The sequence below is a fragment of the Pseudomonas sp. AG1028 genome (assembly GCF_007993955.1).
GTDB classification, from domain to species: Bacteria; Pseudomonadota; Gammaproteobacteria; order Pseudomonadales; family Pseudomonadaceae; genus Aquipseudomonas; species Aquipseudomonas straminea.
Map to the genome: position 1 here is coordinate 393,264 of NZ_VIVP01000002.1, position 56,663 is coordinate 449,926.

The 56,663-nt window shown below is 63.0% G+C and carries 50 protein-coding genes; 36 read left to right on the top strand and 14 right to left on the bottom strand.

The features are described from left to right. Positions 1-77: 77 nt before the first annotated feature. A complete protein-coding gene (locus FB481_RS04900) occupies positions 78-299 on the bottom strand; it encodes a YgdI/YgdR family lipoprotein (RefSeq protein ID WP_013792021.1) in 222 nt (73 codons plus the stop codon). Between the two features lie 317 nt (positions 300-616). Next, entirely contained in the window at positions 617-1,189 is a 573-nt protein-coding gene (gene mobA / locus FB481_RS04905; protein WP_147175247.1) for a molybdenum cofactor guanylyltransferase MobA, read from the bottom strand. Positions 1,190-1,257: 68 nt separating this feature from the next. On the opposite strand from mobA, the gene moaB reads away from it, so the two are divergent. The 5 genes from moaB to FB481_RS04930 all read left to right on the top strand — a co-directional run bounded on the left by moaB (position 1,258) and on the right by FB481_RS04930 (position 5,917). After that, entirely contained in the window at positions 1,258-1,797 is a 540-nt protein-coding gene (gene moaB / locus FB481_RS04910) for a molybdenum cofactor biosynthesis protein B (RefSeq protein WP_093501832.1), read from the top strand. Next, positions 1,794-3,005 carry a gephyrin-like molybdotransferase Glp gene (gene glp / locus FB481_RS04915; protein ID WP_147175248.1) on the top strand — a complete coding sequence of 404 codons (1,212 nt, stop codon included), beginning with the start codon at positions 1,794-1,796 and terminating at the stop codon, positions 3,003-3,005. The genes moaB and glp overlap by 4 nt, the downstream gene beginning before the upstream one ends. An 88-nt stretch (positions 3,006-3,093) precedes the next feature. After that, positions 3,094-3,990: a lipid kinase YegS gene (gene yegS, locus FB481_RS04920; RefSeq protein WP_147175249.1), complete on the top strand. Its 897-nt coding sequence runs from the start codon at positions 3,094-3,096 to the stop codon at positions 3,988-3,990. A gap of 124 nt (positions 3,991-4,114) precedes the next feature. Further along, positions 4,115-5,044 (top strand): chemotaxis protein CheV, encoded by a 930-nt coding sequence (locus tag FB481_RS04925; protein ID WP_093501826.1) that lies wholly within the window; start codon positions 4,115-4,117, stop codon positions 5,042-5,044. 72 nt (positions 5,045-5,116) lie between these two features. Then, the gene (locus FB481_RS04930; RefSeq protein ID WP_093501824.1) at positions 5,117-5,917 is read left to right on the top strand and encodes an MOSC domain-containing protein; all 801 of its coding nucleotides are present in this window, start codon (positions 5,117-5,119) and stop codon (positions 5,915-5,917) included. Between the two features lie 124 nt (positions 5,918-6,041). Here the strand turns inward: FB481_RS04930 and FB481_RS04935 are convergent, their stop codons facing one another. Next, positions 6,042-7,682, bottom strand: coding sequence for a hypothetical protein (locus FB481_RS04935; RefSeq protein WP_147175250.1), 1,641 nt, complete (start codon positions 7,680-7,682; stop codon positions 6,042-6,044). Between the two features lie 485 nt (positions 7,683-8,167). After that, complete coding sequence (locus FB481_RS04940) at positions 8,168-10,096, bottom strand: transglycosylase SLT domain-containing protein (RefSeq protein ID WP_147175251.1); 1,929 nt, start codon at positions 10,094-10,096, stop codon at positions 8,168-8,170. 371 nt (positions 10,097-10,467) lie between these two features. Between FB481_RS04940 and FB481_RS04945 the strand changes: the two genes are divergently transcribed. Further along, positions 10,468-12,396, top strand: coding sequence for an ATP-binding cassette domain-containing protein (locus FB481_RS04945; protein WP_147175290.1), 1,929 nt, complete (start codon positions 10,468-10,470; stop codon positions 12,394-12,396). Between the two features lie 76 nt (positions 12,397-12,472). Here the strand turns inward: FB481_RS04945 and FB481_RS04950 are convergent, their stop codons facing one another. After that, a complete protein-coding gene (locus FB481_RS04950; protein WP_147175252.1) occupies positions 12,473-12,916 on the bottom strand; it encodes a universal stress protein in 444 nt (147 codons plus the stop codon). A gap of 88 nt (positions 12,917-13,004) precedes the next feature. Here FB481_RS04950 and FB481_RS04955 point away from each other — a divergent pair, with 88 nt between their 5' ends. Beyond that, on the top strand, positions 13,005-13,442 hold the full coding sequence (locus tag FB481_RS04955; RefSeq protein WP_093501814.1) for a hypothetical protein: 438 nt from the start codon (positions 13,005-13,007) through the stop codon (positions 13,440-13,442). A gap of 26 nt (positions 13,443-13,468) precedes the next feature. Here FB481_RS04955 and FB481_RS04960 read toward each other — a convergent pair whose 3' ends face one another. Next, complete coding sequence (locus FB481_RS04960; RefSeq protein WP_093501812.1) at positions 13,469-14,290, bottom strand: hypothetical protein; 822 nt, start codon at positions 14,288-14,290, stop codon at positions 13,469-13,471. Between the two features lie 433 nt (positions 14,291-14,723). On the opposite strand from FB481_RS04960, the gene fadB reads away from it, so the two are divergent. From fadB to FB481_RS04990, 6 genes are all read left to right on the top strand, one after another. Further along, positions 14,724-16,871: a fatty acid oxidation complex subunit alpha FadB gene (gene fadB / locus FB481_RS04965; protein WP_093501810.1), complete on the top strand. Its 2,148-nt coding sequence runs from the start codon at positions 14,724-14,726 to the stop codon at positions 16,869-16,871. 30 nt (positions 16,872-16,901) lie between these two features. Continuing rightward, positions 16,902-18,077: an acetyl-CoA C-acyltransferase FadA gene (fadA, locus tag FB481_RS04970; protein WP_147175253.1), complete on the top strand. Its 1,176-nt coding sequence runs from the start codon at positions 16,902-16,904 to the stop codon at positions 18,075-18,077. A gap of 202 nt (positions 18,078-18,279) precedes the next feature. Continuing rightward, complete coding sequence (locus FB481_RS04975; RefSeq protein WP_093502516.1) at positions 18,280-18,516, top strand: DUF1653 domain-containing protein; 237 nt, start codon at positions 18,280-18,282, stop codon at positions 18,514-18,516. 254 nt (positions 18,517-18,770) lie between these two features. Beyond that, on the top strand, positions 18,771-21,377 hold the full coding sequence (gene topA, locus FB481_RS04980) for a type I DNA topoisomerase (RefSeq protein ID WP_093501806.1): 2,607 nt from the start codon (positions 18,771-18,773) through the stop codon (positions 21,375-21,377). Positions 21,378-21,431: 54 nt separating this feature from the next. Next, positions 21,432-21,953: a DUF6586 family protein gene (locus FB481_RS04985; RefSeq protein WP_093501804.1), complete on the top strand. Its 522-nt coding sequence runs from the start codon at positions 21,432-21,434 to the stop codon at positions 21,951-21,953. A 139-nt stretch (positions 21,954-22,092) separates the two neighbouring features. Continuing rightward, a complete protein-coding gene (locus FB481_RS04990) occupies positions 22,093-22,332 on the top strand; it encodes a hypothetical protein (RefSeq protein WP_027910358.1) in 240 nt (79 codons plus the stop codon). 91 nt (positions 22,333-22,423) lie between these two features. On the opposite strand, the gene sulA is transcribed toward FB481_RS04990, so the two are convergent. Both sulA and lexA read right to left on the bottom strand, forming a co-directional pair. Beyond that, the gene (gene sulA / locus FB481_RS04995; RefSeq protein ID WP_093501802.1) at positions 22,424-22,879 is read right to left on the bottom strand and encodes an SOS-induced cell division inhibitor SulA; all 456 of its coding nucleotides are present in this window, start codon (positions 22,877-22,879) and stop codon (positions 22,424-22,426) included. Between the two features lie 11 nt (positions 22,880-22,890). Beyond that, entirely contained in the window at positions 22,891-23,505 is a 615-nt protein-coding gene (lexA, locus tag FB481_RS05000; RefSeq protein WP_013792002.1) for a transcriptional repressor LexA, read from the bottom strand. 256 nt (positions 23,506-23,761) lie between these two features. Here lexA and FB481_RS05005 point away from each other — a divergent pair, with 256 nt between their 5' ends. Together FB481_RS05005 and nagZ are read left to right on the top strand one after the other, a co-directional pair. Further along, complete coding sequence (locus FB481_RS05005) at positions 23,762-24,466, top strand: TetR/AcrR family transcriptional regulator (protein WP_093501798.1); 705 nt, start codon at positions 23,762-23,764, stop codon at positions 24,464-24,466. Between the two features lie 147 nt (positions 24,467-24,613). After that, complete coding sequence (gene nagZ, locus FB481_RS05010; protein ID WP_167363115.1) at positions 24,614-25,612, top strand: beta-N-acetylhexosaminidase; 999 nt, start codon at positions 24,614-24,616, stop codon at positions 25,610-25,612. 227 nt (positions 25,613-25,839) lie between these two features. On the opposite strand, the gene mfd is transcribed toward nagZ, so the two are convergent. Next, on the bottom strand, positions 25,840-29,283 hold the full coding sequence (gene mfd, locus FB481_RS05015) for a transcription-repair coupling factor (RefSeq protein ID WP_093501794.1): 3,444 nt from the start codon (positions 29,281-29,283) through the stop codon (positions 25,840-25,842). A gap of 152 nt (positions 29,284-29,435) precedes the next feature. Between mfd and FB481_RS05020 the strand changes: the two genes are divergently transcribed. From FB481_RS05020 to sthA, 10 genes are all read left to right on the top strand, one after another. Next, positions 29,436-30,884, top strand: a complete 1,449-nt coding sequence (locus FB481_RS05020) for a glyceraldehyde-3-phosphate dehydrogenase (RefSeq protein WP_093501792.1) — start codon at positions 29,436-29,438, stop codon at positions 30,882-30,884. A 354-nt stretch (positions 30,885-31,238) separates the two neighbouring features. Continuing rightward, complete coding sequence (locus tag FB481_RS05025; RefSeq protein WP_093501790.1) at positions 31,239-32,576, top strand: Na(+)-translocating NADH-quinone reductase subunit A; 1,338 nt, start codon at positions 31,239-31,241, stop codon at positions 32,574-32,576. A gap of 2 nt (positions 32,577-32,578) precedes the next feature. Beyond that, entirely contained in the window at positions 32,579-33,790 is a 1,212-nt protein-coding gene (locus tag FB481_RS05030; protein ID WP_147175254.1) for an NADH:ubiquinone reductase (Na(+)-transporting) subunit B, read from the top strand. Then, the gene (locus FB481_RS05035) at positions 33,783-34,568 is read left to right on the top strand and encodes a Na(+)-translocating NADH-quinone reductase subunit C (protein ID WP_147175255.1); all 786 of its coding nucleotides are present in this window, start codon (positions 33,783-33,785) and stop codon (positions 34,566-34,568) included. The genes FB481_RS05030 and FB481_RS05035 overlap by 8 nt, the downstream gene beginning before the upstream one ends. Before the next feature lie 3 nt (positions 34,569-34,571). After that, complete coding sequence (locus FB481_RS05040; protein ID WP_147175256.1) at positions 34,572-35,240, top strand: NADH:ubiquinone reductase (Na(+)-transporting) subunit D; 669 nt, start codon at positions 34,572-34,574, stop codon at positions 35,238-35,240. A 1-nt stretch (position 35,241) separates the two neighbouring features. Beyond that, positions 35,242-35,850, top strand: coding sequence for an NADH:ubiquinone reductase (Na(+)-transporting) subunit E (nqrE, locus tag FB481_RS05045; RefSeq protein WP_093501784.1), 609 nt, complete (start codon positions 35,242-35,244; stop codon positions 35,848-35,850). Positions 35,851-35,860: 10 nt separating this feature from the next. Continuing rightward, on the top strand, positions 35,861-37,084 hold the full coding sequence (gene nqrF, locus FB481_RS05050; RefSeq protein WP_013791992.1) for an NADH:ubiquinone reductase (Na(+)-transporting) subunit F: 1,224 nt from the start codon (positions 35,861-35,863) through the stop codon (positions 37,082-37,084). Continuing rightward, positions 37,081-38,112 (top strand): FAD:protein FMN transferase, encoded by a 1,032-nt coding sequence (locus FB481_RS05055; RefSeq protein WP_147175257.1) that lies wholly within the window; start codon positions 37,081-37,083, stop codon positions 38,110-38,112. Before nqrF ends, FB481_RS05055 begins: the two co-directional genes overlap by 4 nt. Beyond that, the gene (gene nqrM / locus FB481_RS05060) at positions 38,109-38,336 is read left to right on the top strand and encodes a (Na+)-NQR maturation NqrM (RefSeq protein WP_147175258.1); all 228 of its coding nucleotides are present in this window, start codon (positions 38,109-38,111) and stop codon (positions 38,334-38,336) included. Before FB481_RS05055 ends, nqrM begins: the two co-directional genes overlap by 4 nt. A gap of 128 nt (positions 38,337-38,464) precedes the next feature. After that, positions 38,465-39,859, top strand: a complete 1,395-nt coding sequence (gene sthA / locus FB481_RS05065) for a Si-specific NAD(P)(+) transhydrogenase (protein ID WP_075929404.1) — start codon at positions 38,465-38,467, stop codon at positions 39,857-39,859. A 146-nt stretch (positions 39,860-40,005) separates the two neighbouring features. Here the strand turns inward: sthA and FB481_RS05070 are convergent, their stop codons facing one another. The 4 genes from FB481_RS05070 to FB481_RS05085 form a co-directional block, all read right to left on the bottom strand. Beyond that, positions 40,006-40,524: an AAA family ATPase gene (locus FB481_RS05070; RefSeq protein WP_093501778.1), complete on the bottom strand. Its 519-nt coding sequence runs from the start codon at positions 40,522-40,524 to the stop codon at positions 40,006-40,008. Between the two features lie 101 nt (positions 40,525-40,625). After that, the gene (locus tag FB481_RS05075) at positions 40,626-41,345 is read right to left on the bottom strand and encodes a glycerophosphodiester phosphodiesterase (protein ID WP_093501775.1); all 720 of its coding nucleotides are present in this window, start codon (positions 41,343-41,345) and stop codon (positions 40,626-40,628) included. A gap of 9 nt (positions 41,346-41,354) precedes the next feature. After that, positions 41,355-41,651 carry a phosphodiesterase gene (locus FB481_RS05080; protein ID WP_093501773.1) on the bottom strand — a complete coding sequence of 99 codons (297 nt, stop codon included), beginning with the start codon at positions 41,649-41,651 and terminating at the stop codon, positions 41,355-41,357. Continuing rightward, positions 41,648-42,220 carry a PilZ domain-containing protein gene (locus FB481_RS05085; protein WP_147175259.1) on the bottom strand — a complete coding sequence of 191 codons (573 nt, stop codon included), beginning with the start codon at positions 42,218-42,220 and terminating at the stop codon, positions 41,648-41,650. The genes FB481_RS05080 and FB481_RS05085 overlap by 4 nt, the downstream gene beginning before the upstream one ends. A 95-nt stretch (positions 42,221-42,315) precedes the next feature. Between FB481_RS05085 and FB481_RS05090 the strand changes: the two genes are divergently transcribed. The 11 genes from FB481_RS05090 (at position 42,316) to murB (ending at position 52,486) form a co-directional block, all read left to right on the top strand. Then, positions 42,316-43,566 (top strand): lipoprotein-releasing ABC transporter permease subunit, encoded by a 1,251-nt coding sequence (locus FB481_RS05090; RefSeq protein WP_147175260.1) that lies wholly within the window; start codon positions 42,316-42,318, stop codon positions 43,564-43,566. Next, complete coding sequence (lolD, locus tag FB481_RS05095; protein WP_093501767.1) at positions 43,559-44,260, top strand: lipoprotein-releasing ABC transporter ATP-binding protein LolD; 702 nt, start codon at positions 43,559-43,561, stop codon at positions 44,258-44,260. The genes FB481_RS05090 and lolD overlap by 8 nt, the downstream gene beginning before the upstream one ends. Next, positions 44,260-45,504, top strand: coding sequence for a lipoprotein-releasing ABC transporter permease subunit (locus FB481_RS05100; protein ID WP_147175261.1), 1,245 nt, complete (start codon positions 44,260-44,262; stop codon positions 45,502-45,504). The genes lolD and FB481_RS05100 overlap by 1 nt, the downstream gene beginning before the upstream one ends. A gap of 102 nt (positions 45,505-45,606) precedes the next feature. Continuing rightward, the gene (locus FB481_RS05105; RefSeq protein WP_147175262.1) at positions 45,607-47,853 is read left to right on the top strand and encodes a DNA internalization-related competence protein ComEC/Rec2; all 2,247 of its coding nucleotides are present in this window, start codon (positions 45,607-45,609) and stop codon (positions 47,851-47,853) included. A gap of 72 nt (positions 47,854-47,925) precedes the next feature. Next, positions 47,926-48,582 carry a MotA/TolQ/ExbB proton channel family protein gene (locus tag FB481_RS05110; protein ID WP_013791980.1) on the top strand — a complete coding sequence of 219 codons (657 nt, stop codon included), beginning with the start codon at positions 47,926-47,928 and terminating at the stop codon, positions 48,580-48,582. Beyond that, positions 48,579-49,007: a biopolymer transporter ExbD gene (locus tag FB481_RS05115; RefSeq protein ID WP_013791979.1), complete on the top strand. Its 429-nt coding sequence runs from the start codon at positions 48,579-48,581 to the stop codon at positions 49,005-49,007. The genes FB481_RS05110 and FB481_RS05115 overlap by 4 nt, the downstream gene beginning before the upstream one ends. Next, complete coding sequence (gene lpxK / locus FB481_RS05120; protein ID WP_093501760.1) at positions 49,007-50,014, top strand: tetraacyldisaccharide 4'-kinase; 1,008 nt, start codon at positions 49,007-49,009, stop codon at positions 50,012-50,014. Before FB481_RS05115 ends, lpxK begins: the two co-directional genes overlap by 1 nt. Positions 50,015-50,054: 40 nt before the next feature. After that, positions 50,055-50,240, top strand: a complete 186-nt coding sequence (locus FB481_RS05125) for a Trm112 family protein (protein WP_013791977.1) — start codon at positions 50,055-50,057, stop codon at positions 50,238-50,240. Between the two features lies 1 nt (position 50,241). Further along, positions 50,242-51,006, top strand: a complete 765-nt coding sequence (kdsB, locus tag FB481_RS05130) for a 3-deoxy-manno-octulosonate cytidylyltransferase (protein ID WP_093501758.1) — start codon at positions 50,242-50,244, stop codon at positions 51,004-51,006. Further along, positions 51,006-51,470, top strand: coding sequence for a low molecular weight protein-tyrosine-phosphatase (locus FB481_RS05135; RefSeq protein WP_147175263.1), 465 nt, complete (start codon positions 51,006-51,008; stop codon positions 51,468-51,470). Before kdsB ends, FB481_RS05135 begins: the two co-directional genes overlap by 1 nt. Further along, on the top strand, positions 51,467-52,486 hold the full coding sequence (murB, locus tag FB481_RS05140; RefSeq protein ID WP_147175264.1) for a UDP-N-acetylmuramate dehydrogenase: 1,020 nt from the start codon (positions 51,467-51,469) through the stop codon (positions 52,484-52,486). Before FB481_RS05135 ends, murB begins: the two co-directional genes overlap by 4 nt. Positions 52,487-52,733: 247 nt before the next feature. Here murB and rne read toward each other — a convergent pair whose 3' ends face one another. Beyond that, positions 52,734-55,916, bottom strand: coding sequence for a ribonuclease E (gene rne, locus FB481_RS05145; protein ID WP_147175265.1), 3,183 nt, complete (start codon positions 55,914-55,916; stop codon positions 52,734-52,736). Between the last annotated feature and the right edge of the window lie 747 nt (positions 55,917-56,663).

Here is a 56,663-nt window from a genome sequence, read left to right on the forward strand (position 1 = left end):
TTTGCTGCACAAGGGGTTAGCAAAAATTTTTAATCAGGGCGCCGCGTTCGGCATGCGCCCTTGAGTAGAAAAGACGCTTACAGCTCCTTGACGGTACGAACCTGGTCCTTGTTGACCTTGGTGCGTTTGCCATCCAACTGCTCGAACTCGTAGAAACCGGTGTCCTTGTCGAAGTCGGGACGGTCGACGGTCTGAATTTCACGGCCATCGTTGAGGGTGATCACCGACGGGGTAGAGCAACCTGCCAGGGTAACCAGGCCGAAGGCGAGTAGAAACGCAGCGGTAGTCCGTTGCTTCATGGCTTGTCTCCTAAATCGAAGCTGAGTGATTACCTTGGCTCAGACGAAAGCGCCAAGCTCAAGTTCCGCCCTATTTATGCTCGGATGACGCGCCCGCTGCAAGCCTTAGAGCCTGTTCAAAGTCTCGCGAGCTAGAGCAATGCAAGGCCTAGGCGGCCCCGCAAAACAGGCGAGGACGCGGAGTTTATGAGCTGTAAATGAGCATTACTCGCTCCGCTCGCCCTTCGGGCCGCACTGAAGTGCGTTAGCCGCAAGCGGCTTTCCGAGCCTGTTTTTAACGCCGCAGTGCCGACGTGCAGCACACTCTGAACAGGTTCTTAGTCGAGCAGGTCGGGCGAGTTGAGGTTGCTCAGGCGCGGATCATCCGTCTCGCAGACCAGCGCCGCGGGCTGGTGGGCGCGCAGCCAGCGCTGGGTGCTACGCTCGCCAGCCTGCCAGGCCTCTTCCAATGATGGCAGCAGGCGGCCGGGTATGACCGCGAACAGCGGCTCCCAGTAACCGTCGCGCTGTGCCATGACCGGATGATCCTCGGCCAGGACGAGTAGGCTCTCGATCAGCGTGCGGTCGACCCTGGGGGCATCGCACGGCAGCACCAGCAGCAATGGGTGGCGGGCGACCTGCAGGGCGGCTCGGATGCCGGCCAGCGGGCCCGGATAGTCAGCGCTGTCGTCGCCGACCAGGCGGTCGGCGTAGGCCGCGTAGTTCTCCTGGTTGCGGTTGCAGGAGATGATCAGGTCGTCGGTGAGTGGGCGAACCACCTCGTGCAGCCATGCGATCATCGGCCGCGCCTGCCAGTGGACCAGGCCCTTGTCCAGGCCGCCCATGCGCTGGCCCCGGCCGCCTGCGAGCAGTACCACGGAGAAGGGCTGGGGCATTGCGGTGGCGGGCATGGCGGGGTCTCCGGAGGTGGCGCTGTGGTATAACACCGGCCTTTGTCGACCACAACTGGAAGCCTGCCATGAGCCACAAGGCCGATGCGCCATTCGTGCCCCTGAATATCGCCGTGCTGACGGTCAGCGATACCCGCACGCTGGAAACCGATACCTCCGGGCAACTTTTCGTCGACCGCCTCAAGGCGGCGGGCCATAACCTTGCCGATCGGGTGCTGCTCAAGGACGACCTCTACAAGATCCGCGCCCAGGTCGCCACCTGGATCGCCGAAGACGTCGTGCAGGTGGTGCTGATCACCGGCGGCACCGGCTTCACCGGTCGTGACAGTACACCGGAAGCGGTGGCCTGCCTGCTCGACAAGCAGGTCGATGGTTTCGGCGAGCTGTTCCGGCAGATTTCCACCGCCGACATCGGCACCTCTACCATCCAGTCCCGCGCGCTGGCCGGCCTGGCCAACGGCACCCTGGTGTGCTGCCTGCCGGGCTCGACCAACGCCTGCCGCACCGGCTGGGACGGCATCCTCGCCGAACAGCTCGATGCGCGTCATCGCCCGTGCAATTTCGTGCCACACCTGAAGCTCGCCGCGCCGTGCGAGAGCCGCGGATGAGCGAGGCGCATTCCCCGTTGATGCCGGTGGAACAGGCCCTGGCTCGGCTGCTGGAACTGGCCGAGGCCGCGCCGATCGTCGAGCACGAGCGAGTCGACCTGGCTGAAGCCGATGGTCGCGTGCTGGCCGAACCCATGGTCGCCGGCCTTGACCTGCCGCCCTGGCCGAACAGCGCCATGGACGGCTACGCATTACGCCTGGCCGACTGTCAGGGCGAGCCGCTGGAAGTCAGCCAGCGCATCCTTGCCGGCATGGCGCCCGATGCGCTGCGGCCCGGCACCTGTGCGCGCATCTTCACCGGTGCACCGGTGCCCGATGGCGCCGATACGGTGGAGATGCAGGAGAACGTCAGTGTCGGCGAGGACGGTCGCGTGCACTTCAATCAGCCGATGAAGATCGCGCAGAACATCCGCCCCCAAGGTCAGGAAAATCGTAAGGGCGAAACGCTGCTGGCTGCCGGTACGCGGCTGGGGCCCGTCGAGCTGGGGCTGGCGGCGTCCATCGGCCTGGCGCAGCTGGCGGTTCGCCGCAAACCGCGGGTGGCGGTGCTGTCCACCGGTGATGAGCTGATCGAACCCGGCCATGAACTGGGCGCCGGGCAGATCTACAACAGCAACCGTTATCTGCTGGTCGCCTGGCTTCAGCGTCTAGGTTGCGAAGTCATCGACGCCGGCATCCTGCCCGATAACCTTGAGCGTACGCGTCAGGCGCTCGGTGAGTTGGAAGATGTCGACCTGATCCTGTCCACCGGCGGCGTGTCGGTCGGTGAGGCGGATTTTCTCGGTATAGCCCTGCGCGAAGCCGGCGAATTGGCGTTGTGGAAGCTAGCGATCAAGCCGGGCAAGCCGCTGACCGTCGGCGAGTTCCGCGGGTGTCCGGTGATCGGCCTGCCCGGCAATCCGGCCTCGACGCTGGTGACCTTCGGTCTGCTGGCGCGCCCCTATCTGCTGCGCCGCCTGGGTGTGCAGAAGGTCGAACCCCTGGGCTTCAGCGTGCCGGCGGGTTTCACCTGGCCCAAACCGGGCAAGCGCCGCGAGTTTCTGCGCGCGCGCCTTGAAAACGGTCGCGTGGTGCCCTATTCGAACCAGAGTTCGGGGGTGCTGCGCAGCGCAGCCTGGGCCGAGGGGCTGGCCCAGGTGCTAGAAGGTGCCACGCTGGCTGAAGGCGATCCCGTGCGCTTTATCCCGATGAGCGAACTGCTCGGCTGACGACAGGCGCGTGCGACGGGCGTGATTATTCCCGCCGCACGCTGTCTGCATTAGGCAGCACAGACTTCTTTTCTGTATCGGAGCCCTTATGCAAGAGCGTAAAGCCCTGTTGATCCTTCATGGCAAGCAGGCCCTCAACGAAGAGGTGCGCGTGGCGGTCAACAGCCAGCGTGAGAAGTGCTGGGACCTGGCCGTGCGGCTGACCTGGGAGGCGGGCGATGCTCAGCGCCTGGTCGCCGAAGCGCTGCAGGCAGGCTACCCGACGCTGATCGCCGGCGGCGGGGACGGCACGCTGCGCGATGTCGCCGAAGCGATGGCCAAGGCCGAGACCGATGCCAGCCTGGTATTGCTGCCGTTGGGCACCGCCAACGATTTCGCCCATGCCGCCGGTATTCCGCTGACGCCTGGCGAGGCCCTGGCCCTGCTCGACACGCCGGCGCAGCCGATCGACCTGGGCGAGGTCGATGGCGAGCTGTTTCTCAACATGGCCACCGGCGGCTTTGGCTCCAACATCACGGCCAATACCTCGGAAGACCTCAAACGCTTCCTGGGTGGGGCGGCCTATATGCTAACCGGCCTGACCCGCTTCGCCGAGGTGCGCTCGGCCTTTGGCCGCTTCAAGGGGCCGGATTTCGCCTGGGAAGGCGAGTTCCTCGCCCTCGGCATCGGCAACGGTCGCCAGGCAGGCGGCGGGCATGTGCTGTGCCCCCATGCCCTTGTGAACGACGGCTTGCTGGACGTGTGCATCGTGCCGGCCGCCTCCGATGTGGTCGGAACGCTTGGCACGCTGCTGTCCGGCGGCTTGAAGGGTATTGAGGGTGTGTCGATCAGCGCGCGCGTGCCCTGGCTGGAAATCGACGCCCCCGAGGGCCTGGATCTGAACCTCGATGGTGAGCCCCGTGGCGGGCATCGTCTACGCTTCGCTGCAAGGCCTCAGGCGTTGCGGCTGCATTTGCCGGCAGGCTCGCCGTTGCTGCACGACTGATCAGCGGGTATTGCTGGTGCGCCGCCGCGCGCTGGTGCAAGATGGCGTTGCGCCATGCCGCCTACAGTAATTGCACGACTGGCCGATAGCTTCATACGAACACCACGCCTCACAGGAGCGAATAATGGCCGGTATTCTCGACACCGTTGATCAACGGACGCAGTTGGTAGGCGAGAACCGCCTGGAAATCCTGATGTTCCGTCTGGCGGGCCGGCAGATGTTCGCCATCAACGTTTTCAAGGTGCAGGAAGTGCTGCACATGCCCAAGCTGACCCTGATGCCGCACCGGCATCGGTTCGTCTGTGGGGTGATCCACCTGCGTGGCCAGACGCTGCCGGTCATCGACCTGTCCCAGGCCATCGGCATGCGCCCGATCGTGCCGGATGAGCGCAGCACCATCATCGTTACTGAGTACAACCGCTCGATTCAGGCGTTCCTGGTCGGCGGCGTCGACCGCATTCTCAATCTCAACTGGGAATCCATCCTGCCGCCGCCCGGCGGGGCGGGGCGTCAGCATTACCTGACAGCCATTACCAAGGTCGATGACCAGCTTGTCGAGATTATCGACGTGGAAAAGGTGCTGGCCGAGATCGTGCCCTACGACACGCGCATTTCCGGTGACCGCCTGGCCGATCCTCTGCTGGAAAAAGCTCGTGGCCGGGAGGTGCTGCTGGTCGACGACTCCAGTGTGGCTCTGGCGCAGCTGCGCGACACCCTGACTCAACTGGGCATCAAGCTGCATGTCGCCACCGATGGGCTGAAAGGCTTGAGGATGCTCAAAGCCTGGGCCGATGCGGGCGAGGTGATCACCGACAAGCTGCTGATGATGTTCACCGATGCCGAAATGCCTGAAATGGACGGCTATCGGCTGACCACCGAGATTCGCCAGGATCCGCGCCTGCGCGACCTCTATGTGGTGCTGCACACCTCACTATCCGGCAGCTTCAACGATGCGATGGTCAAGAAGGTCGGTTGCGACAACTTCCTGTCCAAGTTCCAGCCGGACAAACTGGTGGATGTGATTCGTCAGCGCCTCGCCCTGGACGAAAAGTAAGGCTCTGGCTGCTTGAGCCCCAACGGCGGTTTGCGTATAACCGCCGTTTCGCTCAAGTCAGGACGCCGAGCCATGCACCTCTCCGCGCTGTACCGCTTTCCCCTCAAATCCGCCATGGGTGAATCCCTGCCAAGCCTGCAGCTCGATGATCTGGGCGTCGCCGGCGATCGCCGCTGGATGTTCGCGGACGCGGAAACCGGGCGGTTCATGACCCAGCGTACCTTTCCCCAGATGAGCCAGTTGCAGGCGCGCTGGAACCTGTCTGGCGGGCTGACACTGAACGCGCCGGGCATGCCCACGCTGGAAGTAGCGTTGCCGGATCCCGACCAGGCGCTGCGTGGCGTGATCATCTGGCGCGATACCCTGCGCGTACCGGACGCCGGTGACGAAGCCGCCGCCTGGGGCAGTGCGTTCATGGGCAGGGGCTGTCGCCTGGTGCACGTGCCTGCCGAGCGGGCGCGTTTTATCGAAGGCAATGTCAACGGTGACGAGAAGGTGGGCTTTGCCGATGGCTTTCCACTGCTGCTGATCGGCCAGGCGTCGCTGGACGATCTGGTGGCGCGGGTCGGTCGCCCGCTGGAGATGCTGCGCTTTCGCCCCAACCTGGTGGTGCAGGGCGCCGAGCCATACGCCGAGGACACCTGGAAGCGTATCCGCATTGGTGGAGCCGAGTTCACCTTGGCCAAACGCTGCTCGCGCTGCGTGATCACCACCATCGACCCCAAGACCGGCGAGCGCAGCGCCGACCGTGAACCGCTGACCACCTTGCGCAGCTATCGCCAGGGCGAGGACGGCATCCTGTTCGGGCAGAACCTGATCAACCATGGCAACGGTGAGCTGCGCGTCGGCATGCCGGTTGAAATATTGCAGTAGGCGGGAGCTACAAACGTGTACACATGGGGCTGCCATCCTTGGCTTGGCCCGTATTGCCATTTCGACTCTTACTACGAGGAGTAACGAGTCGAAAGGCGCTGGTGCTCGTACGGTCAGCGCATATTTAGACCATCTCTATACCATCTTCCTCATTCGGCTGTTGTCGCTGGCGCTGACGTAGTTCATTGACTTGCCCCATCAGCTGTCGAGTTATCGCGTCCGAGTCGATGCTACCCACCATGGCGGCAGCGGTATCGAATGTTTGTCGGCCTGTTGCAAGTGCCGAGTTGATCCCATTGCGTGTGGATTCGAGCGCTTGGTTTGCGCTGTAACGCGTGGCTTCTATGGCGTGGCTTGTCCCGTTGCGTGTTGCCTCGACGGCGTGCTTTGTCCCGTCACGCGCGGACTCCATCGCCTGGCGAGCGGCCGCTTTGGGGGCCGCGTGGTTGTCTCTGTCGTACCACTCTGAGGCTTTATCGGCCACTTTCTGACCCACGGCGTTCATGGCGCCGTACACGCCAAACGCCGTAGCTGAGCCGACAAGGTTGATCGCATTGTTGACCGCAGCCTTGGCAAGAGGATTGCTGATCGGGGCCGTCGCCGCTTTCTGAATGGCGCTGACCCCGCTAAACGTTGCCGCAAAGCCGCCATTGGCCAGAACGCTACGCGCAGTGCCGAGGCTTCGTGCGCCGTCCAGGGTACTACTCAGGGTGCCCATCGCGGCATTGCCTACGCGGCTGCCACCATGACTGGCCATAGCCTTCCAACTGGTGTCTTTGGCCGCTTTATAGATGTCGTACCAGTCCCTTTCATCGGCGAGATTTTCCTTGGGCTCGGCATCTTTGCGCGCGAAGATTTGCGCAGGATCGCGTAGGCCACTCTTTTCTTCCCGCATACGTGCAAGATGCGCTGCCCCCATTGACGCTAAAACACCGCCGGCACTGGTGATTGTCGTCCCGGCGTTCGCGGCCTTGGTTGTCGCTGCCGCTTGCGCTTCCGGCCGAAGACCGGGCTGATTCGCCTGAGAAGAGAGGTGTATGTCAAGGCCGTTACGCAACACATTACGCACACTGAAGGTTTGCATTTCCGCGGCGCCAGTACCGGACTGTGTCAACCATCCTGGCTCCTTGTCTTTCAACGCCTCCACCATGACATCGTGCAAGTTGTCCTCAGGTGCTTTGAAAAACAGCAAGTCCTTGTTCATTTCATTCTGAGCGGCGGTGGATACCTGATCGATCGCGACCGCTTCTAGAGCAGCAACCAGGCCTTGAGCTGCCGCTTCGGCAACTGGGGAAGTGGTGCCAGCAAGGCTGGTCAACATCTTGGCAGGGGCCTCCACCAGGTTGGGGTAGAGATGCTGAGCAATCGCAACCAAGGCGAACGGCAATCCTGCGACCAATGAAGAGCCTGACGTCGACTTGCTGTCGAGTGAATGGGCGTTATCCAGCGTTCTGCGAACTGAATCGAGATCTTCGCCTTCACTCGCCAGCAGCTCGGCTCGGGAGCTCACCAGAGCGTCGATCTTTCTATTGTGCTCGGCGACTTTCGCATGATCTTGCGCGCTAGCGCCTGGTGGCAACGTGGTGGGTTTGCGATATTTCTGGAACATACCGTCCAGGTGTTCATGTATCTCACGCTGGTTCTGTGCTTGGCGCTGTGCTGCACTTATCTCGGTTGCTCGGCGGCCCTCGGCGCGAGAGTCATTTCCGACCTGGGTATGCGATACAGCTGGTAATGCAGGGGTACCGCGCGAAACTCCATCCATAACAAATCCTCTTTTCTTTATGACATACAAGGCATCAAGCCGCGTAGCAGGGCAGTCAGTGATGTTGCTGTTTCATCGTTGTTATGTGCTTTGGGCTGAAATGGCCTAGCTCCTTGCGCGCAGTTGGAGGGCTGGGGCAGTAATCAGCCGCCTTCTCCAGTGAGAAAGCCATATCGCTGGGTGGTTTGGGCGGCAAACTGGTTCCCTGCGTGAGTCAACTACGTTACCCACAGGCGGCTGATCGAGCCTTGGAGGTTGCGGATCACTGCGCCAGAGCGCTGCGGATGCCGAGCGAGAAGGGAGGATGCTGGAGGCTGTCAGCTACCTAGCTGGAGAGACTGGAGGCAGTCACAGGGCTCAGCCAAGCAGGCTGTTCTGCGTACGATCCGCTGCAGGCTTGCCCTGCAGCGGCTGTTGTCGGGTTTGTGGTTTCAGTCAGTGGAGGCCAGGGTGACAGAACCGGAGCTCAGCATTTTGGCTGATGTTCATTGACCCTCGAAGAAGCGCTCATGCCAGCCAACCAGCGGCTGGGGCGCGTTGAGCTTGTCGCCGTAGATCACCGCGTAGGACAGCACGTTCTGCACGTACTGGCGGGTCTCGTTGAACGGAATGTTCTCCACCCACACATCGTAGGACAAGTGATCGGCGCCGCGCAGCCACTGGCGCACACGGCCCGGGCCTGCGTTATAGGCGGCCGAGGCCAGCACCCGGTTGCCGTTGAACTGGCCGTAGATCTGGCTCAGATAGGCGGCGCCCAGCTGGATGTTGACGCTGGGCAGCAGCGCATTGTTCGGGTTGCTCAGGGGGATGCCGAACTTGCGTGCGGTCTCCTTGGCGGTGGCCGGCATCACCTGCATCAGACCCATGGCGCCGACGTGAGACTTGGCATCAGCCATGAAGCCACTTTCCTGGCGGGTGATGGCGAAAACCCAGCTTGAATGCAGGCCACGTTTCTTGGCCTCGCTGGTCAGCGAATCGCGATGTGCCATGGGGAAGCGGATATCCAGATCGTCCCAGTATTTCGCCTGGCTGATGGTGCGGATTGCCGGGAAGTACCACTGCATGTCATAGGCCAGCCGCGCCTGGGCGACCAGTTCGTCGCGGTCGAAATGGCGGCTGGCGTGGTACCACTCGCGGCGCCCTTCGACTACCTGGCCGCGGTCGTGGAATTCCATGGCACGTCGGATGCCGGGGGCATTGCGTACTTTCTTGATCACGGCAGGACTCAGCTGCAGCGGCGCGTTCTTCAGGAAATAGGGTTCTTTGACCTGATCGGCCGCCATGAAACCGTAGAAGTCGCGCTCCTTGGCCAGCTCGTGGAACAGCGGCTGGGCAGCCTTGCTGTTGGGTTGCGCCAATTGCAGGCTGCGCGCCTGCCAGTAGCGCCAGCGGTTGGTGGTGGCCAGGGACGGTGGCATGCGGCTGATCAGTTTGTAGGCTTCGTCCCAGCGGCCCAGGCGCAGCAGCAGGCGGGCGCGCCATTCGCTGACGGTATCGTCACGCAGGTTGGGATCGTACTTGGCCATCACGTCGAGGGCGCGCGGGTCGAAACGGCGCGCCAGGGTCAGGCCGATCTCGTTGGCGATGGCGACCTTTTCTTGGTCGGAGAAACGCATGCGCTGCGAGTAGCCTTCAAGCAGGCTCAGGGCCTGCTCCGGATCCTGGCGAGCGAGGCGCCGCAGGCCAAGGCTGACCACATCGCCCATGGCGTCGTCAGCCGGGGTGAAGCGGGCGGTCTGGGTCAGCATCTGCGGCTTTTGGGCGACTTCTACGAGCAGTTTGCCGTGGTTGCTCAGAGTCGGCAGGTCCTTGCTCAGGAAGGTCGCCAGGCTGTAGTTGCGCGCTTCGGCGGCCAGCTTGGCGCGCTGCCAGCGGCGCTGTTCGGTCAGCTGGCCTTCGGCGGCCCAGCGGTCGAACAGGCGGTCACAGGCTTCGGGCTGGGATTTGCCGACCAGCCAGAGCTTCTCGGCGGTGGCGTAGCCTTCGGCAGTCTGGCCCTGGGCAAGCTGGCGCTGGCCATTGAGGCAGTCCAGTTCGGTGAAGTTGAGCCCCGGGTCGTAGTACTTGGCGAAGGTCTGCCATTCGCCGCGCTCGGCGAGCCAGCGCAACCAGCGCAATTTCATCCAGCTGGCCTGGGGCAGGTCGCCGTGGGCGGCGAGAAAGGCTTCGATTTCCTGGTTGCTCGCCCACTTCAGGCGCGCGGTCAGCTCGTCATAGGCCAGGTAAGGCGTCAGCGGGTAGTCGCGCAGGGCGCTGGCGTAGCGTTCGTAAGGTCCCTTGTCGCCCTTGGCGAGCGCCGCCTTGGCCTCGTCGTAGTACTGGCGCTGCTGCTGCAGGCTCGCGGCCTGGCTGAGCGGGGAGATGGCGGCGCAAAGGAGCAGGCAGGACAACAGACTGGGCAAACGACAGCGCATGGCACTTCCGGGGTCATTCGTGAGCGGGCGCGACCGGACCGATGCTGGTCGCCTGACAGGCCCAGGGGGCGGTTGCCGGTGTGTGCCACGGCGATGGGGGCATCGTCAGGCGCGGCGGGCGGCAACGGTCGCTAGCTTAGCCTTTTGCCAGCGTGCCGCGAAAGGGCCGCCGGTAGCTGGCGCATGTCTGTTTATGTCACGTCGATGATCGGCACGGAGGCTCAAAGACGGCGTCGGCCTTCTCGGTTAGAATACGCGCCCGTTTTTGGCTGGCGCACGCCAGCCGGATCAGTTTCGTGGTCGGTAGCGGCGAGCCTTTGCAGCGCATCCAGGCTTTCGCCCACCACTTTCGTATTGTCGAGGCAACCCTGATGACCCTGCTCAAGTTCACCGATGTATCCCTGGCCTTTGGCGCCATGCCGCTGCTGGACAAGGTGTCTTGGCAGATCGCCCGCGGTGAGCGGGTGTGCATCATCGGCCGTAACGGCACCGGCAAGTCGAGCATGCTCAAGCTGGTCAACGACCAGCAGAAGCCCGACGATGGCGCCATCTGGCGGGCGCCGGGCCTGAAGATCGGCGAGCTGCCTCAGGAACTGCCGGTCGCCGATGGCCGCACGGTATTCGACGTGGTCGCCCAGGGCCTCGATGGCGTGGGTGATCTGCTCGCCCAGTACCATCATCTGGCGCAGAACTGCGTGACCGAAGAAGACCTCAACAAGCTCATGCACGTGCAGCAAGAGTTGGAAGCGAAGGACGGCTGGCGCCTGCAGCAACTGGTTGACAGCACCCTGAGCCGCCTGCAACTACCGGCCGACAAGACCTTGGCCGAACTGTCTGGTGGCTGGCGCCGCCGCGTGCTATTGGCCCAGGCGCTGGTCAGCGAGCCTGATCTGCTGCTGCTCGACGAGCCGACCAACCACCTGGATATCGGCGCCATCGCCTGGCTCGAAGAGGCTATCAAGGACTTCCAGGGCGCCGTGCTGTTCATCACCCACGACCGTGCCTTCCTGCAGAGCCTGGCCACGCGCATTCTGGAACTGGACCGCGGTGGCCTGATCGACTGGAACGGTGATTACGCCAGTTTCCTGGTGCACAAGGAGGCCGCGCTGGCCGCCGAGGAAACCGCCAACGCGCTGTTCGACAAGAAACTGGCCCAGGAAGAAGTGTGGATCCGTCAGGGCATCAAAGCCCGCCGTACCCGTAATGAAGGCCGCGTGCGCGCCCTCAAGGCATTGCGCGTCGAACGCAGTGAGCGCCGTGAGCGCACCGGCAAGGCCAATATTCAGCTGGATGTGGCGGATAAGTCCGGCAAGCAGGTGATGGTGCTGGAAAACGTCAGCTTCGCCCATCCGGGCGGCCCACTGCTGATCAAGGATTTTTCCATGGTGCTGCAGCGCGGCGACCGCATCGGCCTGCTCGGCGCTAACGGTACCGGCAAGACCACGCTGCTCAAGCTGATGCTCGATGGCCTGCAGCCGACCGCCGGCAAGGTGGAGCAGGGCACCAAGATCGAGGTGGCCTACTTCGACCAGTTGCGTCACCAGCTCGATGTGGAAAAGACCGTCATCGACAATATTTCCGAAGGCCGCGATTTCATCGAGATCGACAGCCAGAACCGTCACGTGCTGAGCTACCTGGGCGACTTCCTGTTCAGCCCGCAGCGTGCCCGTACGCCAGTCAAGGCGCTGTCCGGTGGTGAGCGCGCGCGCCTGCTGCTGGCCAAGCTTTTCAGCAAGCCCGCCAACCTGCTGGTGCTCGACGAGCCGACCAACGATCTGGACGTGGAAACTCTGGAGCTGCTCGAAGAGGTGCTCTCCAACTTCAAGGGCACCGTGCTGATGGTCAGCCACGACCGGGCCTTCCTCGACAACGTGGTGACCAGCACCCTGGTCTTCGAAGGTGAAGGCAAGGTCCGCGAGTACGTTGGCGGTTATCAGGACTGGCTGCGTCAGGGCGGCTCACCGCGCTTGCTCGGTGTGGGTGAGAGCAAGTCGGGCAAGGCCGAACTGGGTTCGGCCATCGTCGAAGCGCCGGTCGCCGAAGCACCGGTCGCCGAGGCTGCCGCGGCTGCACCAGCGGCCAAGAAGAAGCTCAGCTACAAGCACCAGCGTGAGCTGGACGCCATGCCTGAGATGATCGACGCCGCCGAGCAGGCAATTGCCGCGCTGGAGGCCAAGATCGCCGATCCGGCCTTCTACCAGCAGCCGGCCGAGCAGACCGCCGCCGTTCTGGCGCAACTACAGGCTCAACAGGAAGAACTGGATCGCCTGGTCGAGCGTTGGGCTGAGCTGGAAGGCTAACAGGTGAGGGCGCCGCGCCGGGATGATCGAATACGACGACGCCGGGCGGGTACCCGGCGTCGTTCGTCAGGGCTGATCAGGCCGAAGGTTTCTTGAGACTGACGGCCAGTACGTCGCACGGTGCGCCATGCAGCACGTCGTTGGCGGTGGACCCCAGCAGCAGGGCCAGGCCATGGCGGCCGTGGCTGCCGACGATGATCAGGTCGCAGTGCTGTTCGGCGGCCAGGCGGTGAATCTCCTGGCGCGGCTGACCGTAGGCCAAGTGGCGGCTTTCGGCGCTGAGCTGCGGGTATTTGATGGCAAAGGCGTCGAGGCGCTCCTTGGCCTGTTCGAACTGCTGCTGTTGCAGCATCGACAGGTCCATCGGTACGTCACCGCCAAAGGCCATGGCCATCGGTTCGACGATATGCACCACGGATAGCTTGGCCTGAGTGCTGCTGGCCAGCGCCTGGGCGCGCTTCATTACCGGGTCGCACTCCTCGGTCAGATCGACGGCGACCAGAATGTGCTGGTAGGACATGGGGTTGTCTCCTTACAAGGGTGACCAGTGATTTCAAGTATGGCTGGTTTGAGCATTTACCACAGGTTGCGCAGTCGAGATAGAAATTATGACGGGATGGATCGTTCTGGCCCTGCTGGTCTTAGCCCTTAGTCCGCTGGTCTGGCTGGTGCCGTCGCGGCGTCAGCGGGGCCAGATGGACGTACGCCTGCAGGCCCGTCGCCTCGGTTTGGCGATGCAGCTGGCCCGCGAGGAGTGGCCGTACTGGCTGGGCAAGACACCGCCCAATCCGTGCCCGCAGTACCACCATCCGCGGCCCCGCGGGCGCCAGGACAGCTGGTGCTATTGGCAACGCGAGCCGGGTCAGTGGCTGAACAAGTGGCAGGAGCCCTGCGCCGATGCGGCGCTGGCCGAGCAGCTCGCCAGCTTGCCGGCCGATGTTTACAAGGCCGAAGCCACACCGCAGATGATCGCGCTGTGCTGGGGTGAACGTGGCCAGCCCGATTCCCTGACGGCAATCGCCGCATTTCTCAAATCCAACGCCTGAGTCGTACGTCTGCTCGCCGCGCAAAATCACGACTGGCTGCCTGACTGCGCGTAGAGCGCGTCGACATCCGCCAGGCTGCGAATGATGCTGTCCGAGTACTTGTTGACCAGAAATGGCACGCTCTTTTCGTTGTAATTGCGCAGCGAACCTTCGATGTAACGCCACTTGATCGCCACGCCGTCGAGCGCGGTATTGATCGCCGCGCTGTTGGCCTGCTGGTTGCGCAGTGCGTTCAGGCGTGCGGAGAAGTCGCTCACCAGGTCTTCGATAGGCCGCTCGCTGCTGTCACCCGAGAAGCTTGCGCCCACCGAGGCGCTGCGCGCCGCGTAGTTCACCGCGATGCTCTGCATCAGCACGCTGAGCTCGCGGGTGGCGGCCATCTGTGCGCTGATGGCGCTGCCGTCCATACGTTGCAGCGCCTCGTAAAGCGCCTGGGCGGTTTCCAGTACCTGGCGGTTGCGCGTCGCCATGTCCGCCACCGGCTGCAAATCTGTGTAACCCTGTTTCTGCATGACGCTCATCAGGCTCTTCAGCTCGGCGTCGTAAAGCTGCCACTGTTCCTGCAGCTGCGTCTGCAGGCGTGCGGCGCCCACGTCCTGCAGGCTGGACAGTTTGCTGAGCTGTTCGCGGGCCTGTTGGCGCGACGCCTCGATCATCTTCGCGTAACGCTGGTCGCCTTCCATGCTGTTGTACATGTAGAAGTCGGCCAGGCTTTTCTGAGTGGCGAGGTGGAAGTCCTGCAGGTGCTGGAAGTCGTCGGCGGTGCTGGCGAAGAGGTTGGAAGCGTGCAGCGCCAGAGCGCCGAGCAGGAGGGTATGCAGAGAGAAGGCACGCAATTGGGCTGGCATGCGGATACCTCGGTGTCATCGTGTCGTTCTTGTTGTTTTTGGCTTCGGTGGCAGCCGAATGGGCGCGACTCTACCCGCGGTCGAGGGTTTTGGCTAGCGCTTGCACAGAGGCGATCCATGCCTCTCGAATGATGGATTATCGACGCGACTGATCGGCTTTTCGTCTGCCCTCAAACTGACTGTATGGTCTGCGTAGTGCCAGCTGTATGCGGCTACATAACGCCAATTGACAATCGCAGGCTTTTGCCTGAAGGTGTGCTCACCCAAATCAAACGGGCGTATGAATTGAGTGTTTGCCTCTTCGCAAATGCCCAATCCAGTCCGACTATCGCATCGGCGGGTAGCCCTTTTTCGTCTACGTTGTTCGTAGCGTGAATTGGCCGGTTGGCTCCGGTGTGTACTGTTCAGATTCCCTTAGCGTGGAGATCAGTTGATGATTTACGAAGGTAAAGCCATCACGGTTAAGGCTCTTGAAAGCGGCATCGTCGAACTCAAGTTCGACCTCAAGGGTGAGTCCGTCAACAAGTTCAATCGTCTGACCCTGAGCGAGCTGCGCCAGAGCGTCGATGCGATCAAGGCCGATGCCTCGATCAAGGGCGTTATCGTCAGCAGCGGCAAGGACGTGTTCATCGTCGGCGCCGACATCACCGAGTTCGTCGACAACTTCAAGCTGCCCGAAGAGCAGCTGGTTTCCAGCGGCCTGGAAGCCAACAAGATCTTCAGCGATTTCGAAGACCTGAACGTGCCCACCGTAGTCGCCATCAATGGCATCGCCCTGGGTGGCGGTCTGGAAATGTGCCTGGCTGCCGACTACCGGGTCATGGCCGAAGGTGCCAAGATCGGCCTGCCGGAAGTCAAACTGGGCATCTACCCAGGCTTTGGCGGCACCGTACGTCTGCCGCGCCTGATCGGTACCGACAACGCGGTCGAGTGGATCGCCTCCGGCAAGGAAAACCGTGCCGAAGAAGCCCTCAAGGTCGGCGCGGTCGACGCCGTGGTCGCCGCCGACAAGCTGCAGGCCGCTGCCCTGGACCTGATCAAGCGCGCCATCTCTGGCGAGCTCGACCACAAGGCCAAGCGTCAGCCCAAGCTCGAGAAACTCAAGCTCAACGCCATCGAGCAGATGATGGCCTTCGAAACCGCCAAGGGCTTCGTGGCCGGCCAGGCTGGCCCGAACTACCCGGCGCCGGTCGAAGCAATCAAGACCATCCAGAAGGCCGCCAACTTCGGCCGTGACAAGGCGCTTGAAGTCGAAGCCGCCGGTTTCGCCAAGCTGGCCAAGACTTCTGTCGCCAAGAGCCTGATCGGCCTGTTTCTCAACGATCAGGAGCTCAAGAAAAAGGCCAAGGCTCACGACGCCATCGCCAAGGACGTGAAGCTGGCTGCCGTATTGGGCGCCGGCATCATGGGTGGCGGCATCGCCTACCAGTCGGCTTCCAAGGGCACGCCGATCTTGATGAAGGATATCCGCGAGGAAGGCATCAAGATGGGCTTGGGCGAGGCTTCCAAGCTGCTAGCCAAGCGCGTCGAGAAAGGCCGCATGACCACCGCGCAGATGGCCGAATCGCTGAGCGCCATTCGCCCGACCATGTCCTACGGCGACTTTGGCCACGTCGACATTGTCGTCGAAGCCGTGGTCGAGAACCCCAAGGTCAAGCAGGCCGTGCTGGCCGAGGTCGAAGGCGCGGTCAAGGAGGGCACCATCCTGGCGTCCAACACCTCGACCATCTCCATCAGTCTGTTGGCCAAGGCCCTCAAGCACCCGGAAAACTTCGTCGGCATGCACTTCTTCAACCCGGTGCACATGATGCCGCTGGTCGAAGTGATCCGCGGCGAGAAGTCCAGTGACGAGGCGGTGGCCACCACCGTGGCTTACGCCAAGAAGATGGGCAAGAACCCGATCGTGGTCAACGACTGCCCGGGCTTTCTGGTCAACCGCATCCTGTTCCCGTACTTCGGCGGTTTCGCCACGCTGCTGAGCTTCGGCGTCGACTTCGCGCGTATCGACAAGGTCATGGAGAAGTTCGGCTGGCCCATGGGCCCGGCGTACCTGTCCGACGTGGTCGGCATCGACACCGGCCACCACGGCCGTGACGTGATGGCCGAAGGCTTCCCGGATCGCATGGCCGTCGACGGCCGTACCGCGGTCGACGTGATGTACGACGCCAACCGCCTGGGCCAGAAGAACGGCAAGGGCTTTTACGCTTACGAGACCGACAAGCGCGGCAAGCCGAAGAAGGTCAGCGATCCGGAGGCCTACGAGCTGCTCAAATCGATCGTCAAGGAGCAGCGTGAGCTGAGCGACGAGGACATCGTCAACATCATGATGATCCCGCTGTGCCTGGAAACCGTGCGCTGCCTGGAAGACGGCATCGTCGAGACCGCCGCCGAGGCCGACATGGGCCTGGTTTACGGCATCGGCTTCCCGCCCTTCCGCGGTGGTGCGCTGCGTTACATCGACAGCGTCGGGGTTGCCGAATTCGTGGCCCTGGCCGACAAGTACGCCGATCTGGGCGCGCTGTACAAGCCGACCGAGAAACTGCGTGAAATGGCCAAAAACGGCCAGGCCTTCTTCGGTTAATCGCGCAACGATTGGAGCGAGAGTGAATTTATGAGCCTGAATCCAAGAGATGCAGTCATCGTCGACTTCGGCCGGACCCCGATGGGTCGTTCCAAGGGCGGCATGCACCGTAATACCCGTGCTGAAACCATGTCGGCGCAACTGATCAGCAAACTGCTGGAACGCAACAGCAAGGTTGACCCCAAGGAAGTCGAAGACGTGATCTGGGGCTGCGTCAACCAGACCCTCGAGCAGGGCTGGAACATCGCACGCATGGCCTCGTTGATGACCCAGATTCCGCACACCAGTGCCGGGCAGACCGTCAGCCGTCTGTGCGGCTCGTCGATGAGCGCGCTGCACACCGCCGTACAAGCGATCCAGACCGGTAACGGCGATGTATTCGTGGTCGGCGGCGTCGAGCACATGGGCCACGTCGGCATGATGCATGGCGTCGACCCGAACCCACACCTGTCGCTGTACGCCGCCAAGGCGTCCGGCATGATGGGCCTGACCGCCGAGATGCTGGGCAAGATGCACAACATCAGCCGCGAGGCCCAGGACAAGTTTGGCGTGCGCTCCCACCAGTTGGCCCACAAGGCCACGGTGGAAGGCAAGTTCAAGGACGAGATCATCCCGATGCAGGGCTATGACGAGAACGGCTTCCTTAAGGTCTTCGACTACGACGAAACCATTCGCCCGGAAACTACCCTGGAAAGCCTGGCCAACCTCAAGCCGGCGTTCAATCCCAAGGGCGGCACCGTCACTGCGGGTACTTCCTCGCAGATCACCGATGGCGCTTCCTGCATGATCGTCATGAGCGCCCAGCGTGCTCAGGATCTGGGTATTCAGCCGATGGCCGTGGTGCGTGCCATGGCCGTGGCCGGTGTCGATCCGGCGATCATGGGCTACGGCCCGGTGCCGTCTACCCAAAAAGCGCTCAAGCGCGCCGGCCTGACCATCGACGACATCGATTTCGTCGAGCTCAACGAAGCCTTCGCCGCCCAGGCCCTGCCTGTGCTCAAGGACCTCAAACTGCTCGACAAGATGGAAGAGAAGGTCAACCTGCACGGCGGCGCCATCGCGCTGGGGCACCCGTTCGGTTGTTCCGGGGCGCGTATCTCCGGTACCCTGCTGAACGTGATGAAGCAGAACAACGGCACCTTTGGCGTGGCGACCATGTGCGTTGGCCTGGGCCAGGGCATTACCACGGTGTTCGAGCGCATCTGACGATTCGCCAGGGCTGCTGCGCTATATAAGGTAGCGCGGCAGTTCTTCGAGTCCGCTGTACAGGTTGCACAACCGGGGCTTCTGCCCCGGTTTTTGTTTTTTGGTGCTCCGCCAATCGTGGAGGCCAAGCAGGGCGAACCGTCGGGCAATTGTCGAGGTCGTTCCTTTGTATCGGACGAAAAACTTTCCAGGAAATTGAATGATGTCGCTGCAACCCGGTCTCTACCGTCATTACAAAGGTCCCGAGTACCGCGTGCTGGGTGTGGCCAGGCATTCGGAGACGGAAGAGGAAGTCGTGGTCTACCAGGCGCTGTATGGAGAATACGGCTTGTGGGTACGACCGCTGTCGATGTTCACCAGCCAGGTGGAACTGGACGGCGAGCAGGTTCCGCGCTTTGCTTTGGTCGAGGCCGAAGCGAGCCTTTTCAGTCGCCCCTGAGGGCACTGCGAAAAGCGCTCGCCCTTGACCTTGCCTTGACCGCCACTATATATAGCGGGGCCAAAGCTGAGCGCAGGGCCATCGGAGATGTGCAAAAGCACCACTCCGGGCTGCGGCAGCACCACGCTTTTTGCGTTCGCTCCCTCGAGCGGGCGCCTTCATCGTCGACGTGATAAACGTCGGCTCGATACGCCCAACAGTGTTTTCAGGCGTCTGTCGCCTTCACTTACCGAATTTCAGGAATTTTCCAATCCATGGGTAAATCGCTGGTCATCGTGGAATCCCCGGCCAAGGCCAAGACCATCAACAAGTACCTGGGCAGCCAGTACGTGGTGAAGTCGAGCATCGGCCATATCCGCGACCTGCCCACCAGCGGCGGGGCGGCTACCAAGGAACCTGCCAAGCGCGGCAAGGCAGCAGCAGGCGAAGCGCCGGCGCTGTCGCCGAAGGAAAAGGCCAAACGCCAGCTGTTCGCGCGCATGGGCGTCGACCCGGAGCACGGCTGGAAAGCCAAATACGAAATCCTGCCTGGCAAGGAGAAGGTGGTCGAGGAACTGCGCCGCTTGGCCAAGGAAGCCGACACCATCTATCTCGCGACCGACTTGGATAGAGAGGGGGAGGCCATCGCCTGGCACCTGCGCGAATCCATCGGTGGCGATGACAGCCGCTACAAACGCGTGGTGTTCAACGAGATCACCAAGAAGGCCATCCAGGAGGCGTTCTCCGCCCCGGGTGAGCTGGACATCAACCGTGTCAACGCTCAGCAGGCGCGCCGCTTCCTGGATCGCGTGGTGGGCTACATGGTTTCTCCGCTACTGTGGGCGAAGATCGCCCGTGGCCTGTCGGCCGGTCGTGTGCAGTCGGTAGCCGTGAAGCTGGTGGTCGAGCGCGAGAAGGAAATCCGCGCCTTCGTGCCTGAAGAATACTGGGAAGTGCACGCCGACCTGGGTACCGCCAAGGATGCCCAGGTGCGCTTCGAAGTGGTTCGTGAGAACGGCGCCGCCTTCAAACCGCTGAACGAAGCCCAGGCCATGGCCGCGCTGGCGACCCTCAAGGCGTCGAGCTACAGCGTCGCCAAGCGCGAGGACAAACCGACCAGCAGCAAGCCGACTGCGCCGTTCATCACTTCCACCCTGCAGCAGGCCGCCAGCACGCGCCTGGGCTTCGGGGTGAAGAAGACCATGATGATGGCCCAGCGTCTCTACGAGGCCGGCTACATCACCTATATGCGTACCGACTCCACCAACCTGTCGGCCGACGCCATCGAGATGGTGCGCGGCTTCATCGACAAGGAGTACGGCAAGAAATACCTGCCGGAGAAGCCCAACTTCTACTCCAGCAAGGAAGGCGCCCAGGAGGCGCACGAAGCGATTCGTCCTTCTGACGTCAACCTGCGTCCGACCCAGCTGTCGGGCATGGAACGTGATGCCGAGCGTCTGTACGAGCTGATCTGGCGCCAGTTCGTGGCCTGCCAGATGCCTCCGGCCGAGTACCTGTCGACCACCGTGACCGTCAACGCCGCACAGTTCGAGCTGCGTGCCAAGGGCCGCATCCTCAAGTTCGACGGTTACACCCGTGCCCAGCCGCAGCTGAGCAAGCCGGGCGACGACGCCGTACTGCCGGAAATGAAGGAAAGCGAGTCGCTCAAGCTGATCAAGCTCGATCCTAGCCAGCACTTCACCAAGCCGCCGGCGCGCTATTCGGAAGCCAGCCTGGTCAAGGAAATGGAAAAGCGCGGCATCGGCCGCCCGTCGACCTACGCGGCGATCATTTCCACCATCCAGGACCGCGGCTACGTGGCGCTGCACAATCGCCGCTTCTATTCCGAGAAGATGGGCGACATCGTCACCGAACGCCTCAGCGAGAGCTTTTCCGACCTGATGGACTACGGCTTCACCGCCGGCATGGAAGAGAACCTCGATGACGTCGCCCAGGGCGAGCGCGAGTGGAAGCACCTGCTCGACGAGTTCTACGGCGACTTCAAGAAAAAGCTCGAAGTGGCGGCCGACGGCGACAATGGCATGCGTGCCAACACGCCGACCCTGACCGACATTCCGTGCCGCGAATGTGGCCGGCCGATGATGATTCGTACCGCGTCCACCGGCGTGTTCCTCGGCTGCTCGGGCTACGCCCTGCCGCCGAAAGAGCGCTGCAAGGCGACCATCAACCTGGTGCCGGGCGACGAGATCGCTGCCGATGACGAAGGCGAATCCGAATCGCGCGTGCTGCTGGGTAAGCATCGCTGCCCGATCTGCGCCACGGCGATGGACGCCTACCTGCTGGATGAAACCCGCAAGCTGCATATCTGCGGCAATAACCCGGATTGCGCGGGTTACGAAATCGAGCAGGGCCAGTTCCGCATCAAGGGTTACGAAGGCCCGAGTCTGGAGTGCGACAAGTGCGGCAGCCAGATGCAGCTCAAGACCGGTCGCTTCGGCAAGTTCTTCGGCTGCACCAACAGTGAGTGCAAGAACACCCGCAAACTGCTGCGCAACGGCGAGCCTGCGCCACCCAAGATGGACGCGGTGAAGATGCCGGAGCTCAAGTGCGAGAAGGTCGACGATACCTACGTGCTGCGCGACGGCGCCTCGGGGCTGTTCCTGGCTGCCAGCCAGTTCCCTAAGAACCGCGAAACCCGTGCGCCGCTGGTGCTCGAGCTGTTGCCGCATAAGGACGAAATCGATCCGAAGTACCACTTCCTGATCGATGCGCCGGCCAAGGATCCGGAAGGCCGCGCAGCGGTCATCCGCTACAGCCGCAAGACCAAGGAGCAGTACGTGCAGACCGAAGTCGATGGCAAGCCCACCGGCTGGAAGGCGTTCTTCGACGGCGGCAAGTGGAAGGTCGAAGACAAGCGTTGATCCGTACCGGGTGCCCCCTCGCGGCGTGCGCCCGGCGCCATCTGGAGAATGCAAATGGCTGGCGAGCTGTATACCCGCACCAATCAGAAGATCTTCTATGCCGGGCTGTCTCTGGAATCCTGGCGCAAGGCTGAGGAAGGCCGGGCGATGAATGCTCAGGCATTGGTGCAGGCCGAGCGCGAAGCCACGCTGTTTCATCTGTACGGCGCGCTGCTCGGGCTGTGCCATGAGATCGCCGGTTTTTATCGCTTGCCCAACAGCAGCGCCGCGCGTGCCGAGGTGCTGCTGGACCGGCAGAACCTCGATGGCGCGCCGAGCCCCGAGCTGGCTGAGCTGGTCGAGCTGGCGGCAAATCGTGACGCTTGGCTGGGGCAGTTGCTGGCCGCACACGCCGAGCTGTTCAAGCCGCCGCGCCCGCCACGTGAGCTGAAAGGCGAGCCCGGCGCTTCGGCGTTGATCCAGGCGGTGAGCGTCGATGAGCAGGCGCCACAGCTGGCGCGTGAAACCCTGGAAAACTGGCGGCAGGAACTCAAAGCCCTTGCCCAGCGTTTTCGTGAAGGCCTGAGCGAGTGGTGAGCACCGCCTGTCGCTGATTGAAAGTCCGTTGGCATCTGGCAGGTTTTTCGCCAAGCCATCGGGCGGACTGGCTGTTACACTGTACGGCCTTTTGCGGCACGCCTCCTTGAGGTACTGCCCTTCGTGGAGAATCCGAGTCATGCCTACATCCTTCCTTGAGATCGTCGAACTGCCCGATGGGCGTATTGCCCTGCGTCGAGCCGACGATGAGGAAGCGCTGGTGGTGCTGGATTTCTCGGAAGATGCCAAGGCCTTCCTGCAGGGTCAGCACGTGGAGGTCGCCAAGGCGATGCTCAACGTCGGTGTGCAGATGGCAGGTCGAATGGCCGAAGGCGATTTCGAGCACGAAGAAGACGAACAGCCGCGGGTACTTCATTGACAGGCATTGGCCTGAGCGAGCCCAGATAAACAAAAGGCCAGCAGATGTGCTGGCCTTTTGTTTATCTAGTCGATCGTTACGCCGCCAGATTTCAACCCAGGCTGATATTCAGGCTCTGCGCTTTGCCGGTACGTGCCGCTGTTTCCAGTTGCTGGCGGGCGTGCGAGGGCAGGGGATGCAGCCAGCTCACCACGGTGTGGCTGCGGCCAAGCTTCAACGCTTCCTCGGCCAGCTGCAGCGCACTCTGGTTGCGGCGCGGCTGCAGCAGCAGGATACGTTCGCGGTTCAGGCCGGCCTCGCGTAGCCAGTTCTGGGTCAGGCTGGCGGGCGGGGCGATCAAAGTCAGCCAGCGTTCGTCATCCTTTTCGCTCAGTTCCCGCAGCATGGGCGCCAGTAGCGTCAGACAATGGCCGGCTGCACCACGCAGCGACACTTCGCTGAAGGTGGTTTCCTGGCTTGCCGGTTCTTCTACGGCTGCGAGGGTCGAGGCCAGAAAGGCATCGAACAGGGGCAGCTGGTTACGGCTCAACGACTGGGGGAACTGCATGACGCCTCCAATTAGCGGCGGATGACGCCGACACTTAAACCTTCAATGACCAGATCCTGCTCTTCCAGATTCACCTTGATCGGGGCGAACTCCGGGTTTTCCGCCAGCAGCCACACGGTGTTGCCTTCACGCTTGAAGCGCTTGACCGTCACTTCATCGTCGATACGTGCTACCACCACCTGGCCGTTACGCGCCTCGCTGGTGGTGTGCACTGCCAGCAGGTCGCCATCGATGATGCCGATATCCTTCATGCTCATGCCGCGCACGCGCAGAAGGTAATCGGCTTTGGGGCGGAAGAAGTCCGGGTTGATCCGGCAGGCTTCCTCTATATGCTGCTGCGCGAGGATTGGCGCGCCGGCGGCGACGCGGCCAATGACCGGCAGGCCGTCTTCCTCCTCCTGCTGATTGGGCTCGAAGCCCGGAATGCGAATGCCGCGCGAGGCGCCTGGAGTCATTTCAATGGCGCCCTTGCGTGCCAGGGCCTTGAGGTGTTCCTCGGCGGCGTTGGGCGATTTGAAGCCCAAGGCTTGCGCGATTTCCGCGCGGGTCGGGGGATAGCCATTGTCTTCCAGGCACTGCTTGATGAAGGCGAGAATTTCACCTTGGCGGGGCGTCAGCTTGATCATGTGAGGCGCTCTGGCTTTTTATACAGTGACTGGGATTATATACAGTAAGGCGTGCTTGGCAATCGCTTGATGCGTACCACCTGGATTTATCGGCAAGCAGCGGATGATCGGTTGTCGGCATAGCGCAACCGGGAGCCGGGTTGCGTGCGACGCTATCGCCAAATGATGACTGAGCATCCAGAATACGCCTTGCGCGGCTTGACAGTAGCATGCGCTGAAACGTATGTTTCAAACACTTGTTTGTCTGGTGGATGTTATGGCGCAATCGGAAACCGTTGAACGCATTCTCGACGCTGCGGAGCAGTTGTTCGCGGAGAAGGGCTTTGCCGAAACGTCGCTGCGCCTGATTACCAGCAAGGCCCTGGTCAACCTGGCCGCCGTCAATTATCACTTCGGCTCCAAGAAGGCCCTGATCCAGGCGGTGTTCTCGCGTTTTCTCGGGCCATTCTGCACCAGCCTGGAGCGTGAGCTGGACAAGCGCCAGAGCAAGCCGGGCGTCACCTTCAGCCTTGAAGAGCTGCTCGAGCTTCTGGTCGAGCAGGCCCTGGCGGTCAAGCCGCGCAGTGGCAACGATCTGTCGATCTTCATGCGTTTACTGGGCCTGGCATTCAGCCAGAGCCAGGGGCACCTGCGTAAGTACCTCGAAGAGGTCTACGGCAAGGTATTCCGCCGCTACATGTTCCTGGTCCATGAGGCCGCTCCTGGTATTCCGCCGCTGGAGCTGTTCTGGCGCGTGCACTTCATGCTCGGGGCGGCGGCGTTCAGCATGTCCGGCATCAAGGCGTTGCGCGCCATGGCCGAAAGCGACTTTGGCGTGGACACCTCCATCGAGCAGGTGATGCGCCTGATGGTGCCGTTCCTGGCCGCCGGCATGCGCTCGGAGAGTGGCGTGACCGATCCGCGCCTCGCCTCTGCGCAGCTCATTCCTCGCCACAAAAGCCCGCCCATCATCAAGCCTTGAGTCGGGGGCATCGCTTGCCCACGGCTCCTGGCTGCCCCTAAGCTAGCGTCCTTCGAGATAACCGCCCACGGCCCGGAACTCTGGGTTACACCAATGTCCCATGGGCGTGAAGCTTCTATTCAAGGAATACGCGTTGTGACGACTCCCCTGTATGGCTCCCTGATGGTGGACATCGCCGGTACCTGGCTGACCGCCGAAGACCGCCAGTTGCTGCGCCAGCCCGAGGTGGGCGGCCTGATCATCTTTGCCCGCAATATCGAGAACCCGCGCCAGGTCCGTGAGCTGTGCGAGTCCATTCGCGCGGTGCGTCCCGATCTGCTGCTGGCGGTGGACCAGGAAGGCGGTCGCGTTCAGCGCTTGCGACAGGGCTTTGTGAAGCTGCCGGCCATGCGGGCGATTGCCGGTTGCGCCGACGCCGAGCAACTGGCCCGCCAGTGCGGCTGGTTGATGGCCACCGAAGTGTTGGCGGTGGGGCTCGATCTGAGCTTTGCCCCGGTACTGGATCTGGACCACGCGCGCAGCGCGGTGGTTGGCCATCGCGCCTTCGAGGGCGATGCCGAGCGTGCCACGCAACTAGCCGGTGCCTTTATCCGCGGCATGGCAGAGGCGGGCATGGCCGCTACAGGCAAGCATTTCCCTGGCCATGGCTGGGCCGAGGCCGACTCCCACGTGGCGATTCCTACCGATGAGCGCAGCCTGGAGGAAATGCGCCAGAACGATCTGCGCCCGTTCGCCGCGCTGAGTCGCGATCTGGCTGCTGTGATGCCGGCCCACGTCATCTATCCGCAGGTCGATGATCAGCCGGCCGGCTTTTCGCGTCGCTGGCTGCAGGACATCCTGCGCGGTGAGCTGGGTTTCGACGGGGTGATCTTCAGCGACGACCTTTCGATGGCCGGCGCTCACGTGGTCGGCGATGCGGCCAGTCGTATCGAGGCGGCGCTGACTGCCGGCTGCGACATGGGCCTGGTATGCAACGACCGGGCGGCCGCGGAACTGGCCCTGTCGGCCGCGCAGCGACTCAAGGTGGTGGCGCCCAAGGGCCTGGCGCGCATGCGTCGGCGGGCCTTTCCGGGTGTCGACTATCGCCAGGATCCGCGTTGGGCGCAGGCGCTTTCGGCGCTGCGGGCTGCGCAGTTGGTGGAGTGAGGCGAACTTCCGCCTAGTGGCGGGAGCAGCCATTTGCAGCGGTGGGCTGAAGCCCACCCTGCAGATCGTGCCAGCCTCGTAGGGTGGGCTTCAGCCCACAAATATGAGCAGTAAGTTTCAAATAGCAGCACGACCGTCCGCTTCTGCTTCACAGCAGTCGCTTAAGCGATGTCTTAAATCGCCCATGCAACAAACAATCAGGGCCGCTTATGCGGCCCTGATCATTTTCAGCTCTTCACCGTCGCCAGCAGCCGCTCCAGCAGCGCTTCCAGCGTATTGAAGCGTTCCTCGGCGCGCTCCATCGGTACCGAGAAGCGGAACAGTGTGGCGCCCTCAAACTTGTAGCGGTTCGGCGCGCTCTGGATCAGCTTGATCAGCGTCAGCGGATCGACCGGTGTCTCCGCCGCGAATTCGATGCGTCCGCCCTGCGGGCCCGCATCGATCTTCTTGATGCCCAGCCGCTCGGATTGCAGCTTGAGCAGCGTGATGCGCACCAGGTTCTTGGTCGGCTCGGGCAGCAGGCCGAAGCGGTCGATCATCTCCACCTGCAGTTCCTTGAGACCGTCCTCGTCGGTGGCATTGGCGATGCGCTTGTAGAGGATCAGGCGGGCGTGCACGTCCGGCAGGTAGTCCTCGGGGATCAGCGCCGGCACCCGCAGGTTGATTTCCGGCCCGCCGCCCAGGGGCTGGTCGAGATTCGGCTGCTCACCCTTGCGGATCGACTTGACCGCACGTTCGAGCATTTCCATGTACAGGGTGAAGCCGACCGCCTGAATCTGCCCGCTCTGGCCGTCGCCGAGTAACTCGCCGGCGCCGCGGATTTCCAGGTCGTGGGTGGCGAGCACGAAGCCGGCGCCCAGGTCCTGGGCGTTGGCAATGGCCTCCAGGCGCTTCTGCGCATCGTCGGTCATCTGCTTGCGTGGCGGGGTCAGCAGGTAGGCGTAGGCCTGGTGGTGGCTACGGCCAACGCGACCGCGCAACTGGTGCAGCTGGGCCAGGCCGAACTTGTCGGCGCGCTCGATGATGATGGTGTTGGCGCTCGGCACGTCGATGCCGGTCTCGATGATGGTCGAGGCGATCAGCACGTTGAAGCGCTTGTGGTAGAAGTCGCCCATCACCTGTTCCAGCTCGCGCTCGTTCATCTGCCCGTGGCCGATGCCGATGCGTGCTTCGGGCACCAGCTCGGCCAGATCCGCCGCGCATTTCTCGATGGTTTTCACGTCGTTGTGCAGGTAATACACCTGGCCGCCGCGCAGCAGCTCACGCAGCAAGGCTTCCTTGATGGTCGGCTTGTTCTGCTCCATGACGAAGGTGCGCACCGACAGGCGCCGCGCCGGCGGCGTGGCGATGATCGACAGGTCGCGCATGCCCGACACGGCCATGTTCAGGGTGCGCGGGATCGGCGTGGCGGTCAGGGTGAGAATGTCCACCTCGCTGCGCAGGGCCTTGAGGGCTTCCTTCTGGCGCACGCCGAAACGGTGTTCCTCGTCGATGATCACCAGGCCGAGGTTCTTGATCTTGACGTCGTCTTGCAAGAGCTTGTGGGTGCCGATGATGATGTCGATCTTGCCTTCGGCCAGCTGCTCGATGGCGGCGCTGACTTCCTTGGCGCTCTTGAAGCGGCTCATCACCTCGACGGTCACCGGCCAGTCGGCGAAGCGGTCGCGAAAGCTGTTGTAGTGCTGCTGGGCGAGCAGGGTGGTGGGCACCAGAATCGCCACCTGGCGGCCGCCGTGCACGGCGATGAACGCCGCGCGCATGGCCACTTCGGTCTTGCCGAAGCCGACGTCGCCGCACACCAGGCGATCCATCGGCTTGGCGGCGAGCATGTCTTCGCGCACCGCCTCGATGGCGCTCTGCTGGTCCGGCGTCTCCTCGAACGGGAAGCCGGCGCTGAAGGTTTCGTAATCGGCCTTTGGATCGCGGAACGCGTAGCCTTCACGGGCGGCGCGGCGTGCGTAGATGTCGAGCAGCTCGGCGGCGACGTCGCGTACCTGCTCGGCAGCCTTGCGCTTGGCCTTCTGCCAGGTTTCCGATCCCAGCCGGTGCAATGGCGCCAGGGCGTCGTCGCTGCCGGTGTAGCGGGCGATCAGGTGCAGGCTGGCCACCGGCACATAGAGCTTTGCTTCCTCGGCATACATCAGGGCCAGGAACTCGGCGGCCTGGCCGTCGAATTCCATGGTCACCAGGCCCAGGTAACGGCCTACGCCATGGTCGATATGCACCACCGGCGCGCCTTCGCGCAGCTCGGTGAGGTTCTTGATCACGTTGTCGCCGGCATCGCGAGTCTTCTCGCGGCGGCGGCGCTGCATGATGCGCTGGCCGAACAGCGGGCTCTCGGCGATCAGCGCGATGTCTTCGAGCTGCAGACCTTCATCGAGCGGCGCGATGGTGATGCCCAGGCGCTCCTTGCTCGCGCAGAACTGCGGCCAGCCTTCGACTTCCTTGGGCTTGAGCTTGAGGCGGGCAAGCAGTTCGAGCAGCACCTCGCGGCGCCCGGCGGACTCGGCGCAGAACAGCACGCGGCCCGGGTATTCCTCGATGAAACGGCGCAGAGCAGCCAGCGGCTCGCTGGTCTTGGCCTGGATCGCCAGGTCGGGCAGAGCGCTGGCCTCGAAACGGGTGCGGCCGACGCCTGGTTCGATGTCTCCCGGGCTGATCACCACCCGGGGCCAGTCCTTCAGGCGGGCGAAGCAGTCCTCCACTGGCAGGAAGATATCGGCCGGCGGCAGCAGCGGACGCTCAGGGTCGACACGGCGTTCGTCGTAGCGGTTGCGGGCGTCCGTCCAGAACTGCTCGGCGGCCTTCTCGATGCCCGGCAGCGAGAACACCTGGGTGTCCTGGGGCAGGTAGTCGAAGAGGGTGGCGGTTTCCTCGAAGAACAGCGGCAGGTAGTACTCGATGCCCGCCGGGGTGATGCCGGTGGACAGATCCTGGTAGATCGGGCAACGGCGGAAGTCGACATCGAAGCGCTCGCGGAAGCGCCCGCGGAAGTCGGTGACGGCTTTCTTCTCCAACGGAAATTCGCGGGCCGGCAGCAGCTTGATCGATTCGACCTTGTCGATCGAGCGCTGGGTTTCCGGGTCGAAGGTGCGCAGGGTTTCGATCTCGTCATCGAACAGGTCGATACGGAACGGCTGCTTGCTGCCCATGGGATACAGGTCGATCAGCGCGCCGCGCACGGCGAACTCGCCATGTTCGTAGACGGTATCGACATAGCGATAACCCGCCGCCTCCAGGCGTGCGCGCATCTCATCGACATCGATGCGCTGGCCGACGTCCAGCACCAGGCTGCTGCCCAGCAGGAAACGCTTCGGCGGCAGGCGGTGCAGGGCGGTGGTGATCGGCACCACCAGCACGCCATGGCTCAGCGACGGCAGGCGATAGAGTGCCGAGATGCGCTGGGAAATGATGTCCTGGTGCGGCGAGAACAGGTCGTAGGGCAGCGTTTCCCAGTCCGGGAAATGCAGCACGGGCAATTCCGGCGCGAAGAAGCTCAGTTCCTGCTCCAGGCGCTCGGCGCTCTGGCTGTCGGCGGTAAGCAGCAGTGTGAAGCGTTTGGCGGAGCTGGCCGCCTCGGCGATGGCCAGGCTCAGCGCGGCACCGGGCAGGTTGCCCCAGTGTTGTTTACCGGCGGTGGCCGGCAAGGACGGCAGACGCAGTACAGGCACGGGTGGCTCGCGATTGGTAACGATTTGGCCCCCGATTGTAACTATCCGCGAGGATGACTGTCAGTGTTTCGACCGCTGCAGATTGCCGACCCACAGCCGGGTCGTCATAATGTAGCCCCTTTTTTCAGCCCCTACATGTGGAAGGTATTGCCGTGACTCAGAAGCCCGACCAGTGTCTTGGTGAATGGATTGACCGTGAAGCCCTCGCCGAGGCGATGATTCCGCTGATTGGTCAGCTGTACCGCAACAACAACGTGGTGCTGTCGATCCATGGCCGCAGCCTGATCAACCGCTCGGTCATCGAGATTCTCAAGGCGCACCGCTTCGCCCGTCACCGTCAGGCTGACGAGAGCGGCCTGGCCGTGCATGACACCTACGCCGTGCTCAAGGCCATGAGCGAGCTCAAGCTGGGCGCTGCTTCCGTCGATCTGGGCAAGATGGTCGGCAAGTTCAAGGCTGAAGGTAACGGCCGCAGCATCGAGCAGTTCGTCAAGAATGAGCTGGCCGAGGTCGTCAATCAGCAGAACGCTTCGCCGCGCAAGGGCACTGATGTCGTGCTGTACGGTTTCGGCCGTATCGGTCGTCTGCTGGCGCGCATCCTGATCGACCACACCGGTGGTGGCGATGGCCTGCGTCTGCGCGCCATCGTCGTGCGCAAGGGCTCCGAGAACGACCTGGTCAAGCGCGCCAGCCTGCTGCGCCGCGACTCGGTACATGGCAAGTTCAATGGCACCATCACCATTGATGAAGAAAACAGCACCCTGACCGCCAACGGCAACCTGATCCAGGTGATCTACGCCAAGGATCCGTCGGCCATCGACTACACCCAGTACGGCATCAAGGACGCACTGCTGGTCGACAACACCGGCGTATGGCGTGATGCCGAGGGCTTGGGTCAGCACCTCAAGTGCCCGGGCATCGACCGCGTTATCCTCACTGCGCCGGGCAAGGGCGCGCTGAAGAATATCGTGCATGGCATCAACCATGGCGAGATCACCGCCGATGACAAGATCATCTCGGCGGCCTCCTGCACCACCAACGCCATCGTGCCGGTGCTCAAAGCCGTCAATGACCAGTACGGCATCGTCAATGGTCACGTCGAAACCGTTCACTCTTACACCAACGACCAGAACCTGATCGACAACTTCCACAAGGGCAGCCGTCGTGGCCGTAGCGCCGCGCTGAACATGGTCATCACCGAAACCGGTGCGGCTACCGCTGCAGCGAAGGCACTGCCGGTGCTCAAGGGCAAGCTGACCGGCAATGCGATCCGCGTCCCGACGCCGAACGTGTCGATGGCTATTCTCAACCTGAACTTGGAAAAGGCCACCAGCCGCGAAGAAATCAACGAGTACCTGCGCCAGATGGCCATGCACTCGGACCTGCAGAAGCAGATCGATTTCGTCAGCTCCCAGGAAGTGGTTTCCACCGACTTCGTCGGCTCGCGCCACGCCGGTGTGGTAGACGCCGAAGCCACCATCGCCAACGACAACCGCGTCGTGCTGTACGTTTGGTACGACAACGAGTTCGGCTACAGCTGCCAGGTGATCCGTGTGATGGAAGACATGGCCGGGGTCAACCCGCCTGCGTTCCCGCGCTGATCGCAGCGCACCTCGCGACATCAGATGGGAGCCTTCGGGCTCCCATTTTTTTGCCTGCCGTTTTGGTGCAGCCGCTCAATGTCGAAGCCGGAGGGCAGAGTGGTGCGGCGTTATGTCGCTGCTTGGCGAGCCGGCCTGCGTTAAATTCTTGTTGCGTTCTGTAACGGAAATCCGAAAAAAGCCGGCCGCCCGGGTGGCTTCCCGTTGTCGCATAACTCTATAATCCCGGCGATTTCTCTCCCGCGTTCGACATTGATCCACGCCAATAGCGATATTGGGGTGCGTCTTGCTTTGTGACCGAAGGTTTGTCGGGCGTCATTCGAAAATTTATAAGCTCAGTGGTTAGGCAAACCTATGATCAAAATAAAACGTGGGCTCGATTTGCCCATAGCAGGCGCGCCGGCTCAGCAGATCGATACATCGAGACCGGTGCGCAGCGTGGCTGTCATAGGCTTCGATTATCACGGGATGAAGCCCACCATGGCGGTACAGGTGGGCGACCGGGTCAAGCTGGGCCAGGTGTTGTTCTCCGACAAGCGTTCGGAGGGTATCCACTACACCGCGCCAGGCGCTGGTGTGGTCAGCGCGATTCACCGCGGTGAAAAACGCGTGCTGCAGTCGGTGGTCATCGACCTAGATGGCGACGAGCAGGAAACCTTCGCCCAGTATCCGGCCGCCCAGCTGGCTAGCCTCGATGCGGCTCAGGTTCGCGACAATCTGCAGCAGTCTGGTCTATGGACGGCGCTGCGTACCCGCCCGTTCAGCAAGGTGCCAGCCGTCGATGCCGTGCCGAGCTCGATCTTTGTCACCGCCATCGACACCCATCCGCTGGCCGCCGACCCGGCACCAATCATTGCCGAGCATGCTGCCGATTTCGAAAGCGGCCTCAAGGTGCTGGCGCGACTGGGCAAGGTGTTCCTGTGCAAGGCGCCGGGCGTGAGCCTGCCAGGCGAACAGGTGGAAGGCGTGCGTAGCGAGGTATTCGCCGGGCCGCACCCGGCTGGGTTGCCGGGCACCCACATTCATTTTCTGGATCCGGTCAGTGCCAGCAAGAGCGCCTGGACGATCAACTATCAGGACGTGATCGCCGTCGGCAAGCTGTTCACCACGGGCCAGCTGTGGGTCGAGCGCGTGGTCGCGCTGGCCGGGCCGGTGGTCGAGCGTCCACGCCTGCTGCGCACCCGTCTGGGCGCCAACCTCACCGAACTGACCGCAGGCGAATTGGCGCCGGGCGAGAATCGGGTGATCTCCGGCTCGGTACTTGGCGGCCGCACCTCGCGCGGCGCCTGTACCTACCTGGGGCGCTATCACCTGCAGGTGTCGTGCCTGGCCGAAGGCAATGAGCGCGAGATGCTGCATTACCTGCGCGCCGGGGTGAACAAGCACTCGATCCTCAACGTCTTCGTCTCCAAGCTCAATGCTGCCAAGCGCTTCGCGTTCTCCACCAGCACCAATGGCAGCCCGCGCGCCATGGTGCCGGTCGGCAATTATGAAGAAGTGATGCCGCTGGACATCCTGCCCACCCAACTGCTGCGCTCGCTGATCGTCGGTGATACCGAGATGGCCCAGCAGCTCGGCTGCCTGGAGCTGGACGAGGAAGACCTGGCGCTGTGTACCTATGTGTGTGCCGGCAAATACGAATACGGTCCGATCCTGCGCGATTGTCTGACCCTCATCGAGAAGGAGGGCTGAGCGTGAGCGTGCGTGATTTCCTCGACAAGATCGAACACAACTTCGAAAAAGGCGGCAAGTACGAGAAGTGGTATGCCCTCTACGAGGCCGTGGACACTTTCTTCTATCGCCCCGGCAGCGTGACCAAGAGCACCGCTCACGTGCGTGACGGCATCGACCTCAAGCGCATCATGATCACCGTGTGGGCCTGTACCTTCCCGGCGATGTTCTTCGGCATGTGGAACACCGGCTACCAGGCCAACCTGGTGTACGCGCAGAGCCCTGACCTGCTGGCTGCTCAAGAAGGCTGGCGCTTCGCATTGATCGGTGCGCTGGGCGGCTTCGACCCGAGCAGCCTGTGGGACAACTTCATTCAGGGCGCGGCGTACTTCCTGCCCGTGTACCTGACGGCGTTCATCGTCGGTGGTTTCTGGGAAGTGCTGTTCGCCTCCATCCGCCGTCACGAGGTCAACGAAGGCTTCTTCGTCACCTCCGTGCTGTTCGCGCTGATCCTGCCGCCGAGCATTCCGCTCTGGCAGGTCGCGCTGGGCATCAGCTTCGGCGTGGTGATCGGCAAGGAAGTGTTTGGCGGTACCGGCAAGAACTTCCTCAACCCGGCTCTGGTCGGCCGCGCTTTCCTGTTCTTCGCCTACCCGGCGCAGATTTCCGGTGACGGCGTATGGACTGCGGTAGATGGTTACGCGGGGGCCACGGCGCTGGCCACCATCGGCGGCAGCGGTGTTGATGGTCTGATCAGCGACGGCCTGACCTGGACTGATGCCTTCATCGGCCTGATGCCAGGCTCGATCGGCGAGACCGGCACCCTGGCGATTCTGCTCGGCGGCGCGGTATTGCTGATCACCAAGATTGCCTCCTGGCGCATCGTCAGCGGCGTGATGATCGGCATGATTGCTACCGCCACGCTGTTCAACGCAATCGCTTCGGACAACAACCCGCTGTTCGCCATGCCCTGGTACTGGCATCTGGTCACCGGGGGCTTCGCCTTCGGCATGATCTTCATGGCCACCGACCCGGTGTCGGCGTCCATGACCAATACCGGCAAGTGGATCTTCGGCATCCTCATCGGCCTGTTGGTGACCATCATCCGCGTGGTCAACCCGGCGTTCCCGGAAGGCATGATGCTGGCGATCCTGTTCGGCAACCTGTGTGCGCCCCTGATCGACCACTATGTGGTACGGGCCAACGTCAAGCGGAGGCTGGCACGTAATGTCTAAGTTGAGAGAAACACCCGTCCGCACCCTGGTAGTGGCATTGGTTATGTGCCTGGTGTGTTCCATCGCCGTATCGGCGGCGGCGCTGATCCTGCGGCCGGCCCAGCAGGAAAACGCATTGGTCGACCGTCAGCGTGCCGTGCTGGAGATTGCCGAACTGTGGCAGCCCGGCATGTCCAGTGACGAAGTGCGTGAAGTGTTCGCCTCGCGCGTGACGCCGCGTCTGGTCGACCTGCGCACCGGCGAATACAGCGACGCCTTCGACCCCCATACCTTCGATCAGAACAAGTCGGTTGCCGATGGCTCGCTGGCCAGCCAGATCCCGGAGGACAAGGACATCGCGTCGATCCGCCGTCTGGAACACTACGCAGTGGTCTATCAGATCGAGCAGAACGGCGAGCTCGAGCGTCTGGTGCTGCCGGTGCGGGGTTATGGCCTGTGGTCGACCATGTACGGTTTCGTTGCACTGCAGAGCGATCTGGAAACGGTTGCCGGTATCGGCTTCTATCAGCACGGCGAAACGCCGGGCCTGGGTGGCGAGATCGATAATCCCAACTGGCAGGCCAAGTGGGTTGGCAAGAAGGTTTACCAGGATGGAGAGCCGACCCTGCGCGTGATCAAGGGCAGCGTCAACCCGCAGAGCCCGCAGGCTGATTACCAGGTCGACGCCATTGCTGGCGCGACGCTGACCGGTAACGGCGTGACTCACATGATTCACTTCTGGCTCGGCGAGGACGGCTTCGCGCCGTTTCTCAAGAAGCTGTCCGCAGGGGAGGCTTGATCCATGTCCAAACCCACCATGAAAGAGTTGCTGCTCGATCCGATTCTCAACAAGAACCCGATCGGGCTGCAGATTCTCGGTATCTGTTCGGCACTTGCAGTCACCTCCAGCCTCAGCACCGCCCTGGTGTTGTCGGTGGCCTTGACGCTGGTAACCGGTTTTTCCGGTTTCTTCATTGCCCTGGTCCGCAACCAGATTCCAAGCTCGATTCGCATGATCGCCCAGGTGGTGATCATTGCTTCACTGGTCATCGTGGTCGATCAGTTCCTCAAAGCCTACGCCTACAGCCTGAGTCAGCGGTTGTCGGTGTTCGTCGGCCTGATCATCACCAATTGCATCGTCATGGGCCGCGCCGAAGCCTTCGCCATGTCCAACCCGCCGCTGGCCTCGTTCGTCGACGGCATCGGCAATGGTCTTGGTTACAGCGCCATGCTGGTGGCACTGGGCGTGGTGCGTGAACTGTTCGGCGCCGGCTCGCTCTTAGGCGTGGAAATCATGCATACCGTCAACAATGGCGGCTGGTACCAGCCCAATGGCTTGCTGCTGCTGCCGCCGTCGGCGTTCTTCCTGATCGGTCTGTTCATCTGGGCACTGCGTAGCTACAAGAAGGAGCAGGTCGAGAAGGTCGAGTACCGCATGGCGCCGCAGGTGAAGAACGAGGAGGCTTACTGATATGGAACATTACATCAGCCTGTTCGTCCGCGCGGTGTTCATCGAGAATATGGCGCTGGCGTTCTTCCTGGGCATGTGCACCTTCCTGGCGATTTCCAAGAAGGTCGAAACGTCCCTGATGCTCGGCCTGACGGTCATCGTGGTGATGATCATCACCGTGCCGCTCAACAACCTGCTCTACGTCTACCTGCTCAAGGAAGGCGCGCTGAGCTGGGCCGGCATGCCGGATACCGACCTGAGCTTCCTCGGCCTGATCTGCTACATCGGCCTGATCGCCGCGGTGGTACAGATCATGGAGATGGTGCTCGACAAGTACCTGCCCGCGCTCTACAACGCGCTCGGTATCTTCCTGCCGCTGATCACCGTGCACTGTGCCATCTTCGGCGGCACGCTCTTCATGGTCGAGCGCGACTACAACTTCACCGAGAGCGTGGTCTATGGTGCCGGTGCCGGGGTGTCCTGGGCGCTGGCGATCGTACTGCTGGCCGCTATCCGCGAGAAGCTCAAGTACAGCGATCCACCCGCCGGTCTGCGCGGTCTGGGCCTGACCTTTATCACCGTTGGCCTGATGTCGCTGGGCTTCATGTCGTTCTCCGGCGTACAGCTGTAAGGGGTTGCCGATGGCTTTTGAAATTCTGGTAGCAGTCTCCATGTTCACCGGGGTCATCGTGGCACTGGTCGCCGTGATCCTCATGGCGCGTGCGCGTCTGGTTTCTGGCGGCGACGTGAACATCGAGATCAATGGTGAGCGCACCATCACCGTTCCGGCTGGCGGCAAGCTGCTGCAGACCCTGGCCGAGAATGACATCTTCCTGTCGTCGGCCTGTGGCGGCGGTGGTACCTGTGCGCAGTGCAAGTGCATCGTGGAAAGCGGCGGCGGCGAGATGCTGTCCACCGAGGAGTCGCACTTCAACAAGCGCGAGGCCCGCGAGGGCTGGCGTCTGTCCTGCCAGACCCCGGTCAAGCAGGACATGAAGATCGAAGTGCCCGAAGAAGTGTTCGGCGTGAAGAAGTGGGAATGCACGGTCGAGTCCAACCCGAACGTGGCCACCTTCATCAAGGAGTTGACCCTTAAGTTGCCGGAAGGCGAGAACGTCGACTTCCGTGCTGGCGGCTACGTACAGCTGGAGTGCCCGCCGCACACCGTGCACTACAAGGACTTCGACATCCAGGAGGAGTACCGCGGCGACTGGGACAAATTCAACCAGTGGAAGTACGTGTCCAAGGTCGACGAGACGGTGATCCGAGCCTACTCCATGGCCAACTATCCCGAAGAAGTCGGCCTGGTGAAATTCAACATCCGTATTGCCTCGCCACCGCCGGGCAAGGACCATCTGCCGCCGGGCAAGATGTCGTCCTGGGTGTTCAGCCTCAAGCCGGGTGACAAGGTCACCGTGTACGGTCCGTTCGGTGAATTCTTCGCCAAGGACACTGATGCCGAGATGGTCTTCATCGGCGGCGGTGCCGGCATGGCGCCGATGCGTTCGCACATCTTCGACCAGCTTAAGCGCCTGAAATCCAAGCGCAAGATCAGCTTCTGGTACGGTGCGCGCTCGATGCGCGAGGCCTTCTATACCGAAGAGTACGATCAGCTGCAGGCGGAGAACCCCAACTTCGAGTGGCACTTGGCGCTGTCCGACCCGCAGCCGGAAGACAACTGGACGGGGCTCAAGGGCTTCATTCACAACGTGCTCTACGAAAACTACCTCAAGGATCATCCGGCGCCCGAGGATTGCGAGTTCTACATGTGCGGCCCGCCCATGATGAACGCTGCCGTGATCAAGATGCTCACCGACCTGGGTGTCGAACAGGACAACATCCTGCTCGACGATTTCGGCGGATGATTGCAGCCGCTCTGAAACAGCCCGCCCTTGTCGTAGCCCTGGCTACGACATTGGTGGGCTGCGGTTTTTCCGAGACAGTTGAGGAGTTCGGTGGCCCGGCGCAGGGCAGCACCTATTCGGTGAAGTACGTCAGCGGCAAGGGCATGCCGGACAAGGCATCGCTGAAGGCCGATGTGGAGGCGATCTTCGCCGAAGTCGACGAGCAGATGTCCACCTACCGCGACGATTCGCTGATCGAACAGTTCAACCGCGCACCTGCTGGCACCTGCATGCCGATGCCAGCAGGCGTGTTGCAACTGGTCGAGACCGGCAATGCACTGCATCGCGACAGCGGTGGGGCGTTCGACCTGACGGTGGAGCCGCTACTTAATCTGTGGGGCTTCGGCCCCCATGGAAGTGGCGAGCGTCAGGTGCCGGATGCCGAGGCGTTGAAGGACGTTCGTGCACGTGTTGGTCAGGATCATCTGCATATCGACGGCGATCGGCTGTGCAAGGACATCGACCTGCAGGTCGACTTCAACAGCATCGCGGCCGGCTATACGGTTGACCGAATCATCGCCAAGCTGGTCGAACGTGGGGTGAGCAGTTACCTGGTCGAAGCCACCGGTGAGCTCAAGGCGGTAGGGCGCAAGCCCGATGGTCAGCCATGGCGCATCGCTCTCGAGGCGCCGCGCGATGATCAGCGTGCCATCCAGCGCGTACTCGAATTGGACGGCTATGGCATCTCCACCTCCGGTGACTACCGCAACTATTTCGAGGAGCAGGGCGTACGTTACTCCCACACCCTCGACCCACTGACCGCTGCGCCTATTCAGCACAACCTGGCGGCGGTTACCGTGGCGGCACCCACCGCGCTGATGGCCGATGGGCTGTCCACCATGCTGCTGGTGCTTGGCCCGGAAAAGGGCTGGGAATATGCCGAGCGCGAGGGCATCGCGGCGTTCTTCGTGACCCGTGAGGGTGACGGATTCGTCACACGCAGTACCGCCACTTTCGAGCAGCTGTTCGCTGCGGGAGGCAAACAATGACATTCGTGATGGTTTTTCTGATCATGCTCACCGTCGTCGGTCTGATGGCCGTTGGGGTGATGATGGGCCGCAAGCCCATCGCCGGCTCCTGTGGCGGTATCGCCAACTTGGGCATCGAGAAGAAATGCTCGATCTGCGGCGATGACCGCGAGAAATGCCCGGAGGTATCGGGTGAGGGCAGCAGCCAATCCCGCGTGCAAACCTACGACGCCAGCAAGCGCTGATCGCCAAGCGCTGCATAGGACGTTACCCTATGCAACGTTTTGCATGATGTTGCGTACCAGGCCACCCGTTCGGCCTGGTTCTGTCGATAACGCGCAATAAGCGTTACGGCGTGATCAGAGGAGTGAACATGGCGGTCTACAACTACGATGTCGTGGTATTGGGTTCCGGCCCGGCGGGTGAAGGGGCGGCGATGAACGCGGCCAAGGCCGGTCGCAAGGTGGCGGTGGTCGATGACCGCCGTGAAGTGGGCGGCAACTGCACCCACCTGGGCACCATCCCGTCCAAGGCCCTGCGCCACTCGGTGCGGCAGATCATGCAGTTCAACACCAACCCCATGTTCCGCCAGATCGGCGAGCCGCGCTGGTTCTCCTTCCCTGACGTGCTGAAAAGCGCCGAGCGGGTGATCGCCAAGCAGGTCACCTCGCGCACCGGTTACTACGCGCGCAACCGCATCGATGTGTTCTTCGGCACCGGTAGCTTCGCCGACGAGCAGACCATCGAAGTGGTCTGCCCCAATGGCGTAGTGGAAACCCTGTCGGCCAAGCAGGTGATCATCGCCACCGGCTCGCGCCCGTACCGCCCGGCTGACGTCGACTTCAACCATCCACGCGTCTACGACAGCGACACCATCCTCACTCTCAGCCACACCCCGCGTCGTCTGATCATCTACGGCGCCGGCGTGATCGGCAGCGAGTACGCCTCGATCTTCAGCGGCCTGGGCGTGCTGGTCGACCTGATCGACAACCGCGATCAGTTGCTGAGCTTCCTCGACTCGGAAATCTCCGACGCCCTGAGCTATCACCTGCGCACCAACAACGTGCTGATTCGTCACAACGAGGAGTACGAGCGCATCGAGGGCCTGGACAACGGAGTGATCCTGCACCTGAAATCCGGCAAGAAGATCAAGGCCGATGCGCTGCTGTGGTGTAACGGCCGTACCGGCAACACTGACAAGCTGGGCCTGGAAAACATCGGTATCAACGTCAACAGCCGTGGCCAGGTGCAGGTCGACGAGTACTACCGTACCGAAGTCCCGAACATCTATGCCGCCGGTGACGTGATCGGTTGGCCGAGCCTGGCCAGTGCCGCCGCCGACCAGGGCCGTTCGGCCGCTGGCAGCATCGTCGACAACGGCAGCTGGCGGATCGTCGACGACATCCCGACCGGCATCTACACCATTCCCGAGATCAGCTCGATCGGCAAGAACGAGCACGAGCTTACCAAGGCGAAGATTCCGTACGAAGTCGGCAAGGCGTTCTTCAAGAGCATGGCGCGGGCGCAGATCTCCCACGAGCCGGTGGGCATGCTGAAGATCCTCTTCCACCGCGAAACCCTGGAAGTGCTCGGCGTGCACTGCTTCGGCTACCAGGCTTCGGAGATCGTGCACATCGGCCAGGCGATCATGAACCAGAAGGGCGAGGCGAATACCCTCAAGTATTTCGTCAACACCACCTTCAACTACCCGACCATGGCCGAGGCCTACCGGGTGGCGGCGTTCGACGGGCTCAACCGGCTTTTTTGAGCGGCTCCGGCCGGCGGCCTGAGCCGGTCGGGGATCCGTTCGCCGACTCCCGCGACTGGCGCTGGCCAAACCGCGAGAGCGTCTGAGCAGGCCAGAAAACCGATCCCTGGTGGATCGGTTTTTTTATGGGCGGGCCTTTCAGGTTTTCAAGCGCGGTTTTTGATGGCTGCGGTTACGTGCTCAATGAGCAGTGCCAGCGCTACGTCTGTCGACAGCTGCGCGGTATCGACGGTCAGTGGCGCCTGCGTCCAGGATTCGTACTCGTGGGCCGTGACTGACCGCCAGTCCGGTAACACCAGCCCCGGTACGTCGCTGATTCGTGATTCCACGCGTTGGCGATGTCGATCAAGATCGGAACAGATGATCTGCACGTTCAACAATGGGCATCCCGCTTTTGCGGCTGTATCAGCCCAGGCCTGGCGGCTTTCCGCGACGGGATTGACGCAGTCGGCGATCACCCGGCGTCCCATCTTGAGGTTATCCAGCGCCATGGCGTTGGCCACCTGATAACCGCTGCTGCCGACCTCCCGTCTGAGGGTGCCGCTATTGCGTAGCGCCTGTTCGATGCTGTCGATACGCAGGTAAACGGCTTCAAGTTGGGTGGCCAGGGCTTTGGCAAGCGTGGTCTTGCCGGTGCCGGGCAGGCCGCTGAAGACGATCAGCATGTTCTGTCCTTTAAATCCTGAGCGGCACCCAGGCTTATGTGGGAACGGGCCATGCCCGTGATTTCGCGCGCATGGCGCGCTCCCACATGTTGATAACGTGCCTAACCGCGCAACGTACTGACGGCGATACCCGGGAAGTCGGTGATGATGCTGTCCGCGCCGAAGTCTGCGAGGCGGCGCATCAGGGCGGGTTCGTTGACCGTCCATACCGACACATGGAGGCCGGCTTTTTGCGCCTTGAGCAGGCGTTCCGGGGTGCACAGCGTCCAGTTCAGGGCCAGCAGATCGCAGCCGTAGTTGCGTGCCACCTTGATCGGGTCCAGCCAGGCGTATTCGGCTACCAGACCGCGGCCCAGGTGCGGCGTCAGGCGCTGGGCGGCGCTGAGCACTTCGCGGGAGCTGGAGGTGATGGTGATCTTGTCATCCAGGCCGAAGCGGCGGCTGAGCAGGGCGATGGCTTCCACGGTGCGCGCGGCACGTACTTTGGAGGCGCTCTTGACCTCCAACTGCCAGTGCTCGAAATCGCATTGCTCGAACAGTTCGCTCAGCCGGGGAATGGGGCAGGGGTGACGCCAGCCAGGGCCGCCACGGCGGGCGTCGTAGTGCACCAGTTCGGCGGCGTCGTGCTCGACCACCTTGCCGCGCTGGCCGGTGGTGCGCTTGAGCGTCGGGTCGTGGATGACCATCAGCTCGCCGTCACGCGACAAGTGCAGGTCCAATTCACAGCGGCGCACGCCGTGCTCCAGGCACTGCTGAAAACTGACCAGGGTATTTTCCGGGGCTTCGCCCTTGGCGCCGCGATGGCCGTAGATCAGGGTCACGGTTGCTCCTTACTCGGTGGCGGTGGTGCGCGGTTGCAAGTGGCGCACGCTGTCGATCACATGATCGTATTCGAAATAGACGCTGAATTCGCGGTAGTCCCAGCGGGTGATCGGCGGCTTGCCGACTGCGGGGTGTTCTTCATCGGCGAGGCCGAAGCGCTCCAGCACCGAGCGCTTGGACTGGCCCTTTTGCGGCACCTCGGTCAGGTCCGCGCCTTGCTGGCCGATGGGAATCGTCAGGGTGTCAGCCTGGGCTGCCAGGGGCAGCAACAGGACCAGCGAAAGCAGCAGTCTGGAAGGGTTCACGTGAGTTCCTCGCGGGCCTGGCGGCGCTCCTGCGCCTGACGCTGCAGGATATGCCGGGCCAGCAACTGGCGCTGTGCGTCAGTCAGCGCTTCGAACTCGGCGCCGATCTCGAATTGGCCGTCGCGCTCGTTGCAATGTACGACCTTGGCGCGTAGCAACAGGCCCAGCGCCTGGGGCATCAGCACCATCTTCATGGCCACATGGCTGTCGACCGCCACCGGTTGCGGGTTGAGGAAACTGATACCGCCTTCGGATAGCGTGACGCGCTTCGGTGGGCCGATATCGCGCAGCAGGCTCTGGGCCATGGCCTGGCCGAGCAGGTCGATGCGTTTGTTGACCACCTTGAGGTAGCCCGCCAGGGTACGGTCGCGCTCGCTGATGTTGCGCAGCAGGTGTTGGGATTCGAAATCCAGCACATGTAGTTCGCTGAGCAGATTAAACAGCGGCGAGGCGTCGTGAAACTCGTCACTGGCCAGGGCTTCGGCGCCAGCCAACGGGGTGAAATCCAGTGCGATCGTGTCCTCGATACGGTAGTATTCGCGGCGATCGTTTTCGTCTTGAATCGACATGGCGAACCCATGGCAGCAGTGGTGGTCAGAGTGTAAGGCCGCTCGCCAGGCCCCGCCACAAGGACGTTTCTCTTTCCCTCGAACAAGCGCCCCACATGTTCAGACCCCTGTCCGTTTTTCTCGGTACGCGCTACACGCGGGCCAAGCGTCGCAACCACTTCGTTTCGTTCATTTCCCTGACTTCCATGATCGGGCTGGCGCTTGGCGTGCTGGTGATGATTCTGGTGCTGTCGGTGATGAATGGCTTCGACCATGAAATGCGCACCCGGGTGCTGGGCATGGTGCCCCATGCGACCATCGAGAGCGCCACGCCGATCACCGACTGGCAGCGCCTGGCCGAGCGCGCCCTGAAGAACCCGCAAGTGCTCGCGGTCGCGCCTTTCAGCCAGATGCAGGGCCTGCTGACCAACGACGGCAAGGTGCAGAAGGTGCTGATCAACGCCGTGGATCCGGCCGAGGAGCGCAAGGTGTCGATCATCGGCGACTTCTTCCGCGAAGGCCGACTCGAGGATCTGCAGCCTGGCACCTTCGGGATCGTCATCGGCGACAAAGCCGCTGCCAAGCTGGGCGTCGGCATGGGCGACAAGATCACCTTCGTGGCGCCTGAGGTCACCGTCACCCCGGGCGGCGTGTTCCCGCGTTTGAAGCGCTTTACCGTGGTCGGCATCTTCCACGTTGGCGCTGGTGAAATCGATGGTTTCATGGCCATGACCCACGTCCAGGATCTGGCCCGTCTGCAGCGTCATCAGCCGGATCAGGTGCAGGGCATCCGCCTCAAGTTCGCGGACCTGTTCCAGGCGTCGCGTATCGCCTGGCAGCTGGCCCAGAGCTTCGGCCAGGATGATTACCTGGCCCGCGACTGGACCCGCACCCACGGCAATCTCTACCAGGCCATCCGCATGGAAAAAGCCATGATCGGCCTGCTGCTGTTGCTGATCGTCGCCGTCGCCGCGTTCAACATCATTTCCACCCTGGTGATGGTGGTCAACGACAAGAAGGGCGATATCGCCATCCTGCGTACCCTGGGCGCCACGCCGATGCAGATCATGGCCACCTTCATGGTGCAGGGCACGGTAATCGGCGTTATTGGCACCGCCATCGGCGCGTTGCTGGGCATTCTCGCCGCGCTGAACATCAGCGCCATCATCGCCGGCGTCGAGCGCCTGCTGGGCTTCAAGTTTCTCAATGCCGACGTGTACTTCATCGACTACCTGCCGTCGCAGCTGATGCTCGCCGACGTGATGCAAGTCTGTGGAGCGGCATTGTTGCTGAGTTTCCTCGCTACTCTTTATCCGGCCTGGCGCGCGGCGCGCACCCAGCCCGCGGAGGCATTACGTTATGAGTGATCCGGTCGTGCAGGCGCAAGGCGCCGTGCTCAGCTGCCGCAACCTGAGCAAGCGCTACGAAGAAGGCCCGCAATCGGTGGTGGTGCTCGACGATCTGCAACTGGAGCTGTTTCCCGGCGAGCGCGTGGCCATCGTCGGCAGCTCGGGCTCGGGCAAAAGTACGCTGCTCAACATGCTCGGCGGCCTGGATACGCCGAGCAGCGGCAGCGTGTGGCTGGCCGGCGAGGAGCTGTCGGCGCTCAACGAGAAGCAACGCGGTTTGCTGCGCAATCGCGCACTGGGTTTCGTCTACCAGTTCCATCACCTGCTGGCCGAGTTCACCGCGCTGGAAAACGTGTGCATGCCGCTGTTGATCGGCAAAACGCCGATTCCCGAAGCGCGTCAGCGTGCCACCGAGCTGCTCGAGCGCGTCGGCCTTGGTCATCGTCTGAGTCATAAACCTGCCGAACTTTCCGGTGGCGAGCGTCAGCGCGTGGCTATTGCCCGTGCCCTGGTCAATCGCCCTGGCCTGGTGTTGCTCGACGAGCCCACTGGCAACCTGGATTCGCACACCGCCCAGGGTATTCAGGAACTGATGCGCGAGCTGAGCAGCCAATCGCAGACTGCCTTCCTGATCGTGACCCACGACTTGCAGCTGGCGCGGCAGATGGACCGGGTGCTGAGCCTGGAAGACGGCAAGCTGGTGAACGCCTGATGTTTCGCCCGCTGAGTGTCTTCATCGGCCTGCGTTACACCCGCGCCAAGCGGCGTAATCACTTCATTTCATTCATTTCCCTGACCTCGATGATCGGCCTGTCCCTGGGCGTGCTGGCGATGATCGTGGTGCTGTCGGTGATGAATGGCTTTCACCGGGAAATGAGCTCGCGCATCCTCGGCATGGTTCCCCACGCGACCATTGCCGGCTCGCCAGCCCTGACCGACTGGCAGGCAACTGCGAAGGTGGCGCTGGACAATCCTCGGGTCGAGGCGGCGGTGCCGTTCGCCGAGCTGGAAGGCATGCTGTCCTACCGCGGCGTGATGCAGCCGATTCAGCTGCACGGCATCGATCCGGCGCTGGAGTCGAAGGTCTCGATCATCGGCGACCACATGGTGCAGGGCCGCCTGAGCGACCTGCGCGAAGGCGAGTACGGGGTGATCATCGGCGAGATCACCGCGCGGCGCTTTCAGCTGCAGATCGGAGATCGTCTGGCGCTGATCGTGCCTGAGGTCAGCTCGGCGCCCGGCGGTATCACGCCGCGCATGCAGCGCCTCAACGTGGTCGGCATCTTCAAGGTCGGCGCCGATCTGGACAGCTCCCTGGCGGTGATCAACGTCGCCGACGCGGCGCAGATCCAGCGCCTGGATCCGGGCTCGGTGCAGAGCATCCGCCTCAAGCTCAAGGATCTGTATCAGTCACCCCAGGTCGCTGCGGCGATTGCCAAGCAGCTTGGCGAGGGCTACCACACCAGCGACTGGACCCAGACCCAGGGTAGTCTGTTCAGCGCCATGAAGATGGAAAAGACCATGATCGGTCTGCTGCTGCTGCTGATCGTCGCGGTGGCGGCCTTCAACATCATCGCCACGCTGATCATGGTGGTTGCCGACAAAGGTGCCGATATCGCCATCCTACGTACCCTCGGCGCCACACCGCGGCAGATCATGGGCATCTTCATGGTGCAGGGTACGGTGATCGGCGTAATCGGCACCCTGATCGGCGGCGTGCTCGGCGTGCTGGCGGCGCTCAACGTCAGCGAACTGGTCGGTTGGCTGGAGCGGGTCACCGGCCAGCACGTATTCAGCTCGGATGTGTACTTCATCAGTACTTTGCCGTCGGAGCTGCAGGTCGCCGACGTGGTGCTGATCTGCACCGCGGCACTGACCCTGAGCTTCCTCGCCACGCTGTATCCGTCCTGGCGCGCCTCGCGTACCCAGCCTGCCGAGGCATTGCGTTACGAGTGACGGACGCCGCTACACCGTCCGCCTGCTAGGCTCGAAAGGCCGCTATGAAGATAGCGGCCTTTTCGTTTTTTCAGCTTCTGATTGTCAAATAGCGGGACGCCCATGGACGGGACTCGAACAGCAGATTTGCGCCGCGCATTGCTGGCCCTGGCCGCCGGCCTGTTGGTGCTGCGCTGGCTGCCGCAACTGCCACCTACCGCTTTTCTGTTTGCAGCGGCTCTGCTCGGGCTCGTGCTGCTGCCGTTTCGCAGCCACCTGATCGGCCTGTTTCTGCTCGGCTTCAGCTGGGCCTGCCTGTCGGCGCAATGGGCGCTGGATGATCGCCTGGATCCGGCGCTGGACGGCCGCACGCTCTGGCTGGAGGGCAGGGTGGTGGACCTGCCCGACGTGCGCGAAGGCGTGGTGCGTTTTCACCTGGCCGAGGCGCAGTCTCGGCGCGCCGAACTGCCGCAACTGCTGCGTCTGTCCTGGTACGGCGGGCCGGAGATTCGCGCCGGTGAAACCTGGCGACTGGCGGTGAACCTCAAGCGGCCCCATGGGCTGGTCAATCCGCAGTCCTTCGATTACGAAGCCTGGCTGCTGGCGCAGCGCATCGGCGGGGTCGGCACCATCAAGTCCGGTCAGCGTATGAGTGAAGCCGGCGGCAGCGCAGCGTGGCGCGACCGCTTGCGCCAGCACATGCTTGCTGAGGATCCTCATGGCCGCGCCGGTGGCCTGGCCGCTCTGGTGCTGGGCGACAGCTCCGGCCTGTCGGTCGCCGACTGGCGGGTGCTGCAGGACACCGGCACGGTGCACCTGCTGGTGATCTCCGGTCAGCACGTGACATTGGTGGCCGGCATGTTCTACGGCCTGGTGTTCTGGCTGGCCCGCCTGGGCTGGTGGCCGCGGGCGTTGCCCTGGCTGCCGGTGGCTTGCGTTCTGGGCTTCGTCTCGGCGTTGGGCTACAGCCTGCTGGCAGGTTTCGAAGTGCCGGTGCAGCGCGCCTGCGCGATGATCGGCCTTGTGCTGTTGTGGCGTTGGCGCTTTCGTCATCTGGGCATTACCTTGCCGCTGCTGATGGCGCTGGTGGCGGTGCTGCTTCTCGAACCGCTGGCCGTGCTGCAACCGGGCTTCTGGCTGTCGTTCGGCGCGGTGGGTTTGCTGATTCTAATTTTCGCCGCGCGTCTGGGGGCCTGGGCCTGGTGGCGCACCCTGGGGCGCGCGCAGTGGGCAATGACCGTAGGGCTGCTGCCGATGCTGCTGGCGCTGGGCCTGCCGATCAGTGCCAGCAGCCCGCTGGCCAATCTGATCGCCGTGCCCTGGGTCGGCTTTGCCGTGGTGCCAGTGGCATTGCTCGGCACCTTGCTGCTGCCGGTGCCCTGGTTTGGCGAGGCGCTTCTCTGGCTCGCCGGCTTCTCGCTGGAGTGGCTGTTTCGCCTGCTCGGCTTGATGGCCGAGTGGCTGCCGGCCTGGCTGCCCAGTGATCTGCCGTTTTGGGGCTGGTTGCTGGTGGCGCTGGGCGCGCTGTTCATTCTATTGCCGGGTGGCGTGCCAGTGCGTGGCCTGGGATTGATCCTGCTGCTGCCGTTGCTGTTCACGCCGGTAGAGCGGCCTGCCGAGCAGCGCGCCGAGGTATGGATGCTGGATGTCGGCCAAGGCCTGTCGATGCTGGTGCTGACCCGCCAGCACGCGCTGCTGTATGACGCCGGCCCCAGCTTCGGCGATTTCGACATGGGCGAGCGGGTGGTGCTGCCGTCGCTACGGGCACTGGATGTCCGCGAGCTGGACATGCTGCTGATCAGTCATTCGGACAACGATCATTCTGGCGGTGCAGAGGCGGTGGCGCGCGGCATGCCGGTCAAGCGCGTGGTCAGCGGCGAGGCGTCGGCGTTACCCGTCGGGCTCGATGCGCAGGCGTGCAAGGAGGAACGCTGGTCGTGGGATGGCGTGCAGTTCGATACCTGGCGTTGGGACGATGCGGCGGACAGCAACCAGTCTTCCTGCATCCTGATCATCGAGGCGGCCGGTGAGCGCATCCTGCTGACCGGCGATATAGACACCCGGGCCGAGCGCGCGCTGATCGACGCGGGGTTCGATCTGGACGCTCAATGGCTGCTGGCGCCGCACCATGGCAGTCGCAGCTCCTCGTCCTGGGCCTTGCTCAAGGCCGTGCAGCCCCAGGGGGTGCTGTATTCGCGAGGCAAGCACAACGCCTATGGCCATCCTCATCCGGCGATCGTCTCTCGCTACGAGGTCTTCGATGCACGCGCCTACGACAGCGTCGAGACCGGTGCACTGCGTATCGATCTCGGCAGTTTCGGCGAGCCACAGGCGCTGCGTGAAATACCGCACTTCTGGCGGGAAAAATGAGAACCGCAGCCGTCGGCGACATCACGACCCTATGCTAGAGTGGCGCCACTTTTGCGAAGGGGATCTGCCACCGTGTGGGAACTGGTTAAATCTGGCGGCTGGGTGATGCTGCCGATCATTTTGTGTTCAATCGCCGCCCTGGGCATCATTGCCGAACGCCTGTGGACGCTGCGTGTCAGCCGTGTCACGCCGCCGCATCTGCTGGGGCAGGTATGGCGCTGGATCAAGGACAAGCAGCTCAACAGCCAGAAGCTCAAGGAGCTGCGCGCCGACTCGCCGCTGGGCGAAATTCTCGCCGCGGGCCTGGCCAACTCCAAGCACGGTCGCGAGATCATGAAAGAGTGCATCGAGGAGGCCGCCGCACGGGTGATCCACGAGATGGAGCGCTACCTCAATGCGCTGGGCACCATCGCCGGGATCGCGCCGCTGCTCGGCCTGCTCGGTACGGTGATCGCCATGATCGACATCTTCAGCTCGTTCATGGGCGGCAGCATGGCCAACCCGGCGCTGCTCGCCGGTGGCATCGCCAAGGCGCTGATCACCACCGCTTCGGGCCTTACCGTCGCTATTCCGGCACTGTTCTTCCATCGTTTCCTGCAGCGCCGCGTCGATGAGCTGGTGGTCGGCATGGAGCAGGAAGCTATCAAGTTGGTGGAAATGGTGCAGGGCGAGCGCGACGTCGACCTGGCCGAGGAGCCCAAGCCGGCCAAGGGGAGCAAAAAGGCGTGAAGTTCAGACGTAGACGGCGTGAGCAGGTGGAGATCAATCTCGCCTCGCTGATCGACGTGGTGTTCATCCTCCTGCTGTTCTTCGTGGTGACCACCACCTTCACCCGTGAAACCCGCATGCAGGTCGACCTGCCCGAGGCAGCCAGTGGCACGCCGCCGGAGCAGAGCGAGCTCAAGCAGCTGGAAGTGGTGATCTCGGCAGATGGCACCTTCTCGCTCAACGGCCAGGCTCTGATCAAGAACGACTTGGATAACCTGATGGCGGCATTGCAGAAGGAGTCCGGCGGCGACAACAGCCTGCCGCTGACCATTAGCGCCGATGCCAAGACCAGCCACCAGTCGGTGATCACTGCTATGGACGCCGCTGGCAAGCTGGGCTTCGCGCACCTGCGTATCACCACGGTCGAGACCCAGGCCGCACCCTGATGGCTAGCCTGTCCGACCGCCTGGTGCGGGCGTGGTATGCGGGGCACCCGGCGCTGGCGCTGCTGCGCCCGCTGGAGGCTTTGTATCGCGGTGTGGTAGAGCGCAAGCGCGAGCGTTTCCTGGCCGGCGAGGGCGAGATCTACCGCGCGCCGGTGCCGCTGATCGTGGTGGGCAACATCACCGTCGGCGGCACCGGCAAAACCCCTTTGATTCTCTGGCTGGTCAAGCAGTGCCAGGCCCGGGGCCTGCGCGTTGGTGTGATCAGCCGCGGCTATGGCGCCAAGCCACCGAGCCTGCCCTGGCGGGTTTGCGCCGAGCACAGCGCCGAGCAGGCGGGTGACGAACCCTTGTTGATCGTGCAGCGCAGCGGTGTGCCGCTGATGATCGATCCGGATCGCAGCCGGGCGGCCCGCGCGCTGCTCGCCGAGGAGTCGCTGGATCTGCTGCTCAGCGACGACGGCCTGCAGCACTACCGCCTGGCCCGCGATGTGGAGTTGGTGCTGATCGACGCCGCCCGTGGCCTCGGCAATGCCCGCTGCCTGCCCGCCGGGCCGCTGCGCGAGCCGGCCGAGCGCCTGCAGAGCGTAGATGCCTGCCTGTACAACGGCGCGCCTGAGGATCCACCCGGCGGCTACGCCTTCACCCTGGTGCCCAGCGCGCTGATCAACCTGCGCAGCGGCGAGCGCCGCTCACTCGATCATTTTCCCCCCGGCCAGGCCGTGCACGCCGTGGCTGGCATCGGTAACCCGCAGCGTTTCTTCAAGACCCTCGAGGCGCTACACTGGCGGCCTGTCGCCCATGCCTTCGCCGACCATGCTGCCTACAGCGCCGAGCTGCTGAATTTCTCGCCGGCGCTGCCGCTGGTGATGACCGAGAAGGATGCGGTGAAATGCCGGGCCTTCGCGGCCGATGACTGGTGGTACCTGGCTGTCGACGCCCAGCCGTCCGCTGCCTTCCGTGCCTGGTTCGACGCCCGGCTGGAACGTCTGCTCGGCGAACGACACTAAGCCTGCGCGCCTACTTCCTATCTGTTCTCAAGGATTTCCCATGGACCCGAAACTGCTCGATATCCTGGCCTGCCCAATTACCAAGGGCCCGCTCAAGCTCAGCCAGGACAAGACCGAACTGATCAGCAAGGGCGCCGGTGTGGCCTATCCGATCCGCGACGGCATTCCGGTCATGCTGGAAAGCGAAGCCCGCACCCTCAACGATGACGAGCGCCTGGACAAGTAACATGAGCAACGCCTTTACCGTGGTTATTCCGGCGCGCTATGCGTCGACCCGCCTGCCTGGCAAGCCGCTGCAGGACATCGCCGGCAAACCGATGGTCCAGCATGTCTGGGAGCAAGCCTGCAAGAGCAGTGCGACCCAGGTGGTAGTGGCCACCGACGATGCGCGCATCGTCGAAGCATGCAAAGGCTTTGGCGCCCAGGTGCTGTTGACCCGCGTCGACCATAACTCCGGTACCGATCGCCTGGCCGAAGTGGCCGCGGCGCTGGGCTTGGCAGCCGATGCCATCGTGGTCAACGTGCAGGGTGACGAGCCGCTGGTGCCGCCGTCGATCATCGACCAGGTGGCCGCCAACCTGGCCGGCAATCCCCAGGCGGGCATCGCCACCCTGGCCGAGCCGATCGAGGATGTCGCCGCGCTGTTCAATCCCAACGTGGTCAAGGTTGCCAGCGACCTCAACGGCCTGGCGCTGACCTTCAGCCGCGCGCCACTGCCCTGGGCGCGTGATGCCTTTGCCGCCGACCGTGATCGCTTGCCGGCAGGTGTGCCTTATCGCCGTCATATCGGCATTTACGCCTACCGCGCAGGCTTCCTGCAGGACTTCGTCGCCTGGGGCCCTTGCTGGCTGGAGAACACCGAGTGCCTGGAGCAGCTGCGTGCACTCTGGCATGGCGTGCGCATCCACGTCGCTGACGCCCTGGAAGCGCCGCCAGCAGGCGTCGACACCCAGGAAGATCTGGACCGTGTTCGCCGCCTGCTGGGTGCCTGATGCGCGTCCTGTTCGTCTGCCTGGGTAACATCTGCCGTTCACCCACCGCCGAGGCGGTCATGCGGCGGCGCCTGCAGCAGGCTGGGTTGGCCGACCGCATCGAGCTTGATTCCGCCGGCACCGGCGACTGGCACGTCGGCAAGGCGCCAGATTCGCGTACCCAGCAGGCGGCCGGCCGCCGTGGCTACGACCTGTCCAGCCTGCGCGGCCGTCAGGTCTCGGTTGGTGATTTCGCGCGTTTCGACCTGATCCTGGCCATGGACATCGCCAACCTGCGTGATCTGCAGCGTATGCGCCCCGCCAATGCGCGAGCCGAGCTAGACCTGTATCTGCGCCGCTTCGAGTTGGCCGAGGACGAAGTGCCGGATCCCTATTACGGTGGTAGCGAAGGTTTCGAGCACGTGCTGGATCTGCTCGAGCGGGCCAGCGATGCCTTGCTGATCGAACTCAAGGGGCGGTTATGAGCCTGCTGGTGCAGTCGGGCGTATCGCTCAAGGCTTACAACACCTTTGGTGTGGACGTGGCCGCGCGCTACTGGGCCGAGGCCATCGACGAGCACCAGATTCGTCAGGCGCTCGAAGCGGCACGTGAGCGTCAGGTGCCGCTGCTGGTGCTTGGCGGTGGCAGCAACCTGCTGCTGACCGCTGATGTCGAGGCGCTGGTGCTGCGCATGGTCGGCCGCGGCATTCGCGTGCTGGCCGACGACGGCGAGCACGTGCAGATCGAAGCCGAAGCCGGTGAGCCCTGGCACGACTTCGTGCTGTGGACGCTGGCTCAGGGCCTGGTCGGTCTGGAGAATCTCAGCCTGATTCCCGGCACGGTCGGCGCTTCGCCGGTGCAGAACATCGGCGCCTACGGCGTCGAGCTCAAGGACTGTTTCCTCGGCCTCACGGCCCTGGATCGGCAGAGCGGCGAGGTTCGCGAGTTCGATCTGCACGATTGCGCCTTCGCTTACCGTGACAGCCTTTTCAAGCGCGAAAGCGGGCGCTGGATCATCCTGCGCGTGCGCGTCGCCCTGAGCCGCAACGCAGCGCTGCATCTGGATTACGGCCCGGTGCGCCAGCGCCTGGCGGAGCAGGGCATCGAGGCGCCAACCGCCCTGGATGTCAGCCGCGCGATCTGCGCCATCCGCAGCGAGAAGCTGCCGGACCCGGCGCTGCTCGGCAATGCCGGCAGCTTCTTCAAGAACCCGCTGGTGCCCGCTGAACTGGCGCAGCGTCTGCAGTCCGAATACGTCGACCTGGTGGCCTACCCGCAGGCCGATGGCCAGGTGAAACTGGCTGCCGGCTGGCTGATCGAGAAGGCCGGCTGGAAGGGCTACCGCGACGGCGACGCTGGCGTGCACCGCCTGCAGGCGCTGGTGCTGGTCAACCATGGCAACGCCAGCGGGCAGCAATTGCTCGGCCTGGCGCAGCGCATTCAGGCGGATATCGCCGAGCGTTTTGGTGTCAGCCTGGAGATCGAGCCGAACGTGCTCTGATTGCGTAGCCCCGCCGCATTGGCGGGGCTGCATAGGTCTCCTTATCCCATCTTTCTCGTTGCTCCCGGCTATCGCTGCGCTCAACCGCGGGCTACAGCGTTTTGCTTTTCGTAGCCTGGGTTGAGCGTAGCGATACCCAGGGCTGTCCATGATTCACGCAAAATACCCGCGCGCTTGCGATCAGACCTCGAATCGCAGGCAATAAAAAGGGATGCCGAAGCATCCCTTTTCGTTTACGCCTCAGCTATCAGGCTTGCGGCTTGGGCGCATCCTGATCGCGCTGGGCGCTTTCGTCGACTGGCGTGACGATCACCTCAGTCTGCTCGGCTTGCTCGACCGGCTCGCTGGCTGGCTGGGCATCGACCGCGGTTTCGCTTTCCACGGCTGGAGCCGCTTCAACGACCGGTGCCGCTTCGACCACGGCAGGCGCTGCAGCGGCGGCCTTGGCAGCCTCCTCGGCTTCGCGAGCCAGGCGCTCTTCCTCGCGCTTGCGACGACGTACTTCACGCGGATCGTTCGGCGCGCGGCCATTGCTGCTGGCTGGTGCCGCTGGCGCAGGTTGCTCGGCTGGCGCGACAGTGATCTGCTCGACGACGGGCTCGGCTTCAACGATCGGGGTTGCTTCGACTGCAGGCGCTGCCTCGGTGACGACGGTGGTTTCGGCGACCGGCGCCTCGACCAGCGGTTTTTCGATGGCGGCTGCTTCAACGACAGCAGGCTCACTGACCGGCTCGGCGACAATGGCTGGCTGCTCGGTGACAGCTTCGAAAACCGGGGCCGGCTCGCGTGGCTGCTCGACTTCCGGCAGTGCTTCGACCACCACGTCGGCGCGCTCGGCGACCACTGGCGCCGGAGCGTCTTCTACGGCCGGTGCCGGTTGCTCGGCTTCGACTGCAGCGGGCGCCTGAGCCGGCTCGGCAGGGGCGGCCGGCTGGCTTTCGCTGGCGACGTTCTGCTCGGCGGGTTGCTCGGTTTCTGCGATCACGGCGGCCACGGTAGCGGCGGCTGCGATGCTGGCACCGGCGACCGGCTGCTCGGCGTTTTCTTCGCTGCCTTCGATCGGGTTGCCATCGGCATCGCGCTGACGCTCGCGACGGTTGCTGCGGCGACGCTGGCCACGGGAGCGGCGACGTGGGCGGTCACCACCTTCGTTGCCGTCCTGATCGTCGTCCTGCTGCTCTTCGCTGTTCAGCACTTCTTCTTCAGCGCTGTCGGCCTTGGCCTGCTCGGCGCGCGGTTGGCGCTCTTCACGCGGCTGGCGTGGCTGACGCGGCTCGCGTTGCGGGCGCTCGGCGCGAGCTTCTTCGCCTGCGACTGCGGCATTTTCGTTTTGCGGCTCGGCGTCCAGTGGAGCACGCAGTTCGCGTGGCTGACGATCTTCGCGTGGGCGACGCTCACGACGGTTTTCCTGGCCTTCACGTGGCGGACGGGACTGACGCACTTCCTGTGGCTCGCGAACTTCCACGTTCTCACGCGGCTGGCGATCTTCACGCGGGGCGCGCGGCTGACGCTCTTCACGAGGCGCGCGTTCTTCACGCGGTGCACGCTCTTCGCGGGCGGCACGATCTTCGCGCGGCTGACGCTCTTCGCGTGGCTTGCGATCATCGTCACGACGGTTGCCGCGGTTACGGTTCTGCTGACGGCCGTTGCGACGCTCGTCACCACGCGGCTGACGCTCGCCCGGCTTCTTCTCGACGACGGTTGGCTTCTGCTCTTCGGCGCCGGCGAACAGACCCACCAGGGACTTCACCAGGCCTTTGAACAGGCCACCGGCAGGCGCTGCAGCAGCAACCGGAGCGGCAACTGGTGCGGCTTCGCTGACCGGAGCTGGTGCGCTGCGTGGCGGCGCGGCCTTGATGGCAGCTTCCTGACGAACCAGGGTGCGGGTGGCGGCTGCCGGTTTTTCTTCTTCGGCTTCGACCGTGGCCATTTCGTAGCTGGTCTGGGCGCTCTGAGCTTCCGGGCTGTCGTCACGGATACGCTGCACTTCGAAGTGCGGGGTTTCCAGGTGATCGTTCGGCAGGATGACGATGCGCGCACGGGTACGCAGTTCGATCTTGGTGATCGAGTTGCGCTTCTCGTTGAGCAGGAACGCGGCGACCGGGATCGGCACCTGGGCGCGTACTTCGGCGGTGCGGTCTTTCAGGGCTTCTTCTTCGATCAGGCGCAGGATGGCCAGCGACAGCGATTCGACGTCGCGGATGATGCCTTGACCGTTGCAGCGCGGGCAGACGATGCCACTGCTTTCGCCCAGGGATGGGCGCAGGCGCTGACGGGACATTTCCAGCAGGCCGAAGCGCGAGATGCGGCCGACCTGTACGCGAGCGCGGTCGGCTTCCAGGGCTTCGCGAACCTTCTCTTCGACAGCGCGCTGGTTCTTGGCCGGGGTCATGTCGATGAAGTCGATGACGATTAGACCACCGATGTCACGCAGGCGCAGCTGGCGGGCGATCTCTTCGGCCGCTTCCAGGTTGGTCTGCAGGGCGGTTTCTTCGATGTCGCTGCCTTTGGTGGCGCGCGCCGAGTTGATGTCGATGGATACCAGGGCTTCGGTCGGGTCGATGTAGATCGAGCCGCCGGATGGCAGCTTCACTTCACGCTGGAAGGCGGTTTCGATCTGGCTTTCGATCTGGAAACGGTTGAACAGCGGCACGCTGTCTTCGTACAGCTTGATCTTGCTGGCGTACTGCGGCATCACCTGGCGAATGAAGGTCAGGGCTTCTTCCTGGGCTTCGACGCTATCGACCAGTACTTCGCCGATGTCCTGGCGCAGGTAGTCGCGGATGGCGCGGATGATGACGTTGCTTTCCTGGTAGATCAGGAATGGGGCAGGGCGGTCCTGGGACGCCTCCTTGATGGCGCTCCACAGTTGCAGCAGGTAATCGAGGTCCCACTGCATTTCTTCGCTGCTGCGGCCCAGGCCGGCGGTGCGCACGATCAGACCCATGTCACCCGGGATGTCGAGGCCGTTCAGCGCTTCGCGCAGTTCGTTGCGCTCTTCACCCTCGATGCGGCGGCTGATGCCACCTGCACGCGGGTTGTTGGGCATCAGAACCAGGTAACGACCGGCGAGGCTGATGAAGGTAGTCAGGGCTGCGCCCTTGTTGCCACGCTCTTCTTTCTCGACCTGAACGATGACTTCCTGGCCTTCCTTGAGCACGTCCTTGATGTTGACGCGGCCTTCGGGGGCTTTGGAGAAGTATTCGCGGGAGATTTCTTTGAGGGGGAGGAAGCCGTGACGCTCGGAGCCGAAGTCGACGAATGCCGCTTCGAGGCTGGGTTCTACGCGGGTGATGCGACCTTTGTAGATGTTGGATTTCTTCTGTACGCGGGCGCCGGACTCGATGTCCAGATCGTACAGGCGCTGGCCATCTACCAGCGCAACACGCAACTCTTCGGGTTGAGTTGCGTTAATCAGCATTCTTTTCATGTGGTACCAGTGGTTTCCGGTGCTGCCGGAAGCCGCGTTAGGCACACACGACGCTCAGGGTCGGTGTCAGGTGCGTCAGAAGCGGGCGTAAATCGCTTCAGTGTCTAGCGGCAGCAGCCAGTTTTGCTGGGCCGCGACGGACGTCTCCTGCTTGCTGTATGTGACAGAAAGCCCTCAGAACTCGCTTGTGATCGGCTAAGCATCGGCCTTGCTGCGTTGAAACCGGTCTGGAAAATCCGTTTACCACGTGGGTAAAGGTCGCTTCCTCGGCCGCCCCGAACGGGGGCTGTTACTAACGTAGCGTCTTGCGTGGCGCTAGCTCGCGAGACCCTAAACAGGTTCTCAGTCAGGAGGAGGAATCAAGGGTCGGTAGCGGACGATATGACGCGTCTTTAGATGAAGCTCTTTGCTACGCAGGCCGACCGTTGTGCATCTCCACCTTTACACGTATCGCTGAAAATCGGGTGCCGCTCACGAATATCCGCAGCGGGTTGGCATTACCGCGACCGTCCAGTTGGGCAGGTCACGCATCTGTGTCTCAGGCCTTGTTTCCGAGTTTCTCGAGCAGCCATGCTGGCCTTTCGCTCTCTGAGATGCCCGTCGGACGGCCTTATGTCCTGAAGTGGGTTGCTCGATTCGCGATGGCGGTTTGGCAACATCCGCGAATCAGGCCGCTTTTGACGGCATTCGCGACTATAGCAGCAATGATTAAGTGCTTCAAATCCATAAAAATTGTATGATCGCGGC

What these genes read in the sequence shown, in the direction of transcription:
- FB481_RS04900 (WP_013792021.1), bottom strand. Translation starts at nt 299, where the DNA reads ATGAAGCAACGGACTACCGCTGCGTTTCTACTCGCCTTCGGCCTGGTT.
- mobA (WP_147175247.1), bottom strand. Translation starts at nt 1,189, where the DNA reads ATGCCCGCCACCGCAATGCCCCAGCCCTTCTCCGTGGTACTGCTCGCA.
- moaB (WP_093501832.1), top strand. Translation starts at nt 1,258, where the DNA reads ATGAGCCACAAGGCCGATGCGCCATTCGTGCCCCTGAATATCGCCGTG.
- glp (WP_147175248.1), top strand. Translation starts at nt 1,794, where the DNA reads ATGAGCGAGGCGCATTCCCCGTTGATGCCGGTGGAACAGGCCCTGGCT.
- yegS (WP_147175249.1), top strand. Translation starts at nt 3,094, where the DNA reads ATGCAAGAGCGTAAAGCCCTGTTGATCCTTCATGGCAAGCAGGCCCTC.
- FB481_RS04925 (WP_093501826.1), top strand. Translation starts at nt 4,115, where the DNA reads ATGGCCGGTATTCTCGACACCGTTGATCAACGGACGCAGTTGGTAGGC.
- FB481_RS04930 (WP_093501824.1), top strand. Translation starts at nt 5,117, where the DNA reads ATGCACCTCTCCGCGCTGTACCGCTTTCCCCTCAAATCCGCCATGGGT.
- FB481_RS04935 (WP_147175250.1), bottom strand. Translation starts at nt 7,682, where the DNA reads ATGGATGGAGTTTCGCGCGGTACCCCTGCATTACCAGCTGTATCGCAT.
- FB481_RS04940 (WP_147175251.1), bottom strand. Translation starts at nt 10,096, where the DNA reads ATGCGCTGTCGTTTGCCCAGTCTGTTGTCCTGCCTGCTCCTTTGCGCC.
- FB481_RS04945 (WP_147175290.1), top strand. Translation starts at nt 10,468, where the DNA reads ATGACCCTGCTCAAGTTCACCGATGTATCCCTGGCCTTTGGCGCCATG.
- FB481_RS04950 (WP_147175252.1), bottom strand. Translation starts at nt 12,916, where the DNA reads ATGTCCTACCAGCACATTCTGGTCGCCGTCGATCTGACCGAGGAGTGC.
- FB481_RS04955 (WP_093501814.1), top strand. Translation starts at nt 13,005, where the DNA reads ATGACGGGATGGATCGTTCTGGCCCTGCTGGTCTTAGCCCTTAGTCCG.
- FB481_RS04960 (WP_093501812.1), bottom strand. Translation starts at nt 14,290, where the DNA reads ATGCCAGCCCAATTGCGTGCCTTCTCTCTGCATACCCTCCTGCTCGGC.
- fadB (WP_093501810.1), top strand. Translation starts at nt 14,724, where the DNA reads ATGATTTACGAAGGTAAAGCCATCACGGTTAAGGCTCTTGAAAGCGGC.
- fadA (WP_147175253.1), top strand. Translation starts at nt 16,902, where the DNA reads ATGAGCCTGAATCCAAGAGATGCAGTCATCGTCGACTTCGGCCGGACC.
- FB481_RS04975 (WP_093502516.1), top strand. Translation starts at nt 18,280, where the DNA reads ATGTCGCTGCAACCCGGTCTCTACCGTCATTACAAAGGTCCCGAGTAC.
- topA (WP_093501806.1), top strand. Translation starts at nt 18,771, where the DNA reads ATGGGTAAATCGCTGGTCATCGTGGAATCCCCGGCCAAGGCCAAGACC.
- FB481_RS04985 (WP_093501804.1), top strand. Translation starts at nt 21,432, where the DNA reads ATGGCTGGCGAGCTGTATACCCGCACCAATCAGAAGATCTTCTATGCC.
- FB481_RS04990 (WP_027910358.1), top strand. Translation starts at nt 22,093, where the DNA reads ATGCCTACATCCTTCCTTGAGATCGTCGAACTGCCCGATGGGCGTATT.
- sulA (WP_093501802.1), bottom strand. Translation starts at nt 22,879, where the DNA reads ATGCAGTTCCCCCAGTCGTTGAGCCGTAACCAGCTGCCCCTGTTCGAT.
- lexA (WP_013792002.1), bottom strand. Translation starts at nt 23,505, where the DNA reads ATGATCAAGCTGACGCCCCGCCAAGGTGAAATTCTCGCCTTCATCAAG.
- FB481_RS05005 (WP_093501798.1), top strand. Translation starts at nt 23,762, where the DNA reads ATGGCGCAATCGGAAACCGTTGAACGCATTCTCGACGCTGCGGAGCAG.
- FB481_RS05025 (WP_093501790.1), top strand. Translation starts at nt 31,239, where the DNA reads ATGATCAAAATAAAACGTGGGCTCGATTTGCCCATAGCAGGCGCGCCG.
- FB481_RS05035 (WP_147175255.1), top strand. Translation starts at nt 33,783, where the DNA reads ATGTCTAAGTTGAGAGAAACACCCGTCCGCACCCTGGTAGTGGCATTG.
- FB481_RS05040 (WP_147175256.1), top strand. Translation starts at nt 34,572, where the DNA reads ATGTCCAAACCCACCATGAAAGAGTTGCTGCTCGATCCGATTCTCAAC.
- nqrE (WP_093501784.1), top strand. Translation starts at nt 35,242, where the DNA reads ATGGAACATTACATCAGCCTGTTCGTCCGCGCGGTGTTCATCGAGAAT.
- nqrF (WP_013791992.1), top strand. Translation starts at nt 35,861, where the DNA reads ATGGCTTTTGAAATTCTGGTAGCAGTCTCCATGTTCACCGGGGTCATC.
- FB481_RS05055 (WP_147175257.1), top strand. Translation starts at nt 37,081, where the DNA reads ATGATTGCAGCCGCTCTGAAACAGCCCGCCCTTGTCGTAGCCCTGGCT.
- nqrM (WP_147175258.1), top strand. Translation starts at nt 38,109, where the DNA reads ATGACATTCGTGATGGTTTTTCTGATCATGCTCACCGTCGTCGGTCTG.
- sthA (WP_075929404.1), top strand. Translation starts at nt 38,465, where the DNA reads ATGGCGGTCTACAACTACGATGTCGTGGTATTGGGTTCCGGCCCGGCG.
- FB481_RS05070 (WP_093501778.1), bottom strand. Translation starts at nt 40,524, where the DNA reads ATGCTGATCGTCTTCAGCGGCCTGCCCGGCACCGGCAAGACCACGCTT.
- FB481_RS05085 (WP_147175259.1), bottom strand. Translation starts at nt 42,220, where the DNA reads ATGTCGATTCAAGACGAAAACGATCGCCGCGAATACTACCGTATCGAG.
- FB481_RS05090 (WP_147175260.1), top strand. Translation starts at nt 42,316, where the DNA reads ATGTTCAGACCCCTGTCCGTTTTTCTCGGTACGCGCTACACGCGGGCC.
- lolD (WP_093501767.1), top strand. Translation starts at nt 43,559, where the DNA reads ATGAGTGATCCGGTCGTGCAGGCGCAAGGCGCCGTGCTCAGCTGCCGC.
- FB481_RS05100 (WP_147175261.1), top strand. Translation starts at nt 44,260, where the DNA reads ATGTTTCGCCCGCTGAGTGTCTTCATCGGCCTGCGTTACACCCGCGCC.
- FB481_RS05105 (WP_147175262.1), top strand. Translation starts at nt 45,607, where the DNA reads ATGGACGGGACTCGAACAGCAGATTTGCGCCGCGCATTGCTGGCCCTG.
- lpxK (WP_093501760.1), top strand. Translation starts at nt 49,007, where the DNA reads ATGGCTAGCCTGTCCGACCGCCTGGTGCGGGCGTGGTATGCGGGGCAC.
- FB481_RS05125 (WP_013791977.1), top strand. Translation starts at nt 50,055, where the DNA reads ATGGACCCGAAACTGCTCGATATCCTGGCCTGCCCAATTACCAAGGGC.
- kdsB (WP_093501758.1), top strand. Translation starts at nt 50,242, where the DNA reads ATGAGCAACGCCTTTACCGTGGTTATTCCGGCGCGCTATGCGTCGACC.
- FB481_RS05135 (WP_147175263.1), top strand. Translation starts at nt 51,006, where the DNA reads ATGCGCGTCCTGTTCGTCTGCCTGGGTAACATCTGCCGTTCACCCACC.
- murB (WP_147175264.1), top strand. Translation starts at nt 51,467, where the DNA reads ATGAGCCTGCTGGTGCAGTCGGGCGTATCGCTCAAGGCTTACAACACC.
- rne (WP_147175265.1), bottom strand. Translation starts at nt 55,916, where the DNA reads ATGAAAAGAATGCTGATTAACGCAACTCAACCCGAAGAGTTGCGTGTT.